General features: G+C 66.3%; 50 protein-coding genes (1 of these 50 only partly in view). 18 read left to right on the top strand and 32 right to left on the bottom strand.

What is annotated here, in order from left to right:
* Positions 1-206: 206 nt before the first annotated feature.
* The gene (locus ACAG24_RS25540) at positions 207-1,256 is read right to left on the bottom strand and encodes an NAD(P)H-dependent amine dehydrogenase family protein (protein ID WP_370475192.1); all 1,050 of its coding nucleotides are present in this window, start codon (positions 1,254-1,256) and stop codon (positions 207-209) included.
* Between the two features lie 166 nt (positions 1,257-1,422).
* Here ACAG24_RS25540 and ACAG24_RS25535 point away from each other — a divergent pair, with 166 nt between their 5' ends.
* From ACAG24_RS25535 to ACAG24_RS25525, 3 genes are all read left to right on the top strand, one after another.
* On the top strand, positions 1,423-3,120 hold the full coding sequence (locus tag ACAG24_RS25535; RefSeq protein ID WP_370475191.1) for a serine/threonine-protein kinase: 1,698 nt from the start codon (positions 1,423-1,425) through the stop codon (positions 3,118-3,120).
* 46 nt (positions 3,121-3,166) lie between these two features.
* A complete protein-coding gene (locus ACAG24_RS25530) occupies positions 3,167-4,354 on the top strand; it encodes a lipid-transfer protein (RefSeq protein ID WP_370475190.1) in 1,188 nt (395 codons plus the stop codon).
* A 90-nt stretch (positions 4,355-4,444) separates the two neighbouring features.
* The gene (locus ACAG24_RS25525; protein WP_370475189.1) at positions 4,445-4,753 is read left to right on the top strand and encodes a hypothetical protein; all 309 of its coding nucleotides are present in this window, start codon (positions 4,445-4,447) and stop codon (positions 4,751-4,753) included.
* A gap of 77 nt (positions 4,754-4,830) precedes the next feature.
* On the opposite strand, the gene ACAG24_RS25520 is transcribed toward ACAG24_RS25525, so the two are convergent.
* Entirely contained in the window at positions 4,831-6,228 is a 1,398-nt protein-coding gene (locus tag ACAG24_RS25520; RefSeq protein ID WP_370475188.1) for a cation:dicarboxylate symporter family transporter, read from the bottom strand.
* Between the two features lie 160 nt (positions 6,229-6,388).
* On the opposite strand from ACAG24_RS25520, the gene ACAG24_RS25515 reads away from it, so the two are divergent.
* Both ACAG24_RS25515 and ACAG24_RS25510 read left to right on the top strand, forming a co-directional pair.
* Positions 6,389-7,939 carry a sensor histidine kinase gene (locus ACAG24_RS25515; RefSeq protein WP_370475187.1) on the top strand — a complete coding sequence of 517 codons (1,551 nt, stop codon included), beginning with the start codon at positions 6,389-6,391 and terminating at the stop codon, positions 7,937-7,939.
* The gene (locus tag ACAG24_RS25510; protein ID WP_370475186.1) at positions 7,936-8,634 is read left to right on the top strand and encodes a response regulator; all 699 of its coding nucleotides are present in this window, start codon (positions 7,936-7,938) and stop codon (positions 8,632-8,634) included. The genes ACAG24_RS25515 and ACAG24_RS25510 overlap by 4 nt, the downstream gene beginning before the upstream one ends.
* 35 nt (positions 8,635-8,669) lie before the next feature.
* Here ACAG24_RS25510 and ACAG24_RS25505 read toward each other — a convergent pair whose 3' ends face one another.
* From ACAG24_RS25505 to ACAG24_RS25490, 4 genes are all read right to left on the bottom strand, one after another.
* Positions 8,670-9,752 (bottom strand): MmpL3/TtfA transport complex stabilizer, encoded by a 1,083-nt coding sequence (locus ACAG24_RS25505; protein WP_508506434.1) that lies wholly within the window; start codon positions 9,750-9,752, stop codon positions 8,670-8,672.
* A gap of 458 nt (positions 9,753-10,210) precedes the next feature.
* Positions 10,211-10,618, bottom strand: a complete 408-nt coding sequence (locus ACAG24_RS25500) for an STAS domain-containing protein (RefSeq protein WP_370475184.1) — start codon at positions 10,616-10,618, stop codon at positions 10,211-10,213.
* 30 nt (positions 10,619-10,648) lie between these two features.
* On the bottom strand, positions 10,649-10,885 hold the full coding sequence (gene mbp1 / locus ACAG24_RS25495) for a microaggregate-binding protein 1 (protein WP_370475183.1): 237 nt from the start codon (positions 10,883-10,885) through the stop codon (positions 10,649-10,651).
* Positions 10,886-10,980: 95 nt separating this feature from the next.
* Positions 10,981-11,322 (bottom strand): STAS domain-containing protein, encoded by a 342-nt coding sequence (locus ACAG24_RS25490; RefSeq protein WP_370475182.1) that lies wholly within the window; start codon positions 11,320-11,322, stop codon positions 10,981-10,983.
* A 312-nt stretch (positions 11,323-11,634) separates the two neighbouring features.
* Between ACAG24_RS25490 and ACAG24_RS25485 the strand changes: the two genes are divergently transcribed.
* The 4 genes from ACAG24_RS25485 (at position 11,635) to ACAG24_RS25470 (ending at position 14,222) form a co-directional block, all read left to right on the top strand.
* A complete protein-coding gene (locus ACAG24_RS25485; protein ID WP_370475181.1) occupies positions 11,635-11,985 on the top strand; it encodes a DUF732 domain-containing protein in 351 nt (116 codons plus the stop codon).
* 160 nt (positions 11,986-12,145) lie between these two features.
* Positions 12,146-12,442: a hypothetical protein gene (locus tag ACAG24_RS25480; RefSeq protein ID WP_370475180.1), complete on the top strand. Its 297-nt coding sequence runs from the start codon at positions 12,146-12,148 to the stop codon at positions 12,440-12,442.
* 103 nt (positions 12,443-12,545) lie between these two features.
* Entirely contained in the window at positions 12,546-13,877 is a 1,332-nt protein-coding gene (locus tag ACAG24_RS25475) for an MFS transporter (protein WP_370475195.1), read from the top strand.
* Between the two features lie 96 nt (positions 13,878-13,973).
* On the top strand, positions 13,974-14,222 hold the full coding sequence (locus ACAG24_RS25470; RefSeq protein ID WP_370475179.1) for a hypothetical protein: 249 nt from the start codon (positions 13,974-13,976) through the stop codon (positions 14,220-14,222).
* 14 nt (positions 14,223-14,236) lie between these two features.
* Here ACAG24_RS25470 and ACAG24_RS25465 read toward each other — a convergent pair whose 3' ends face one another.
* Positions 14,237-14,998, bottom strand: coding sequence for a TMEM165/GDT1 family protein (locus ACAG24_RS25465; protein ID WP_370475178.1), 762 nt, complete (start codon positions 14,996-14,998; stop codon positions 14,237-14,239).
* Positions 14,999-15,392: 394 nt separating this feature from the next.
* Here ACAG24_RS25465 and ACAG24_RS25460 point away from each other — a divergent pair, with 394 nt between their 5' ends.
* Positions 15,393-15,875: an SRPBCC family protein gene (locus ACAG24_RS25460; protein WP_370475177.1), complete on the top strand. Its 483-nt coding sequence runs from the start codon at positions 15,393-15,395 to the stop codon at positions 15,873-15,875.
* A 7-nt stretch (positions 15,876-15,882) separates the two neighbouring features.
* Here the strand turns inward: ACAG24_RS25460 and ACAG24_RS25455 are convergent, their stop codons facing one another.
* Positions 15,883-16,239 carry a DoxX family protein gene (locus tag ACAG24_RS25455; protein WP_370475194.1) on the bottom strand — a complete coding sequence of 119 codons (357 nt, stop codon included), beginning with the start codon at positions 16,237-16,239 and terminating at the stop codon, positions 15,883-15,885.
* 114 nt (positions 16,240-16,353) lie between these two features.
* On the opposite strand from ACAG24_RS25455, the gene ACAG24_RS25450 reads away from it, so the two are divergent.
* Positions 16,354-17,247, top strand: a complete 894-nt coding sequence (locus ACAG24_RS25450; RefSeq protein WP_370475176.1) for a sigma-70 family RNA polymerase sigma factor — start codon at positions 16,354-16,356, stop codon at positions 17,245-17,247.
* Here the strand turns inward: ACAG24_RS25450 and ACAG24_RS25445 are convergent.
* Positions 17,214-18,578: an acetamidase/formamidase family protein gene (locus tag ACAG24_RS25445; protein ID WP_370475175.1), complete on the bottom strand. Its 1,365-nt coding sequence runs from the start codon at positions 18,576-18,578 to the stop codon at positions 17,214-17,216. The genes ACAG24_RS25450 and ACAG24_RS25445 overlap by 34 nt on opposite strands.
* A gap of 280 nt (positions 18,579-18,858) precedes the next feature.
* Here ACAG24_RS25445 and ACAG24_RS25440 point away from each other — a divergent pair, with 280 nt between their 5' ends.
* Positions 18,859-19,275, top strand: a complete 417-nt coding sequence (locus ACAG24_RS25440) for a hypothetical protein (RefSeq protein WP_370475174.1) — start codon at positions 18,859-18,861, stop codon at positions 19,273-19,275.
* Here the strand turns inward: ACAG24_RS25440 and ACAG24_RS25435 are convergent.
* Positions 19,272-20,111 (bottom strand): GNAT family N-acetyltransferase, encoded by an 840-nt coding sequence (locus ACAG24_RS25435; protein WP_370475173.1) that lies wholly within the window; start codon positions 20,109-20,111, stop codon positions 19,272-19,274. The two genes, ACAG24_RS25440 and ACAG24_RS25435, sit on opposite strands and share 4 nt — an antisense overlap.
* Before the next feature lie 81 nt (positions 20,112-20,192).
* Between ACAG24_RS25435 and ACAG24_RS25430 the strand changes: the two genes are divergently transcribed.
* Positions 20,193-20,348: a hypothetical protein gene (locus tag ACAG24_RS25430; protein ID WP_370475171.1), complete on the top strand. Its 156-nt coding sequence runs from the start codon at positions 20,193-20,195 to the stop codon at positions 20,346-20,348.
* Between the two features lie 28 nt (positions 20,349-20,376).
* Here the strand turns inward: ACAG24_RS25430 and ACAG24_RS25425 are convergent, their stop codons facing one another.
* From ACAG24_RS25425 to ACAG24_RS25415, 3 genes are all read right to left on the bottom strand, one after another.
* Positions 20,377-20,799, bottom strand: a complete 423-nt coding sequence (locus ACAG24_RS25425; RefSeq protein WP_370475170.1) for a DUF2752 domain-containing protein — start codon at positions 20,797-20,799, stop codon at positions 20,377-20,379.
* 5 nt (positions 20,800-20,804) lie between these two features.
* Complete coding sequence (locus ACAG24_RS25420; RefSeq protein WP_370475169.1) at positions 20,805-21,149, bottom strand: CD225/dispanin family protein; 345 nt, start codon at positions 21,147-21,149, stop codon at positions 20,805-20,807.
* Between the two features lie 196 nt (positions 21,150-21,345).
* Entirely contained in the window at positions 21,346-22,695 is a 1,350-nt protein-coding gene (locus ACAG24_RS25415) for a H(+)/Cl(-) exchange transporter ClcA (protein WP_374150806.1), read from the bottom strand.
* A gap of 131 nt (positions 22,696-22,826) precedes the next feature.
* Between ACAG24_RS25415 and ACAG24_RS25410 the strand changes: the two genes are divergently transcribed.
* Positions 22,827-23,567, top strand: coding sequence for a DUF427 domain-containing protein (locus tag ACAG24_RS25410; RefSeq protein WP_370475167.1), 741 nt, complete (start codon positions 22,827-22,829; stop codon positions 23,565-23,567).
* On the opposite strand, the gene ACAG24_RS25405 is transcribed toward ACAG24_RS25410, so the two are convergent.
* The 4 genes from ACAG24_RS25405 to ACAG24_RS25390 all read right to left on the bottom strand — a co-directional run bounded on the left by ACAG24_RS25405 (position 23,564) and on the right by ACAG24_RS25390 (position 26,302).
* The gene (locus tag ACAG24_RS25405) at positions 23,564-23,887 is read right to left on the bottom strand and encodes a GNAT family N-acetyltransferase (protein WP_370475166.1); all 324 of its coding nucleotides are present in this window, start codon (positions 23,885-23,887) and stop codon (positions 23,564-23,566) included. The two genes, ACAG24_RS25410 and ACAG24_RS25405, sit on opposite strands and share 4 nt — an antisense overlap.
* Positions 23,888-23,976: 89 nt before the next feature.
* Complete coding sequence (locus ACAG24_RS25400) at positions 23,977-25,443, bottom strand: FAD-dependent oxidoreductase (RefSeq protein ID WP_370475165.1); 1,467 nt, start codon at positions 25,441-25,443, stop codon at positions 23,977-23,979.
* A 93-nt stretch (positions 25,444-25,536) separates the two neighbouring features.
* Positions 25,537-25,710, bottom strand: a complete 174-nt coding sequence (locus ACAG24_RS25395; protein WP_370475164.1) for a hypothetical protein — start codon at positions 25,708-25,710, stop codon at positions 25,537-25,539.
* Position 25,711: 1 nt separating this feature from the next.
* On the bottom strand, positions 25,712-26,302 hold the full coding sequence (locus ACAG24_RS25390) for a sigma-70 family RNA polymerase sigma factor (RefSeq protein ID WP_370475163.1): 591 nt from the start codon (positions 26,300-26,302) through the stop codon (positions 25,712-25,714).
* 245 nt (positions 26,303-26,547) lie between these two features.
* Here ACAG24_RS25390 and ACAG24_RS25385 point away from each other — a divergent pair, with 245 nt between their 5' ends.
* Complete coding sequence (locus ACAG24_RS25385; RefSeq protein ID WP_370475162.1) at positions 26,548-27,561, top strand: alpha/beta hydrolase; 1,014 nt, start codon at positions 26,548-26,550, stop codon at positions 27,559-27,561.
* Positions 27,551-28,204: a response regulator gene (locus ACAG24_RS25380; protein ID WP_370475161.1), complete on the top strand. Its 654-nt coding sequence runs from the start codon at positions 27,551-27,553 to the stop codon at positions 28,202-28,204. The genes ACAG24_RS25385 and ACAG24_RS25380 overlap by 11 nt, the downstream gene beginning before the upstream one ends.
* A gap of 13 nt (positions 28,205-28,217) precedes the next feature.
* Here the strand turns inward: ACAG24_RS25380 and ACAG24_RS25375 are convergent, their stop codons facing one another.
* The 7 genes from ACAG24_RS25375 to ACAG24_RS25345 all read right to left on the bottom strand — a co-directional run bounded on the left by ACAG24_RS25375 (position 28,218) and on the right by ACAG24_RS25345 (position 35,798).
* Positions 28,218-29,405 (bottom strand): GAF domain-containing sensor histidine kinase, encoded by a 1,188-nt coding sequence (locus ACAG24_RS25375; RefSeq protein ID WP_370475160.1) that lies wholly within the window; start codon positions 29,403-29,405, stop codon positions 28,218-28,220.
* A gap of 78 nt (positions 29,406-29,483) precedes the next feature.
* Positions 29,484-30,878, bottom strand: coding sequence for an FAD-binding protein (locus ACAG24_RS25370; RefSeq protein WP_370475159.1), 1,395 nt, complete (start codon positions 30,876-30,878; stop codon positions 29,484-29,486).
* 111 nt (positions 30,879-30,989) lie between these two features.
* Complete coding sequence (locus ACAG24_RS25365; protein ID WP_370475158.1) at positions 30,990-31,919, bottom strand: alpha/beta hydrolase fold domain-containing protein; 930 nt, start codon at positions 31,917-31,919, stop codon at positions 30,990-30,992.
* 31 nt (positions 31,920-31,950) lie between these two features.
* Positions 31,951-33,459: a GMC family oxidoreductase gene (locus ACAG24_RS25360; protein WP_370475157.1), complete on the bottom strand. Its 1,509-nt coding sequence runs from the start codon at positions 33,457-33,459 to the stop codon at positions 31,951-31,953.
* Positions 33,460-33,467: 8 nt separating this feature from the next.
* Positions 33,468-34,085 carry an isochorismatase family protein gene (locus ACAG24_RS25355; RefSeq protein WP_370475156.1) on the bottom strand — a complete coding sequence of 206 codons (618 nt, stop codon included), beginning with the start codon at positions 34,083-34,085 and terminating at the stop codon, positions 33,468-33,470.
* Positions 34,086-34,200: 115 nt separating this feature from the next.
* The gene (locus ACAG24_RS25350; protein WP_370475155.1) at positions 34,201-34,683 is read right to left on the bottom strand and encodes a MarR family winged helix-turn-helix transcriptional regulator; all 483 of its coding nucleotides are present in this window, start codon (positions 34,681-34,683) and stop codon (positions 34,201-34,203) included.
* Between the two features lie 266 nt (positions 34,684-34,949).
* Positions 34,950-35,798, bottom strand: coding sequence for a DUF4436 domain-containing protein (locus tag ACAG24_RS25345; protein WP_370475154.1), 849 nt, complete (start codon positions 35,796-35,798; stop codon positions 34,950-34,952).
* 229 nt (positions 35,799-36,027) lie between these two features.
* Here ACAG24_RS25345 and ACAG24_RS25340 point away from each other — a divergent pair, with 229 nt between their 5' ends.
* Positions 36,028-37,830: an Ig-like domain-containing protein gene (locus ACAG24_RS25340; protein ID WP_370475153.1), complete on the top strand. Its 1,803-nt coding sequence runs from the start codon at positions 36,028-36,030 to the stop codon at positions 37,828-37,830.
* 1 nt (position 37,831) lies between these two features.
* Here the strand turns inward: ACAG24_RS25340 and ACAG24_RS25335 are convergent, their stop codons facing one another.
* The 4 genes from ACAG24_RS25335 to ACAG24_RS25320 form a co-directional block, all read right to left on the bottom strand.
* Positions 37,832-38,212 (bottom strand): hypothetical protein, encoded by a 381-nt coding sequence (locus tag ACAG24_RS25335; protein ID WP_370475151.1) that lies wholly within the window; start codon positions 38,210-38,212, stop codon positions 37,832-37,834.
* Positions 38,209-38,949, bottom strand: coding sequence for a hypothetical protein (locus ACAG24_RS25330; protein WP_370475150.1), 741 nt, complete (start codon positions 38,947-38,949; stop codon positions 38,209-38,211). Before ACAG24_RS25330 ends, ACAG24_RS25335 begins: the two co-directional genes overlap by 4 nt.
* Positions 38,950-39,094: 145 nt before the next feature.
* Positions 39,095-40,021, bottom strand: a complete 927-nt coding sequence (locus tag ACAG24_RS25325; RefSeq protein ID WP_374150805.1) for an HTTM domain-containing protein — start codon at positions 40,019-40,021, stop codon at positions 39,095-39,097.
* Between the two features lie 10 nt (positions 40,022-40,031).
* Positions 40,032-40,592, bottom strand: a complete 561-nt coding sequence (locus ACAG24_RS25320) for a hypothetical protein (RefSeq protein WP_370475148.1) — start codon at positions 40,590-40,592, stop codon at positions 40,032-40,034.
* Between the two features lie 48 nt (positions 40,593-40,640).
* Here ACAG24_RS25320 and ACAG24_RS25315 point away from each other — a divergent pair, with 48 nt between their 5' ends.
* Positions 40,641-41,396: a hypothetical protein gene (locus ACAG24_RS25315; protein WP_370475147.1), complete on the top strand. Its 756-nt coding sequence runs from the start codon at positions 40,641-40,643 to the stop codon at positions 41,394-41,396.
* Positions 41,397-41,769: 373 nt separating this feature from the next.
* Here ACAG24_RS25315 and ACAG24_RS25310 read toward each other — a convergent pair whose 3' ends face one another.
* The 4 genes from ACAG24_RS25310 to ACAG24_RS25295 form a co-directional block, all read right to left on the bottom strand.
* Positions 41,770-43,461 carry a hypothetical protein gene (locus ACAG24_RS25310; RefSeq protein WP_370475146.1) on the bottom strand — a complete coding sequence of 564 codons (1,692 nt, stop codon included), beginning with the start codon at positions 43,459-43,461 and terminating at the stop codon, positions 41,770-41,772.
* 126 nt (positions 43,462-43,587) lie between these two features.
* The gene (gene cynS, locus ACAG24_RS25305; protein ID WP_370475145.1) at positions 43,588-44,037 is read right to left on the bottom strand and encodes a cyanase; all 450 of its coding nucleotides are present in this window, start codon (positions 44,035-44,037) and stop codon (positions 43,588-43,590) included.
* Complete coding sequence (locus ACAG24_RS25300; RefSeq protein ID WP_370475144.1) at positions 44,034-44,906, bottom strand: formate/nitrite transporter family protein; 873 nt, start codon at positions 44,904-44,906, stop codon at positions 44,034-44,036. Before ACAG24_RS25300 ends, cynS begins: the two co-directional genes overlap by 4 nt.
* Before the next feature lie 107 nt (positions 44,907-45,013).
* Positions 45,014-46,418, bottom strand: the 3' portion of a protein-coding gene (locus tag ACAG24_RS25295) for an acyl-CoA synthetase (protein WP_370475143.1). It continues 248 nt past the right edge of the window; 1,405 of the gene's 1,653 nt are visible here — the last part of the coding sequence; its start codon lies off the right edge, out of view — the gene reads right to left on this strand; the stop codon is at positions 45,014-45,016.

Raw genomic sequence — 46,418 nt, 5'->3', positions numbered from 1 at the left:
GAAAGCGGCCGATCCCCGCCACCATCTGCCTGGCGCGACGGCGCACCAACGTTCTCTACGCCCTCATCCGTGACAACCGAACCTGGCAACCTGATTCACCCCCGGTCACCGCCGCGGCTTGACTTCTTCATTGAGAGTCCTTTCGTCTACCGGACACTCTGACCCGCGGCTACGCAGAGCTCAAATCGGCGAGCGTGGGCGGTTCTTCAGCGCAGGCCGGGTGCCGCTTTCGCACTGATGAACGGCAGGTCGAGATAGGTGCTGATTCCCGGAGGCGCCGCGCACACGGCGGGCACCGAGTTCACGCAGTGCGCCGCGGTGGCGACGACGCCGTACTCCGGTCCCTGCCCGCCGATTTCGGACTGGAAGCCCTTCACGGTGACGGTGAAGTCCGGGTTGCCCTTGATCTCCATCTCGTAGCGCTGCCCGGCCGGGCCGAAATCCCAAGCGGGGTCCAGGTTTTCCTCGCCCATCAGCCAGTTGACCGTCACCTCCACGACGACGTCGTCGCCGACGAGGGCCTCCCAGTGGAACTTCCGGGCGGCGACCTGACCGGGTTCGATCGTCCCGATCGGCGAATCGATGGGCGCGGTGGCGACCGCGATCTCCTGGGTCGAGCGCACCCGCGGTTCGGCGGCGAAGCCCATCGCATCAACGATCATCTTCACCGACTGGATGAAGCCACCGTCGAGAAGTTTCTGCATCGGCCCGGACAGCGCCTTGTCGGGCGTGTCACCGAAACCCATCACGTAGCGCACGACGTCGGGGGCCTCGTAGCTGCGCAGGTCGGAGAACTCCTCGGCGCGCACGAACGTCACCCCGGTCGACATCGTCGACATCAGCAGCGGGAACTTCTCGCTGATGCCGCCCGGCGCGATCCCGGTGCCGTGCAGGGTGACACCGCCCTCCTCGGCGGCCGCCCTCAACGGCGCGGCCTCCTTCTCGGACGGGTAGAACCAGCCCACGGGGCTGACGACATTCTTCCCCGAGCGCAGCAACGAAGTGACCTCGTCGGGATTCGGCAGCAGCGGGGTGTAGACGACCGCGTCGGCATCGAGGGCCAGGATCTCGTCGGCGCTGTTGGTCGCGGTGATCCCGAGGGGCTCCATGCCGATGATCTCGCCGACGTCGCGGCCGTTCTTGGCTTCGGAATGCACCCAGCAGCCGACCAGTTCGAGATCCGGATGTTCGAGGACGCCCTTGATCGCGGCGACGCCGACTCCGCCGGTTGCCCACTGCACGACGCGCAGCGCCATTTCGTCTCCTTCCAGGAGCCCCCGAAACTAGAACACGTTCTATTTAGGTCTACACCAGATGTCGTCGCGGAGGGATCGAATCCTTCGAACCCGCCGGTTGAGGCTGTCCGGGCACAGATGCCGCATTAGGGTGTGTTCGCCGGACGAACGAACCCGAGGAGCCTTGATGACCGATCCGCAGCAAGGTTCCCGAGTCGGCTCCCAGATCGGCCCGTACCGACTGCAACGCCTGCTCGGCAAGGGCGGCATGGGTGAGGTGTACGAGGCCCACGACACGGTGAAAGACCGGGTGGTGGCCCTGAAGCTGTTGCCGGAGGGGGCTTCCCACGATCCGGTGTTCCGCAAGCGACTGCAGCGGGAAGCCCATGCCGCGGGACGGTTGCAGGAACCGCATGTGGTCCCGATCCACGACTACGGCGAGGTCGACGGGCTGCTGTTCGTGGACATGCGCCTGATCGACGGCACCGATCTGCGCAGGGTGCTCAAGGAGCAGGGCGCGATGACGCCCGCGCGGGCGACGGCCATCGTCAAACAGATCGCCTCGGCGCTGGACGCCGCGCATCAGGCGGGCATCATGCACCGCGACGTGAAACCCGAGAACATCCTCATCAACCGCGAGGACTTCGCCTACCTGGTGGACTTCGGCATCGCCAATGCCGCCACCGACGAGACGCTCACCGAACTCGGCACCGCGGTGGGCACGTACGCCTACATGGCTCCCGAGCGTTTCACCGCGGGCGAGGTCACCCACCGTGCCGATGTGTACGCGCTGACCTGCGTGCTCCACGAGTGTCTGACCGGGGCGCAGCCATTCCAGGGCGACAGCGTCAGCGTCGTCATCACCGCGCACCTCAACCAGCCCGCGCCGCGTCCCAGCCAACTGCGCCAAGGCATTCCGCCTGCGCTCGACGAGGTCGTGGCCCGCGGAATGGCCAAAGAACCCGCCCATCGCTACGCCTCGGCGGGCGAGATGGCCAAGGCCGCCACCGACGCGCTGACCCATGCCGAGCAGGACCAGGCCGCGGCGATCCTGCAACGCAGTCAGGCCGCGACGATGATGGCCCCGCTGCCTCCCCCGCCCCCGCCGGGTGGGATACCGAACTACGGCGGGGCCACCCCGCCACCACCACCGCCGCCCGCCGCCCCGTCCTACGCCGGGGGCTATCAGGGACCGCCTCCTCCGCCCGGGCCGCCCCCCGGCTGGACGTCCCCGCCGCCGTCGGGCGGTGGCCCCGGCGGTTCCAGAGGCCCCATGATCGCGCTGCTCGCGGGTGGGGCGGTCATCGTCCTCGTCCTCGCCGCGCTCGGCATCTGGCTGATCGTCCGCGGTGACGACTCGTCGTCGGTGGCGTCCTCGACCAGTTCCTCGGAAGCGCCGACCACGCCGTCGCGGGAGCCCACTCGTCGTACACGCACGTCGACGACGACCCCACCCCCGACGGAGTCCTACGACCAGCAACTGATGGCTCTGCTCGCCCCCGGCCACGACGATTCGAACTGCCAGCCGGTCAGCCCGCCCGCCGCGTCCGCGGTGGCCACGGTCGACTGCGAACAGAACAGCAATCCCACCGGACCTGCCTTCACCAGGTACTCGCTGTTCACGGACAAGCCTGCACTCGATGCCGCGTTCCAGGAGGCGATCGGGGTGAACTCCGAACTGCTGCAGTGCCCGGGCAGCGGCATCGAATCGCCGACCACATGGCATTACACCGAGACGCCCGACCAGGTCGCGGGCCAGATCGCATGCGGCACATACAACGACAACCCCGACGTGGTGTGGACCAAGGACGAGAGCTTGCTGCTGGCCGACGCCCAGGGACCCAGCCTCGAGGATCTGCACAACTGGTGGTTGGAGTTCGGATAGCCCGCGCTACCGTCTGCAGGACCGCAACGTAGCGAAGGGATCCAGCATGAAGCGCGTGTTTGTCATCGGCGTGGGTATGACCAAGTTCGAGAAGCCGGGCCGCCGGGAGGGCTGGGACTACCCGGACATGGCGCGGGAATCGGGCACCAACGCGCTCGCCGATGCCGGCATCGAGTACTCCGAGATCCAGCAGGGGTATGTCGGCTACTGCTCAGGCGACTCGACGTCGGGCCAGCGGGCGCTCTACGAGCTCGGCATGACGGGCATCCCGGTGGTCAACGTGAACAACAACTGTTCCACCGGTTCGACGGCGCTGTACCTCGGCGCGCAAGCGATCCGCGGCGGCCTGGCCGACTGCGTCCTCGCGCTGGGATTCGAGAAGATGCAGCCGGGTTCACTCGGCGGCGGCGCGGACGACCGCGAGTCCCCGATGAAGCGACACATCTTGGCGCTCAACGACATCGACCAGATGCAGTTCCCGGTGGCGCCGTGGATGTTCGGCGCCGCGGGCCGTGAACACATGAAGAAGTACGGCACCACCGCCGAGCACTTCGCGAAGATCGGCTACAAGAACCACAAGCATTCGGTCAACAACCCGTTCGCGCAGTTCCAGGACGAGTACACCCTCGACGACATCCTGGCCGCGAAGATGATCTCCGATCCGCTGACCAAACTGCAGTGCTCGCCGACCTCGGACGGGTCTGCGGCGGTGGTCCTCGCCAGCGAGGACTACGTGGCCAAGCGGGGTCTCGCAGAGCAGGCGGTCGAGATCGTCGGCCAGTCGATGACCACCGACTTCGCGTCCACGTTCGACGGCAGCGCCGCCAACATCATCGGTTACGACATGAATGTCAAAGCCGCACAACAGGTGTACGACCAGTCGGGGCTGGGCCCGCAGGACTTCCAGGTGATCGAATTGCACGACTGCTTCTCGGCCAACGAATTGCTGCTGTATGAAGCCCTCGGGCTGTGCGGCGAGGGTGAGGCGCCGTCGTTGATCGACGCGGGCGACACCACCTACGGCGGTCGGTGGGTCGTGAACCCGTCGGGCGGGCTGATCTCGAAGGGTCACCCGCTGGGCGCGACGGGCCTCGCGCAGTGCAGCGAGCTGACATGGCAGCTGCGGGGCACCGCAGACAAGCGGCAGGTGGACGGCGTCACCGCGGCGCTGCAGCACAACATCGGGCTGGGCGGGGCAGCGGTGGTGACCGCCTATCAGCGTGCGGATCGCTAGCGCCTCGGGGTGAACCGATCCCGTCGCCGAAACGTGTGACCTGGTGCGGGCGATGTAACCAGGGGTCGGGCATCACCAGGAGGTGCGGCCATGCGTGGGGCGTGGACAGTGGGGATCGTGGCGCTCGGTGCGGCGCTGGGCCCGGCGGGCCAGGCGGCCGCCGAGGACCAGAACCCGTGGGCGGTCATCGAACAGCTGGAGCTGGCGGGCTACACCGTGAACGTCGACCGGATCGGCAACGCACCGATCGAGCAGTGTGTCGTCACCGAGGTGCGCAACCCGCAACAGGTGACGCAGCCGGTGACCGTCGTCGACAGGAACAAGCACGGCATCGATGTGGACACCGTCGATGTGGTCGTCCGCCAGTCGATTTCGGTGACGCTGGACTGCACGGGCTGAGTTCGCCCGCCGAGCGGTCGGAACGCACGAAAAGGCCCGGTCGGCGCAGGGCCGACCGGGCCTTTCCTACTCGTGCCCTACACCGCCGCAGGGGTCCTCGCCTGCGCCGGCTCTTCGGCACGTGAGCCATGATCCGAGTCGAGCATCGTCAGCTCGTCGAAGGGATCTTTACCAGCCAGAACGGTGTTCACCTTCTCCTTGTCGATCGTGTGCGTCCACGATCCGACCAGCAGGGTCGCCACCGCGTTACCCGAGAAGTTGGTCAGCGCCCGCGCCTCGGACATGAACCGGTCGATGCCGACGATGAGGCCGACGCCGTCGAGCAAGTCGGGACGGTGGGCCTGCAGGCCGCCGGCAAGCGTGGCCAGTCCGGCACCGGTGACGCCGGCGGCGCCCTTGGAGGCGACGATCATGAAGACCAGCAGTCCGATCTGCTCGGCCACCGACAGCGGGTCCCCCAGTGCACTGGCGATGAACAGCGAAGCCATCGTCAGGTAGATCGCGGTGCCGTCCAGGTTGAACGAATAGCCGGTCGGGACGACCACGCCGACGGTCGAACGGTCGACGCCGAGGTGCTCCATCTTGGCGATCAGGCGCGGCAGTGCGGATTCCGAGGACGAGGTCGACACGATCAGCAGGTACTCCCGCGCCAGGTAGCGCACCAGCTTGAAGATGGACACGCCCGCGACCATCCGCAGCAGCGAGCCGAGGATGCCGAACACGAAGATCACGCAGGTGAGGTAGAAGCCGAGCATCAGTGCGGCGAGCTGCCCGACCGCGGCCCAGCCCGTCTGGCCGACCACGTTGGCGATGGCGCCGAACGCGCCGATCGGCGCCAGCCACAGAATCATGACGAGGACCTTGAACACGAGCTTCTGCAGGTGCTCGATACCCCGCAGGATCGGCTCACCGGCCGAACCGAGGCTCTGCAGCGCAAACCCGACGAGCAGGGCGACGAACAGCGCCTGCAGCACACTGCCCTCGGTGAGCGAGGACAACAGCGAGGTCGGGATGATGCCCTGCACGAAATCCAACAAGCCGCCGGATTCGTGGGCCTTCTCGGCCAGCTCGGCACCCTTGCCGGCGGCGCTGTCGGTCAGGCGGAGGCCACTGCCCGGGTGCAGAAGGTTGCCGACCACCAGGCCGATGCCGAGGGCGAATGTCGACATCGCCAAGAAGTAGACGAACGCCAGGCCGCCCACCTTGCCGATCGTGGCGGCCTTGCGAACCGATCCGATGCCGAGCACGATCGTGCAGAAGATCACGGGCGCGATCATCATCTTGATCAGCGCGACGAACATCGTTCCGAGGACGCCGACGGACTTGCCGACCTCGGGGGCGAAGATTCCGACGCCGATGCCTGCGATCACCGAGACGATGACGGCGATGAACAACCAGTGGGTGCGGTCGTGCTTTTTCTTCTTGGGCTCTTCGGGCGCCGGCTCGGATGCCGGTCGATCCATCGTGGTCGTCATCGCAGTTCTCCTTTGGACACAGCTCAGATTTCGGGTCTGAAAGGATGCTCGGCGAGGACGTGAGCCACGTCACGCTTTAGTTCATTTAGTTCGGTATGTTCACGAACATGTCCCTGGTCGCGGTTGTTCACGTCGAGGCCGTTGAGGATCCGCCCGTCTGATGCGCCGGCCCTATTCCCTGGCCACTCAGGCGATCGCGCTGCAGATCCTCGTCATCGCCCTGATCGTGCTGGGCGGAAGCGCGCTGGCGCTGCTCGACGCCCGCCAGGATGCCGACGCGGCAGCCGAGGAGCAGGTGCTGGGCATCGCCACGTCGCTGGCCGATTCGCCGTCCACCGCAGAGGCGATCGAGGAGGGCCGGGCCACCGAGATCCTGCAGCCCGTCACCGAACTCGTGCGCCGCAACACCGACATCGCCTTCATCACGATCATGGCGCCCGACCGCACCCGCTTCACCCACACCGACCCCACCCAGATCGGTGGCGATTACCTTGGCACCATCGAACCCGCGCTGCGGGGGGAGTCGTTCACCGAGGTCTACACGGGAACACTCGGCCCGTCGATCCGCGCGGTTGCGCCGGTGCTCGACGCGGACGGACGCGTGGTCGGGTTGGTCGCGGCCGGGATCCTTCAAGAGAGCCTCGCCGATCGGTGGCGCGCGCAATGGCCGGTCATCGCCGCCGTCGGCCTTGGCGCGCTTGCGGTTTCGCTGATCGGCGTGTGGGGCATTCGGCGCCGGCTGCTACGGCAGACGCGCGGCCTGCGCCCTGAAGAGCTGCGGGTGATGTACGACCACCACGACGCGATCCTGCATTCGGTGTCGGAAGGCTTGATCGTGCTGACCAAAGACGGCGTCGCACTCGTCAACGACGAGGCCCGCCGCCTGCTGTCGTTGCCGTCGGGCAGCGTGGACCTGTCCGAACTGCCGGAATTTCTGCGTACATTCAATCCCGGTGCGCGTGATGAGATCCACGTGACCGAAGACCGCGTCCTCGTCGTCAACAGATCGCGGGTGGAGAACGGCACCGCCGGCTCCGAGGTGGTGACCATCCGCGACCGCACCGAATTGCAGGGCGCACTGGGAGAACTCAATTCCTTGAAGGTGCTGACGGATTCGCTGCGCGCACAGGCCCATGAAGCGGCCAACAAGCTGCACACCATCGTGACGATGGTCGAAATGGGCCGCGCAACCGAGGCTGTCGCGTTCGCCACCGCGGAACTCGAACTCTCACAGCACCTTGTGGACCGGCTGTCGGCTGCGGTGCGAGAGCCTGCTCTCGTGGCGTTGCTGCTGGGCAAGACGGCGCAGGCCGACGAGCGCGGCATCGAACTGACGGTCACAGAGGAGACCGAATTGCCCGCCGACTCCGACGAAGTGTTGTTGTCCGGGCAGGAACTCGTCACTGTCGTGGGCAATCTCATCGACAATGCCATGGATGCGTGCGACCTCGACGATCCATGGGTGGAGGTGACGATCGACCAGCACGACGGGCAGCTCACCATCCGTGTGGCGGACAGCGGAGAAGGCATGGACGCCACCACTTTCGAGAAGGCGATGCAACGGGGATATTCCACGAAGTCCGGTACCGAGGCGGGGGAACACGGGCTGGGCCTGGCGCTCGTGGCGCAGGTCGTCAAACGCCACAACGGCGAGCTCACCGCGGATGTCACCTACGGTTCGATCGTGACCGTCACGGTGGCCAAGCCGTGATCACGGTGCTGATCGTCGAGGACGAGCCGTTGATCGCCGAGGCGCACGAGGCGTACCTGCGGCGCTTGCAAGGCTTTTCGGTGGCGGGTGTCGTGCATACCGCACGTGATGCGATGCGAGTGGTGTCCGAGTCCTCAGCCGGCGACGACCCCGTGGACCTCGTACTGCTCGACATCGGATTGCCGGACGCGAGCGGCATCGCACTCGCGTCGGCGCTGTCGGGGTTGCGTCCCGCGCCGGACATCATCGCGATCACCTCGGAGCGGGATCTGGAGATGGTGCGTGCCGCCGTCAGCCACGGGGCGCTGGCCTACCTGTTGAAGCCGTTCACATTCGCCGCCTTCCGGGAACGGCTGGAGCGCTATCAACGCTACCGCCAGGCGTTGCCTGCCGGCATCGACGCTGCCAGCCAGGCCGAGGTCGACCGGGCACTCGCCGAGCTCCGCATCGGGTCCGACCGCTCCGCGGCTCCGAAGGGAGCGGCTCCCGCGACGAACAACGAGATCGCCCGCGCCGTACGCGATTTCACGGACAACCCGGACGGAATCACCGCAGACGAAGTCGCCAAGCAGGTCGGAGTGTCACGTGTGACGGCGTGGCGCTACCTGGAGCGGCTCGCCGACGAAGGCACCGTGCGCCGTCATACCGACTACGGTAAAGCCGGGCGGCCGAAGACCCGCTATCAGTGGCGCTGACGCACGCAGGGCCGTCGACCGAAGTCTGACCGAGATCAGACGGTGACGGGCTGGCGCTGAATCCGCGGCGGCGTCAGTGCGATCGGATTGGTCGCGAGGAACTGCGAGTAGAGCATCGCGATCGACGACTCGACCGAGAACACGCTGAGACCACCGGCGTAGTCGGCGATGTAGAGCCGCGAACCATCGCCACCCTGGGTCACGCACGAAGGACGCGCGTCGACCTTCAGAGAATCGACGATGTCGAGGCTGAGGGTGCACAGCACTGCGACGCGGTCGTAGTCGACGATGTAGGCGCGCGACTGGTCGGCGCTCATCACCATCTGGGTCGGTGCTCCACCGAGATCCGCCGTGTCGGTCACCCGCATGGTGGCGAGGTCGACGACGTGAACGGCCCCGCCGACGGCCCGATCGGAGGTCAGCACGTAGATCGCGTCCCCGGCGTACGCGATGTCGCGGATCGGCGAGCCGACCGGCAGGACGCGGCCCACGAGCGACGTCTCGGCATCCACGACGATCAACCGGCTGCCGCTCAGATCGGTGACCGCCAGGTAGAGCCGCTTGCCATTGGGGTCGACCCGCAGTGCATCGATGTTGGCGGTAGGCGCGCGGCCCACCTCGATGGTGCCCACCCGCTCGGCGGTGACGTCGATGACCGCGATGTCGACCCGGTCCTGCGCGGAACGGCCGACATAGACGCGCTTGCCGTCGGGGCCGGCGGCAAGCGTGGTCACGCCGGATGCCACGGGGTAGGTCTTGATGACGGTGTTGGTGTCAAGGTCGATCGCGGCCACCGCGTCGTAGCTGTGAGCCGCGACGGCCACGTAGGCGCGGTCGTCGGCAACAGCGATGGCGAGGGGCTCGCCCTCGAGGCCGATCGTGGCCCTGACAGACAGCGTCACCGGGTCGAGTACCGAGACGCTGTCGTCACCGGAGTTGGCCATCACGACGGCGCTCCCGCCAGTCGCCAGGTCGCCGATCGGCCCGCGTGACACGGTGATATGGCGCTCAAGCACGACATCGCCGTGCGCACTGTTCACCAGCGGCGCATCGGACACGCCAGCATCACCTGTTGGGTTGTGCATCACATGCCCCTTGGGCATCAAAAAGTTTGCCATTTGCCTGGTACCTCCGCCGGTATGACTTCTACCCGGCCCTAGATTCCGTGTATGGCGCCCGGTGGGGCGCGATCTGAATCGAGTGTAGCGACGAGAAATCAAGGTCAGAGCCGCCGGAAAGTCATGACGGCGAATAACCACCCAAGGCTCTCAGAACTTACTTAGACAATTCCTAGTTATAAATTCGTGACCTTGGTTCGGCAATCTGCAAACAGGCCTTGAACAGGGGTTAGCGGCGATATGGCGAGCGGCCTACGACTATGTGACAAACACCGCTCCACGCAAAATTCTTAGCCTTTGCGATCAGACTGAGGTGCAGATCACAAACCGACATGGCAGCAAACATGTGAAACGGGCTCCCTTCTGGTTCGCCATCCGTGCCGCCCACTCGCGGACTGCGGCTTCACCGGGCTCCGCAGTTCGCTGGGACGCGGGAGAGGTCAAAGATCAGCGCCGCGTCAGGCCGGCTTGGAACCGCGAACGCTCGCGATCTCTTCCAAAGGAATCAGACCCTCAGGGTCGCAGAGCTTCACCACGCGCGACACCGACGGACTCGGCACGACACACCACGTCACGTCCTCGCGGGCCAGATGCGCACTGATCGCGTACAGCGCCGAAGCGCCGTCGAAAGCCATGAAATGGACTTCGGTGAGATCGAGGACCAACGCCCCCGCCCCGCCTGCGGCCTCGCGGACGGTATGGGCGAAATGCTTGGCGTTGGCGGCGTCCACCTCGCCACACACCGAGACCGTGGCTCGCTTGTTCGAGCCACGGCCTTCGGTGCGGCACGCAACCTCCAGCGACGTCGACGCTATCGAGAAGTGCCGACTGTCAGCTGACCTGCTGCGGATGGACGTAAGAGCCATTGCAGGAGAACTTACCCTGCCAAACGGGTTTTACTGCTCGGCTTTTTGACGCTCTTCGTTGGCCTTGGCCGCAGCGCGCGCGGATTCCGCCTCAGCTTCCTTCTTCGCGGCTTCGCGCTGGGCATCGGCCTTGTCCTGCTGGGCCTCGCCTTCGCGCTGGAGGTCATCGCGGCCGGTGACCACGCCGATCACCTCTTTGGCTTTGCCCTTGACGCCTTCGACGGTGCCTTTGACGGCTTCTTCGGGACCTGAGTTGTTGTCGCTCACCAGACGCTCCTTCTTCGCGGGTGACAGCTTTGGCGAAGCGTCTGTTCCCCGGGCACAAATTTGCCAAACCTGCGGGTCACAGGATCAGGAGATGGTCAGTCGTCTCGCAAGTCGGCCACAGCGGCGTCGAGCGTCGAGAAGAGATCCACGTAGTCGGTCAGTCCCGTGACCTTGAGTGGCCGGCTGGTGGCCGGACCGTCGGCGACAACGGCGAACCTGGATTGCCCGTCGACCCGCTTCTGCGTCAGGACGAGGACCTGCATGCCGGCCGAACCGAGAAAATCGACATCAGTGAGATCGACGATGAGGCCGGCGGGCTTGCGCTCCACCACCGCGTCGATGGCCTCCTGCAGCTTCGGCGCAGTCAACATGTCGACTGCCCCGACCGCTGACACGATCACGACACCATCAAGCTGGTGTTCGGTGAATTGCTGCACGTGGCCGGCCTCGTCTCTCTAGGCGCGTCCGGGTACTCCCGGTCGCGGCTGATCGCTGAGGCTGCAGTCTGAACCCGGTGTCTGATGCGTGACAACCGGATACAGGCTATCGAAGCCTCCGGCCGGGCGATCACATCGCCCCGTTCGACCGGGCTGGGTGCGCAGCATTCGGCGAATTCGCTTTGCAGCCGGACGGACCGCCCATATGCACTTCACGGGGTGTCCAGCGTCCCCGGCGCACCCACGGCGCAAATCCCGGGATGTGCGCTCCACCACCGCTACCATCCGCACAGACATCCGACAGGAGGCTCCATGCGCGCCCACATCGCCCGTCCGACGATTCTCGCGGTCGGCGCCGCAGCGGTCGCGGTCCTCGCCACAGCACCCCTTGCGCAGGGCACGGACGCCGACGCCCAGTTTCTCGCGGTGGTGAGCGAGTTGGGGCTGGAGTTCGGATCCCCGGACGAGGCGACCGAAGCCGGCAACAACGTGTGCGACGTGGTGGCCGAGGGGACCGCCAACAATGTCGAGCCGGCGCGGATCCGCGCCGACATCATCAACTCGCTGCTCGGCGAGGGCGTCGATCACGAGCAGGCGACCCGGCTGATGGTGGCCGCGGTAGGCGCTTACTGTCCCGTGTACAACGGCGTCCTCACGGGCTGACCCCGCCAGGGCGGGTCCCCCTGACCCGGCCTCATTTCTCCCGACTTCTCCCGGAAATCTCCACACAAGCTCCAAGCGCGGCCATTCCCTGCTCGCGACGATGGTGTCACTCATACAGTTGCGATCACGCAGGTGACGCACCAGACCTAGGAGTCACACCATGAAGCAGTTCATCGCAGCCGGCGTTCCGCTCGCTGCTCTCGGTGCCGTGCTCGCCTTCGCCGCGCCCGCGCACGCAGACACCGCGTCGTCGACCATCAACTCACTCCGCGCGCAGGGGTACGACGTGAAGATCAGCCGCGTCGGGAACGCCCCGCTGGAGGAATGCACCGTGATCGGGGTGCGTAACCTCCCGGGTGCGCCACTGCCCTTCAACCTCAATGACGACGACGACTTCAATGTCTTCACCGTCGTGCCCAAGCAGAAGGTGGCCGTCTCGCTGAATTGCTCGAACTGACGGACCTGTTCGAACCCAGCTGAACCGGACGGCCGCCGGGCTCTGCGGCCGTCTAGGTTTGGATCCCGTGTCGACGCCGCCTCAGTCCTCCTTCCCGCGGGGGATGGCGCTGCTGGTGGCGGGGGCGCTGTTCATGGAGATCCTCGACGCCACGATCATCGCCCCGGCGATCCCCGCGATCGCGCAGGACTTGGGAGTCGCGGCCGTCGACGTCAACGTCGCCATCTCCGCCTACCTGCTCACCGTCGCGGTGCTCATCCCGGCGAGCGGATGGATCGCCGACAGATTCGGGATCCGGCCGGTGTTTCTCGCGGCGATCGCGGTCTTCACGGTGGCGTCGGTGGGATGCGCACTGAGCGGATCACTGTCGATGCTCGTGTCCATGCGCGTGCTGCAGGGTGTCGGTGGCGCGATGATGGTCCCGGTCGGTCGATTGGCGGTGCTGCGATACAGCGCGAAAACCGACCTGGTGCGGGCCATCGCGCTGCTCACCTGGCCGGCCCTCACCGCACCGGTCGTCGCCCCGGTCCTGGGCGGGGCGATCGCCACATACGGATCGTGGCGGTGGATCTTCTTTGTCAACATCCCGGTCGGCATCCTCGGATTGCTGTTCGCTCACAAGCTGATTCGCGGAGGCCCCGCCGCGCAGGTCAAGCCATTCGACTGGCGCGGGCTGCTGCTGCTGGGCACCGGTATCGTCACCGCACTGATCGCGCTCGAGCACATCCGGGTCAGCGGCACCGACTGGATGCTCGTCGGGATCGGCGGCTGCGCCGCACTCGGCCTGCTGATCGGCGCACTACTGCATCTGCGGCGCACCCCCTCACCTCTGGTGCGCCTGTCGGTACTGCGGGTGCGCACGTTGCGGATCACGGTGTCGGGCGGCTCCCTCTACCGTCTGGTGATCACGGCGGTGCCGTTCCTGCTGCCGTTGCTGTTCCAGCTCGAATTCGGATGGTCGGCCTTCGCCGCCGGGCTGATGGTGGCAGCCCTGTTCATCGGCAACCTGACGATCAAACCGATCACGACCCCGTTGATGCGACGCTTCGGCATCAAACGGGTGCTGCTGGTCAACGCGATCGTGTCGGTGGGATGGTTCGGAGTTCTGGCCGCCCTGCAGCCCGGCACCCCTGTCGCGGTGATCGCGGCGGTGCTGTACGTCAGCGGTGCACTGCGGTCGATCGGATTCACGGCCTACAACAGTCTCGCCTTCGCCGACGTCGACGGCGACGAGCTGACCCACGCCAACACCTTGAATGCGACGGTGCAGGAGCTGGCGTCCGGGATCGGCATCGCCGTCGCCGCACTGCTTCTCACGGTGCTGACGTCGTACGCGTGGACGTTCTCGGCGCTCGGCGCGCTGCTCGCGCTGACGCTCATCGAGACGCTGCGGCTGCCCGGCGATGCGGGCGCGCACGTCAGCGGGAAACGCTGACGCGGGGCATTCGATCGAGGCTGCGAGGCAACAGGTTCTGCGTGTCCGCGCGCGCCTACCGCGAAAGTCTCGACTTCGACTTTAGCCTTGGGGGCCGTGACCACCTTGTACGAGCCGTCGCTGGCGGAGCTGGACTTCGAGCCCGAAATCCAGTGCACCTGCCGCAAGTTCTGCGGCCCGCTGGCCCATCCGGCGCAATGGTGGGTCACGTTGTCGTGCGGGTGCCCGTACCCGATGTGCCAGCGCGCGTTGCGAATCGCCAATCTGCGGCTCAAAGTCCGCCCGCTGACCTGTCGACACTGCGAGACCGAACAGATCGCCATTCGCTCCGTCGTGGCGATCTGACGGAGACGTCGTCCCTATCCAGAGGGACGCCGAGATGCGCCGATCTCCGCGCCGGGCTCCTCGGCATCCACGTCGGCGGTGACCGGAGGCGACGGCTCGGACCGCAGGACCGCTGGGCGCAGCCGGTCGGGCAGTGTTCGCACGATCGCCCCGAACGCCAGCACGATGGCCAGCGAGATGGCGCCGAGGAGGGCGAACGGCAGGTTCGGAATGAGGTTCTCCAGCAGCATGTAGGCGCCGAAGAGCAGGAACAGTGCTGCCGCGCCGATCTGGATGATCCGCTCGGGCAGACGCTTGCCGAGCACTGCGCCGACGACGATGGCCAGCGCGTCGGCGGCCACCATGCCGAGCGTCGAGCCGACCCACACACCCAGCCAGTTGTTGTCAGAGGCCAGGGTGACCGTCGCGAGCATGGTCTTGTCGCCGAGTTCGGCGAGGACGAAGGCTGATGTCACGACGAAGAACGCGGGAGCGGTCGCCTTTTGGGCGCGCGAGGCCTCCTCGTCGGACAGGCTGTCGCCCCGCAGCGTCCACAGGCCGAAGAAGATGAACATCGCCCCTGCGATGATGCCGAGCAGATGTGTCGGCAGTGCTGCACCGAGGTAGTGGCCGATGGCGACCGACAACACGTGCACGGCGGTGGTGGCGACGGTGATCGCCGACAGCACCACCCACCAGCGGTACCTCAATGCGAACATCATCGCGACGAGCTGGGTCTTGTCCCCCAGTTCCGCCACGAATATGACGGCAAAGCTCAACAGCAACGCGGCGAGCACCAGAACTCCTCGGTCTCGGTGACTGCCGTTCGGAGAATGTGGACACGCCTCCGGCCGGCAGCCCAAATGGTCTGTGCGGCCGAAGGTCTCGCCCACCGCCCGATGGCCGGTTCGGACAACCGGGTTCCAACGGAACCAGTATGTCGATTGCCGATTGGGGGCTACTCCCCTTCGATGCCGCCAGCTTACACACGGCGGCGCGCGACTGGCAACTCGCCCACGTCCAAACATGGTCTCGCGCAATAATTTTGGGAACTCAACCAGGAAAGTTCGGCTATCCCAAACTCTGCCGTCGTGGCTCCTGACATGCTTGACGAGTCCCAGGCGGCCAACCAATGATCCCCGTCGGACAGACTGGGCGTGCAACGTTGCGCGATGAGCAGAGGAGACCCTCATGACCGCCGAAGAACGCTACGTCGCCACCCGCACGGTGGCCGCCCCTGCAGCAGACATCTTCGCCGTGTTGGCCGACCCTTCGCGGCATCAGGACACCGAGCCGACGGACTGGGTGCGGGATGCAGTGACGACCGATCCGCTCACCGAGGCCGGCCAGGTCTTCGTCGTGAACATGTTCCTGGAACACCTCGGCGGCGAATACGTCATGCACAACCTGGTCACCGTGTTCGAACAGGACCGCAGCATCGGGTGGCTTCCGGGCAACGTCGATGCCGGCGGCCGTCACAGCGCGCCTGGGTGGTGGTGGCGTTACGACCTCGCTCCCACCGCGGCCGGCACCGATGTGACGCTCACCTACGACTGGAGCGCCACCCTCCAGGCCGTCCGCGACCAGCTCGGCGGGCTGCCACCGTTCGGTCGGGAGTTCCTCGACGAGTCCCTGGCGAGTCTGGCTCGCACCGTCGAGAACGGGACACCCTGACGTCGAGTCAGTTCACGGCGCTCGCGAAGTACGTGAGTGCCCCTACCGCGAGCAGCAGGAACATCGCGGGGAACGCGATGTTGTGCAGGACTCTCGTCCGGATGTGCACGATCACGGCGCCGATGAAGAACATGGTCAGACCTCCCGCGGCCGCCAGACCCAACCACGGCGCGGCGGCCAGCCCGACGAGGAGCCCGACCGCTCCGGCCATCTTCAACGAAGCCAGGTACGGAATCCACCGCGGTGCGACCCCGACCTCTGCGGAATTCGTCAGCACGAACGGTGCCCGGGCCAGATCTGCGACGGCGATCGCGGCGTTGGCGACAGCGCACGCGGCGGTCACAGCTGCCAGCGCCGTTGTCACGGGGCCGCTCACAGCCCCCGTCCCATCGGTATGCTCGTCACGTCGCCTCCTGTGTCAGCGGTTCTCAGTTCCCTCACCCCTCTGACGTCCCGCAGACCGGAAAGGTGACCGCTGGTGGCCCAGATCTCCGTGAGTGACGGCTTTCTTGCCGACCGTCCCAGGCTGATGTCCATCGCGCACCGGATCCTGGGTTCGGTTGCCGACGCCGAGGACGCGGTGCAGACGGTGTGGCTGCGGATGCAGGCCTCCCCCGATGTTCCGGTCGAGAATGTGCCCGCTTGGTTGACGACCGTGGTGACGAGGGTGTGTATCGACCAGCTACGGGAGCGCAGCAGGCGCGAGGCGCTCATCGAGGGACCGGCGCCGTATCGCGACCAGGACCTCGCCACCGATGAGGCATTTCTTCGGCGCGAAGACGTGTCCCGCGCCCTGATGGTGCTGCTGTCGTCGCTGACGCCTCACCAACGCGTGGCCTACGTACTCCACGACCTCTTCGCGGTGCCTTTCGGCCGCATCGCCGAGATCCTCGACACCACACCGTCCAGCGCGAAAAAGCATGCGAGCAGGGCACGCTCGCGGGTCTCACCGCCGGCGGCGCAGTCGGCAGGGGCGGCGGCGGACACCGGCCACGACGAGATCGTCGCTGCGTTCCTCGAAGCGGCGGCCGGTGGCGACATGGCCCGCATGCTCACGCTGATGGCACCTGGATGCGTGCGGACAGTGGATGCCTCGCTGGTTCCGGCGGGGACGGCGCTCACCGTGTCTGGGGCCGCGGACGTCGCCGACGAGACACAGCGCTTCGCCACCCGGATCCGCGCGCGCACCCCGATGCGCGTCAACGGGCGTGCGGTGTACGTGATCGCGCCAGGCGGGCACCCGATCGGCATCGTCGACGTCGCCACCGATGGTGCCGTCGTCACACGCGTCGCCATCGCGCCGGTCTCGGACCTCGACGTCATCGAAGCCCTTCCCGGTCAGGTCTGCGGAAAGTGCGATTTGTACACCTGACCGTGAACCCCGACCGTGCGGTCGACGACTTGTGACACCGAAAAGTCCGCTGCAGCAGACAAATACGCGTAAGCGGTCGCCCTGTCCATGCCACGATCGGTTTCGAGGAAGTCGAGGGCGTTGACGACCGCACGGCGCATCGCGATGTCCAAGTCGCTGCCCTGACCGCCGACGGAGCCGTCCGGGTCGGACAGACCGATGGGCACCCAGGCGTCGGCGGTTTCGGCGAACGGATAGCGGTAGGCCACCGAGGGTGCATCCCCGGAGCCGGGTTTGCACACCGAAAGCCGGTAGGAGCCACGGAGGGATCCCTCCATGGCGGTCAGCGCGACCTCACCGTCGCCCATGGCCATGTGCGGATCGCCCACGTAGAACAGCGCCCCCTCGGCGAACACCGGCAGATAGAAGGTGGCCCCCTCCCCCAACAACCGGATGTCGATGTTCCCCCCACCGACCGTCGGAGGGATGGAGTTGGCGGTGGCCGCCGTCGGATCGGTGTCCTGGGAATACGCCACTCCCATCATGCCCATGAAGGGCCGCAGCGGAAATCGCACCGCGGCGGCGCCATAGGTCATCACACCGTGGCCGTCTTCGACGGCGGTGAACGTCGAGACATTGCCGTATCGCGCCGGGTCGGGATCGGGGCGCCGGTCGGTGCCGACGGGCGGCATCACCTCGGCGAGGCTGATGCCGGCGGGGGAGCCGCCGTCCGGCGTGCGGGCCAGCGCCCCCTTGCCGTGCCTACTGGAGACCACGCCATAGGGCACCCGCGGAATCGCTTGCAATATTTCGATTTTCAGCACGTCGCCGGGCTGAGCGCCCTCGACGAACACCGGTCCGGTGACGACGTGGGGGCCATCCTTGTCGAAGTTCCTCGGCGTCCGCCGGTAACCGGCCGCGATGTCGATCGCGTCCTGGAGCACCTCGTTCTCGGCCACACCGTGCGAACCGAAGTACTCGACCGGATTGCGCCCCTGGTCCTCCAGAATGCCTTCGTGGCTGACGGCATCGATGGTCACCGTCTGTCCGGAACCGATCTGCAGGGCCGGCGCCGCGTGGACGGTCGGCACGTAACCCCACAGCACGGCGTCAGGCGTGGACTGCAGGTAGTGGTCGCCGACCGGATCGCCCTGACCAGGTTGCAGGATGGTGAAGCTGGAGGAGGCCGACGACGGCGCCTCCGACGGCGGACCGGTCGTTCCGGACTGGCAGGCGGACACGGTGCCCACGACGCCTGCGCCTGCGCCCATTGCGGCGACCGCCCGGATGAAGTCTCTTCTGCCGAGACCCGTCCAGAGGGTTTCCGCTGCGAGCCGGGCGGGGTCTGTCATGGCAACACCTTTCGACGGGAGACGACTACCGCAGTGAATTCCCCCTCGGCATTTCCGACCCGCAACGTTCGTGCTACGTCCTCGTTGCCGGATTTCTCGCCACCGGACGCGGGGATCGATGCCACCGGTGGCCGCGTTCACTCAGATCGGCCCTGCATCAACGGTTTTGGCCGATCTCAGTCCGCAGACCGTGGGTACTGTCATAGTCGAGCCTGCGACGTCGTCTCGATTCAGACCCGAGGTGTTCGGCGATCGCGACGCGAACCGAGAGAGGACCGATATGCCGTCGGGAGACCAGCAGAGGTCGTCACGCCCGTTCTTGCTCACAGCCCGCTTCTTCGCGCTCGCCACGATCGCCGTCATCGTGGCGCTCTTCGGCACGGCCGGTGCGCTCGTCCAGGCCGGCGAGCTCAAGGACGTCCACGGGACCGCGGCGATCGTGCTGCACGTCGTCACCGGCGGGCTCACGGTCGCACTGGCAGGACTTGCCTACGGTCGCAGGCGCGGCTGGTGGAGCGCGGTCGTTGCCTTCGTGATCCTCGCGTTCTCGTTCGTCCAGGCGAGTCTCGGGGAGGGGCCCACACTGGGGATCCACGTGCCTGGTTCGCTGGTGATCGTGATCGGGAGCGTCTGGCTGACGGTGTGGCTGTTCTCCGCATCCGCGGCTCGGGACCTCGAAGCGCCCACGCGAGACTAAACGGGTTCCTTGACCAGAACCGCGCGGGTGTAGAGCAGCTGAAAGCCTCGGCGCTGGACGTTCTTCTGCGATGTCGAGCCCGGCGCAGTGGTGACGACGGCGAGGTCGCAGCCGGCTGACACCGCGTCGCCGAGGCGCGTCGCCAGGAGCGCGGACTGCACGCCTCGCCGCCGGGCCTTTGGCACCGTCGCCGCGCCGGTGAGTTGAGCGACTCCGTCGGTGATCCTCATGCCGGCGCCGCCCGCAACGGCGCCGTCACAGTAAGCGAGGTACGCGACGGCGCCGGCCTTCTCGAAGTCGCGCTCCGCCTTGGCGATGACCTCTCGCGGGAACTCCTCGTGACTGACCACACCGACCTCGTCGGGATGAGTGAAACCTTCGACGACGGCGTCGATCCACGTGTCGATGTCCGCCGGGCCTGCTCGCCGGATCTCGACCCCGGGGCCCGTCGCTGAGGCGGCCGCGGAAGGCAACGCCTGCCCGAGGACGTTCTCGAATCCGACCAGTCGATAGCCGCGCCGGGTCAAAAGCTCCGCGACTGCCGGGTCGGCCAGGTTCGAGAGCTCCACCTGCACGGGGACGCCCAGTTCCGCGAGGGTCCGCTCCACGGTGTCCAGAACCGCGGGGTCGATGTCACCCCCGAACCCGAGGCCGACGACTTTGTTCATCGGGGAGCCTGCTTCTGCGGCGCAGGCGAAGCCGCCGGCGATCGGCAGCGCGGTGCCCCAGGCTCCGCGCGTCAGCGCCGCCTCGGTCGCGGCGACGATCAGTGCGGCTTCGGCGGCCTCGATGCGGCCCGCCAGGTCGGTGCCGCAGAACAACGGTGATCCGGTCACGCGGGTAATTGTGTTTCACGAAGCCCCGATCGGAGAACTCAATTCACGTCCAACCACCGATGACGCTTGGAGGCTTTCGCCGTGGAGCAGAACGATCACCCACCCGCCAACCCGAAAGACGCCACCGAGGCGACCGAAGAGCAGCGAGACCTCCAGGAGAAGCTCGATCACCAGGACGATGACCCCGACGCACCTGCGCGCACCCAGACCCACCGCCAGATCCCAGACGAAAGCTGATGCACCTGGCGCTCGCACAGGATTACGGTCACACCCGCAGTGCGACAAACGGCTCGAAGGGCACGATTCGCAACACGAACCACACCACGACGGCGCCGAGAGTCACCGCGGCGGCCCACCGGTGGTGTTGCCAGGAGACGATTCTGCGGTTCACGATGCGACCGTAGGTCCACGTGGCGTACGCCACGAGGAGGAAACCGAGGGCCACCACGGCGAGGGCATTGAAGCGCAGTGCGGACATGACGTCGCCACCGAGCAGCGAGTAGATGGTGCGCAGCGTCCCGCATCCCGGACAGTCAATGCCGAGAAGGGATTTCGTCGGACACGTGGGCAGGAGTCCGCCCGGGGTCGTGGGATCTGCGACCCACACGATGGCACACGCGCCTGCCGCCGCGGCGCCCACGAGCAGTGGGCCGCCGAGGCGGGCAGGAGCGGATCGCCCGGCCGGCAAGGAGATCAGTACGACGTCGAGGTATCGAAGTCCATGCTGAGAGCGCCGACGGCGATGAGGATGCCGTAGATGATCACGAAGATCACCCAGGCGACGACGCTCCAGATCGCCCACTTCTTCGCGGCCGCCGCGGATGCCTGCGCCTCCGCATAGCGCCCTTGCGCCCAGAGACCATTGACCTGAGCGGCTTTGACGATCGACACGACACCGAACGGCAGACAGCAGAAGATCGTCGTCAGGATGCCGAGCACCAGGTTGTTGCTCGGCTGCGGGCCCATCGGCTGCTGCGGAGGCAGGCCGCCGCCGCCTGCGGGGGGCGGAGGCGGGTAATTCCCGGGCGGTTGTGTCATGTCGACTCCCTCAAAGGCCGAGTAGTAGCTCAGAAAAGCGAGCTAAGGGTACCCGACAAGATCAACGCGAAAGTGGCAAATTCGCCCCGTTCGGAGAATTTTCCCGCGCGTTCAACCCCGGGTGGTCCTCACCTGGGTGATCCGTATCGATCCACCGACCCCGGCGCCACCCCGGACGCCCCAATCAGCAACGCAGTCAAGGCTCCTCGCGGCGGCCGCCGCCCGCCTCCTCGGGGTTCACGTCCGGTTCCCGCGGCATTCGTTCACGGAGGCTGTCGTAGATCGGCACCGACCCCACGGCCCGAGCGGTCAGTATAGCCGAGATCATGGCCGCCACCGCAGGTATGGCCACCGAGACCGTCGCCGTCATCTCGATCACGATGGCGATCCCGGTCAGTGGGGCTCGCACTGTCGCCCCGAAAAACGCTGTCATCCCTACGATCGCCATCGGAATCACCAGGAATGAGGTGTCCTCGGGCCACACGGCGTCGAAGCATCCTGTGAAGACGAAACCCCAGAGCGCACCGACGGCCAGCAGCGGCGCGAACAGTCCGCCCGGAACTGCCGCCGAATAGCTCAGTGGCCCGCTGATGAACCGCGCCGCAAGCAATCCCACCGCCACCCACAACACGAACTCATGCCCGTCGAGAATCATCTGCGTCAGGGAGTCTCCGTCGCCCACCGTCAGCGGTGCCACACAGAGCGCCGCGCCGACCACCGCCCCGATTGCCGTCGCCTTCAGCGCGGTGGGGATCTTCGGCAATGCAGCGACGTGATCTCCCAGCCACGGCACCACGACGTTGTAGCCGGCGCCGAGGACGCCGGTGAGCACACCGAACACCACAAAGAGCGGCAGCCACGTGAGATCGGGTGCCGCGACACGGTTCACGTCGAAGTCGGGGTCGTTGCCGAGCAGAAGGCGCGACGAGACGATCGCCGCCGCGGCGGCAAGTACCGTGGCCAGCACGATCCGCGGCCGCAACGACTTGGTCACCTCTTCGAGGGTGAACAGCACCCCGGCGATCGGAGCGTTGAACGCGACGGCCAGACCCGCGCCGGCAAGGGCCACCTCGACTGTCCGCGCATCGCGGTCGCGCAGTCGCGTGCGCCGCGCAGTCTCGGCGCCGACCGCCGCGCCCATGTGGACTGTCGGCCCTTCGCGTCCGAGAACCAGGCCCCCGCCGATCGCCAGCACCCCACCGACGAAGCGCGCCGGAAGCACGCTCGGCCGCGGCGGGCGCGCGCTGCCGAGGAAGACGGCTTCCACGTGCGGGATGCCGCTGCCCACCGCCTGGGGTTCCCACCGCACCAGCAGCGCCGCGATCGTCGCGCAGACGGCTGCGGCGGCGATCGGGATCAGCCAGCCCGGCCCCGGCAATCGCAGAGCCCACTCGACTAGGTCGGCCCGCACGCCCTCGGCCGCCTGCAGGCACCAGCGGAACGCGGCGCCGATGACACCGAGAACTACCCCCGCGATGGTCGCCGCGACACAGACGAGCACCGTGGCGCGCACCGGACCTCTCTCGCTACCGTGGCGAACAGGCACGAGTCGTCGTTCTCCTTCACCACTGGACGGCCGGGCCTACAGTCTCGCGCATCATTGGACCGACGTGTCCGGACATCGGAGGCCCCGCGGTGAACAGCGCTCAGCACGGCCCGGAACCGGACTATCCGCAGATGGCGGCAACACGGGGTCGCATCGAGCCGGCCCCGCGCCGGGTGCGGGGCTTCCTGGGCCGGGACCTGGTCTTCGACACCACGTCGGCGCGTTACGTCTGGGAGGTGCCCTACTACCCGCAGTACTACATCCCGCTGGCCGACGTCGTGCCCGGCGTGCTGCGCGACGACGGCCATCAGCAGCGAGTGCAGTTCGGCCCGTCACACACGTTCTCGATCGTCGGTGACAGCGGCACTGCGACGTCGGCGGCGCGGGTGTTCGACGCGGGAGACGGTCCGGTGGCGGGCCTGGTGAAGTTCGAGTGGAATGCGCTCACCTGGTTCGAGGAGGACGAGCCGATCTACGGCCATCCACGCAATCCCTACGCCCGGGTGGATGCGCTGCGCTCACACCGACACGTCACCGTCATGCTCGACGGAGTAACTCTCGCCGACACCCGAAGCCCGGTGTTGCTCTTCGAAACCGGTTTGCCGACAAGGTATTACATCGACCGCACCGACGTCGCGTTCGAACACCTGCAGCCGACCGATACGCAGACCCTCTGTCCGTACAAGGGCAGGACGTCACGCTACTGGTCGATACGAGTGGGCGACGCGGTGCACCCGGATTTGGCGTGGACCTACGAGACGCCGCTGCCCGCGGTCGCTCCGATCGCGAACCTGGTCGCGTTCTACAACGAAAAGGTCGACATCACCGTCGACGGCGTCGATCCGGGCCGGCCGAAGACCCATTTCGGTTAGCGCCGGTCGGTGATGTCGGCATACTCAGGGTGTTTGTCGATGTATTCGGCGACCATCCAGCAGGTCGGAACGATGCGCAGCCCCTCCGCGCGCGTGACGCGCAACGCCTCGGCGACGAGAATGGTCGCCAGCCCACGGCCCTGGAACTCGCGGTCCACCTCGGTGTGCGGGAAGATGCGTTTGCCCGCCTCTTCACGGAGGTCGTCGTGGAAATCGGCGAGTCCCACGGTGCGGCCCTCGACTGCGATGAGGAACCGGCCGGGTTCTCGCGTCACGGTCGTCGCGGCACCGGTGCGATCGGGAGGCGTCTCAGAGCTCATCACCCCACGATAGAGGTGTCCGGAGCCTGGCGTGAAAGACGTTCCAGGACAGTCGTTTCATCACGGCATGCCCGGCTACGCCCGGGAATCTACTCTCCTGAGGGCAGCGGTCCGCAGCGCAGGCTGAAGCGCTCACGCAAGGTGTCCAGGCATCGGCGCGCCCGTTGCCGTTCCTTGCGGTGGGTCGCCAGGAACTTCAGTGCGCCCGTCAACTGCCGGGCCCGGGGGTACCACCGGTCGACACTGAGGCCGCAGTCCAGGAAGACCCGGTTGGGCAGATTGTCGTACATCACGCTGAGGTTGTGCTGGGAGAGGCACAGCAGCCCGAACGGCAGGGCGACCTTCGACTTCCGCCGCAGATCGACCGCGTCGAGTTCGTAGAGCTGTTCGACCTCGACGCTGTCCCGGAAGAACATGTGGGTCATGAAGTAGGCCATGAACGACGTGAGATGCAATGTCGCCGAACGCGGTTGGATCGACAGCACAGCGCCGCCGCGGGAGAGGTAGGGCTCATACGGCTCTGCGTCGCGCAGGACGTAGCCGGTGCAGTTGACGATCCAGCTGCCGGGTGTGAGCGGGACCGTCGCACCGCTTCCCAGTTGCATCTGCGGACCGTCCGGCTCGTCGGTGACATCGACGAACCGGTCCATCACGACATTGGTGAGACCAGTGGCGATGACGCGGTTTTCGGCTTCGGACATGATGCCGAGGACGTAGGTGTCCGCGTCGTCGGTCGGCCAGAGACCGTAAGTGTCGCGAAACCAGCGCGCCGCCCTGTCTTCGTTCGTCCCGTCGAACCGGCTCAGCATCTGCGCGCCGGACGCACTGACCAGTGTGCCCGACCACCACCGGCGATGCCCCGCCGGGAAGCTCTGGTCGCGGTTGAGGAAAAAGGTCCCCGAGCCGGCCACCAGGTTCACCTCGCGACCCCGGTCCGCCGCGATGAGGGCGTGCGCGGTGTCCATCCCCGTCTTGCCTCCGCCGATCACCCACACCGGAGTGCCGCTGTCGCCGATGTCGCCCGAGCGGACGTCACAGAAGTCCGGCGAGACCGAGGCGACGTCGCAGGACTGGACGCGCAGCGGTGGGTTGGGGGTGACCGCGAACCCGGCGGCCTTGATCAGTCGGCGAGCGTGAATTTCGCGGCGTCTCCCGTCGACGGCTTCGCAGACGATCCGAACGCCGCCCTCGCCCTCGTCGTGGGACACGAGTTCCCAGCCGAGCATCTCCTTCACGACCACCCGTTTCCGGATGACGTCGAGGCAGTGCTCGAAATGGTCGAGCACCTCGGGCTTGGTCGCCAGGTGGCCGGGTTCCCTGTCCCATCGCCACGGAATGTCACCAGCGGTGAACATCGGATGCGGTTGATGCAGGCGCACATACGGATAGGTGTCGACCCACATGCCTCCGACGCGTTCGCGTCGGTCCACGAGGATGACCCGACGCCTTGGGCCGAGGTAGCTCGCGGCGACGTACAGTGCGTTCATGCCGGCCAGCCCGGCGCCGACGACGCACAGATCGCATTCCTCGACGACGCGGTCGTCCTGCTCGGCCACTCGGCCCCCCACTGTGATCGGCGTCACTCCCCTCTGGGATGCCCAGTTCGCCCCGGTGGAAACCCCGCCCTGCCACAGCTCGTCGCCGCGGCATCACGGCCTGCCCGGCTCCTCATCCACCTGGCGGCGCGAAACACAGTCACGGTCAACGTATTTACGAAACTCGTGGTGGCTCGTGGGCTGGAGAAACCGCCGAAAGAACTGCTTGAGCGCCGTCACCGACACCGCGCACACGACCAGGACGTCAACAGCTACCAGGTCGGCCACCTCAGGCGACCTCCGGCCGGCAGGTGGAGTTCGTCAGGTGGTCGCGCAGCCGGTGACGAGCACGGTGCAGCCGCGACATCACCGTGCCGTACGGGATGTCGAGGAAATCGGCGATCTCCCGGTAGGAGTAACCCTCCACGTGTGCGTAATACAGGACGATGCGCAGACCGTTCGGCATGCTCGCCAGTGCATCGCTGACCTTCCCGTCGGGGATCTGGTCGAGCACGCGATCCTCGGCAGACCGTTGTGCACCGGTCCGCACGGATTCTTTGTCGGCCGAGTTGTCGTCGTCGAACGAATCCTCCAGCATCTCAGCCGGGCGCCGTTGCGATCGACGGTAGGAATTGATCCACTGATTACGCATGATTCGCGTCAACCAGGCCTTCATGTTCGACCCCGGCCGAAAAGACGCGTATCCGGAATAGGCTCGCAGCAAGGTCTCCTGAACGAGATCCTCGGCGTCAGGGTGGCTTCGGGTCAATCGCCACGCAGTCCAGTACAGCGAATTCAGCAGGGGCATGACGTCGTTCTCGAATTGCAGTGCCGCACGGTCGTCGCCGTCGCCGTCGATCAATGGGGAAGGGGTCGTCATAGACAACACACTCCCTGACCAGGGTTGTGTTGTCGGCGACGCTAGCCCCCAATCTCGATATGCGGACAACCGCATCGAAACACTACCGGTTATCCGCACGGAGCGTTCGCTATCGTGCGCTCGTTGACGGTGAACGCACAGGGAAATTGCCGCCATCTGCAAGGATTTCAGGCAGCTCGCAGCGAACCGCTTCAACAGTCAAATAGGAACGGACTATTTACGTTTCACGCGGTGTTCAACTGAGCATGACCAAATCCAATTCATTAGGCCAGCGGCTCGACGTCGATCCGATGGTGAAAGGACTGGCGGATATCCTCGCCGAGCAGTTCACGCTGGCGAAGGGTGTCGAGGAGGCTCGCAGACAGTTGCGTGCGCTCGTGCTTCCGACACCGGATGATCTGGCGGAGTTGCGCATCGAAAACCACCTCGTGGGGGTCGAGGACCTGGTCGACGTCCCGGTCCGCATCTACTGGCCGCCGGCTGGGCAGCGCACGGGCTCACCGATCGTTGTCTTCTATCACGGCGGCGGCTTCGCGACCGGGGATCTGGAGACCTACGACACGCTCGCACGGATGCAGGCCGTTCACGCGGAAGCCATTGTCGTTTCGGTGGATTACCGCCTCGCACCGGAACATCCGTACCCCGCCGCCATCGACGACGCGTGGTCGGCGCTGCGCTGGGTGGGCAAGCACGCGGCGAACCTCGGCGGAGACCCCCGTCGGATCGCCGTCGCCGGCGACTCGGCGGGAGGCAACATATCGGCGGTCATGACGCACCTCGCGCGTGACAACGGAGGGCCACAACTGGCGTTCCAGTTGCTGTGGTACCCGGCGACCACCATCGATTTCACGCTGCCTGCGGTGCGGGAGAACGCAGACGCACCGATCTTGACCGCCGACATGATGACGACATTCATGCGCTGGTATCACCCGGCTTGTGTCGACGAGGTCGACCCGTCGGCCCTACCGGTCACCGTGGCTCCGGCCAATGCCGTGGATCTGTCGGGTCTGCTACCAGCATACATCGCCATCGCCGACCACGATCCGCTGCGTGACGACGGATCTCACTACGCCGAGTTGCTACGCGCTGCAGGCGTTCCGACGCAATTGGACCATTCGCCGACGCTGGTTCACGGCTATCTCAACTTCGTATCCGCGGTGCCTGCGGCCGCCGAGGCGTTCGACCGCGGAATGGCGGCGCTCCGAGCAGGCCTGCGCGGCGGCCGACACCATTGTCTCGAGGATCACGATGGCCGGTAACCGGGTGGTTGTCGCAGACGACGATGTTCTGCTTCGCGAGGGCATTTCGAGCCTGTTGATGAGTGACGGGTACGACGTCGTCGCCCAAGCGGGTAGTGCCGACGAGGTGCTTGCCGCCATCCGGACCGAGAAGCCCGATCTCGCGGTCCTCGACATCAGGATGCCACCCCACCACCGCACCGAGGGGCTCGACGTCGCCACGCTGGTGCAGGAGGAGCTGCCGCAGACATCTGTCGTCCTGCTGTCGGCTCATGTCGATGTTCATCACGCCAAAACGCTTCTGCGCGAGAATCGTCCGGTGGGCTATCTGTTGAAGAGTCGGATTGCCAGCATCAAAGATTTTCTCGATTCGGTTCGAAGGGTCGCGCACGGGAAAACCGTCCTGGACCCGGTGTTCGTTCAGCGCCTGATCAGTGCGCCGCGTCTGGACGATCCGCTTGAGTCGTTGAGCTCGCGCGAACGTGAAGTACTGATGCTGATGGCCGAGGGGCTGTCCAACACAGGCATCGGAAAGCGGATGGTGCTCACCCAGAGCACTGTCGAAAAGCATGTCCGCAATGTCATGACGAAACTGCAGCTCGCAGACACCGGCGATGATCACCGTCGCGTGCAGGCAGTCGTGATCTACCTCGAGTCACGCTGAGAGGTAGGTACGTTCACGCGGGTTTGCGTTGCACACCAGGGTTTTGCGCCAGGAGCACCATGTCACCGCCCTCAGGGATTTCGCAGCGGATGCGTGTCCCGCCACCCGCGGGGCTGTCGACAGTCAACTCGCCACCCAGCGCTTCGACCCGATCGCGCAGACCGATCAGCCCGGTGCCGTTCGCGAGTTCCGCGCCGCCGACGCCGTCGTCGGCGACGGTGACGATGAGCAGACCGTCAGCGGTGGCAGCCGAGATGTCGGCGTGTGTGGCCCGGGAATGTTTGAGCACGTTGGCCAATGCTTCCGAGACGACGTAATAGGCACCGACTTCGAGGGCCTGGGGCAGGCGGCTCGGCACGTCCACGCCGACCGTCACCGGTAGTGATGCCCGTAGCGCCAGGGCCCGCAACGCTGGCCCGAGCCCCGCCTCTGACAGAATCGCCGGGTGTAGGCCCTGAGCGATCTCGCGGAGGTTGTCGACCACATCGAGAAGATCGCGGGCCGTGCGCTCCAACTTGTCGCGCACCGGGGGCAGCACGGATTCGTGTCCTGACAACGTCGCCAGCCGCAGCGCGAGTGCGACCAGGCGCTGCTGCGCCCCGTCGTGCAGATCCCTTTCGATGCGCCGACGGGACTCGTCTGAGGCCATCACGATCCTGGCGCGCGATGTCTCGATCTCCGCGCGTCCTTGGGCCGTGGCGATGGCGGTGGCAGTGAGATTGGTGAATTCCGCCAGCTGCACTTCGGTGTCCGCGGGCAAGGGGCCGGCGCAGGAACCGATCGCAATCAGACCCCACAGTGCTCCGTGGACGAAGATCGGCACCCCGACGGCGCCGATCAGTCCCTCGGACACGTAAAGACCCCCGCCGGGGAGGTCGCGGTAGTCGTCGATGCGGACGGCCCTGCCCGTGCGCCACACCAAGCTGGTGATCCCTGCCTCGGGAAATCCGCTCCATTCGTGACCGACCCGCACATGCGGACCCCCGGTGCCCTCATTCGCCACAACCGTTGCAGTTCCGTCGGATTCGAAACGGATCATCCGGGCGGTCGCCGCCTGGGCACGGCATCGCACTTCTCTGGTCACCGCCGCGAAGATCGCCGCCGGTCGAGCTCGGCGGCTGATGAGTGCGGCAAGGCGCCTCAATGCGTCATGTGCTCCGTAGATGTCGTCCAAGCCGCCGTCGCATTCACCACGTGTCACGTGGACACCACCCTGCAGAGAGAACGTCGTTGCGCACCGGACGGCGCCGTCGCCGTCGCGATGCGGTCTCCATGATCGCTAAGCAACAGCCGGCGGAACATTGTGATTCACTCGGAATATGTTGTGAGGGTCGTATTTCGCCTTGACTTCTCGCAGATGCGCGTAGACCCCGGCGTCGTATGCGCGCCGGGTACCCCGCTCGGTGGCATCCGCGGGACCCAGAAAGCTCGGGTGCGCCTGCGGATGAAGCCAGGGTGCGAGCGCGGCGACGAGTTCGCTGCCGCAGCTCTGGTAGTCGCGGACATCGGCGTCGGGCGGCACGACCGTGAGACCGAAGAACGCGAATGCCGCGTCACGGCCACCGACCGCGTTGGTCACCGGCGACGGTCGGCTGAACGCGCCTTGGAGGTGCCGGAAGTCGATGATGTTCATCTGGCTGCCCGCCTCGGATTCCACCAGGCCGGCGATCGCCTCCACCGTGCCATCGGTCAACTCACGCAGAAGGCCGAAGTGTTCGACAGCCGCGGCGGGTTCCGTCGGATCCTGTGTGATGGTCGCGAATGCCGAGTAGGGGATTTCGGCAACGGTATCGAGGAGGCGGGGCGCGGCCCGGCGCAACGGATCGATCAGCCGACGCCCGGTGCGCGGATCTCCACTGAACGAGATACGCAGCGCGACAACCTTTTTACCCTGCATGAAGGGTGGGAGATCGGGCAGGGGCGGGAAGTTCAGTATCGTCGCGGCGGTGCTGATGTCGTCGGGGGCCGACACCGTGAACTGCCGGTAAGCCTCGAGCACACTACGCGTGTGCTCGCCCGCGTAGAAAAGGGAACCCGCGTAGATCTGCTCGACAGGAAACAGTGCGAACTCCATCGCGGTGACGACACCGAAATTGCTCTTGCCGCCGAGCAGGGCGCCGAACAGATCGGCATCCGCACGGGCAGTGGCGCGGCGCAACCGCCCGTCAGACGTCACGACGTCGATGGCGCTGACATGGTCACTGGCCCAACCGAACTTGCGACCGAGGGTAGGGCTGGCGCCTCCGGCGAGTGTGTACCCGACGACTCCCACGCTGGGCGCAGAACCGGCGAGTGGGGCAAGACCGAACGCGGCAGCCACGTCGACGAGCTGCCCGAATCGCAACCCCGCCTGAACCCGGGCGACTCTGCGCATGGCATCGATCTCCACACCGACCATGTTGCGCGTCGAGATCATCAGTGTGTCGTCCCCAGCTGCCACCGTCGGTCCGTGGCCGGTGTGCAGCACGGCGACGCGAAGCCCGTGCCGCGATGCGAACGTGACGGCTTCGCGGACGTCGTCGGGACCCGCGGCTGTAACCACCACAGCGGGCCGATGCCGTACGCATGTGTTGAACACGGCGAGCGCGTCGTCGTATCCGGGCGTCTCCGCGCTGAAGGTCCGCCCACTTGTATTGGCCTGCAGTGTCGGCAGAGAGTCGCGCCAGCTTTTCATCAAATGGTCCTTTTCCGTGAAGGCTTCGCCGGCGAACCGGGATGACGGGGTGTCATCCGGTACGAACGTCCGCCGTGCAGCTCAAGACCGCGAACCGGAACATGATTGCCGTCACATCTCGCCCAATATTTCTGCGCGAGAACCACTTTCGGATCCATTCGATCCGGCGATGAACGCCGCGGCTCTGTCCAGTGCCCGGCGTGCGCTTTTCAGTTGCGCGACGTTGAGCTGGAAGACGTGGTGCATGCCCTGCCACACTTCCAGTGTCACCTGCCCGCCGGCACCGGCGACGGCTTCGGCGAAGCGGCGCGAATCATCGAGCAGGATCTCATCGGAACCCACCTGCAGCAGCATCGGCGGGAGCCCGTTCATGTCGGCGAACAACGGCGAGGCTCGTGGATCACGCACATCGCACGCACCGGCGTAGGCGGCCGCCGATGCCCTCAGATACGCCGGGTCGAGCAGTGGGTCGCCGACCGCGTTCTCGGTGACGCTGGGACTGCTCAACGACAGATCGGTCCACGGCGAGAAGACCACGCACGCCGCCACCGGTACACGATCCGTGCGCGCCTGCATGACGGTGGCGAGCGAAAGCCCCCCACCGGCCGAGTCGCCGGCGACCACCACTGCCCCGTATCGCGCGCCGACGTGGGCCAGCGCCCGACCGGCCATATGCAGTGCGTCGGGCAACGTCGCCTCGGGCGCCAGCGGATAGTCGAGAACGAACGCCGAAATGCGGGCGCGGGAAGCCAATTGACTGACCAGACCGACATAGGCCGACGCGCTACCCAGCCCGTATCCGCCGCCGTGCAGGAACAGCATCGCCGTGCTCGTGCGGGCGTCGGCAGGATGCACCCACACACCGGGGCAGGCGCCGCCGGCCGTCTCGACGGTCGCGTCGGCGGTCACCGGCGTCGCCGCGATGAAGCGGTCGTAGACCTCACGCGGCTCCCCCGCCTCGCCGGACCAGAACTTGGCGAACTCGACTCTCAGTGCGCGGGCGGCGGGAATGTCCTCTTCGTCGATCGCGATGACGGGCATGCGGTGGTCTCCTGTCCTCAGGTCGTACCGATCAACGGCCTAGCAGCGAGCGGCTGATGGCTTCGGCAATCATGATGGTGGTGACATTGGTTGCCGCCGAGGGGATGTCGGGCATGACAGAGGCGTCTGCGACGTAGAGCCTGTCGGCGCCCCTGACGCTGCAGGCACCGTCGAGCACCGCGGCCGCGTCGTCCGGACCGCCCATCGGCACCGTCGAGGTCGGGTGCGCATAACCGTCCACCGACGCGACAACGGCCCGCTCGAGGGCAGCTGCGTCCTCGACCTCGGGGCCGGGTGCCAGTTCTCGGTCGACGACGTCACAGAAGGGGCGCATGCGGCCGATCTGTCGCGAGATCTGCACCGCTTCCAGCATCCTGCGCAGATCGCTCGGATCCTCGAAGAAGTTGTAGCGGATCACCGGCGCAACGCGCGGATCCCGGCTCGCCAGACGGACGGACCCCGTCGATGTGGGCAGGGTCACCGCCGATGCGAGGACGATGGCGGCTCCGGTCGGACTCTCGGCCGGGTCGATGATGTGCGTCGCCGAGATCTGAAGATCGAGTTCGTCGCACCCCGCTTCACTCGACGCCGTCCAGATGATGGCACCGGCAACGGGTTCCATGCACGATGCGGCTGCGGTGAGCGAATAGACGTTGTAGTAGAACGGGTGCTCCTTGAGCTGGGCACCCACAGGCGCGTCGACGAGCACAGGTATGCCCAGATCCTCCAGGTGCCGCGCCGGGCCGATGCCCGATCGCATCAGGATGGCGGGGCTGCCGAACGCGCCTGCGGACAGGACGACCGTGTGCCCTCTGACCGTCTCGCCCGTGACGAGGCGCAACCCCGTCGCGGTAAGCCCGTCGAACTCGACGCGGTCTACCTCGGCGCCGCCGACGATTGTCAGGTTGGGTCTGCGCCGCACGCCGTCTGGAAGATAGGCCATCCCGGTGTTGATTCGCCTGCCGTCGACCACGTTCAGCGGGTAGGGCGACACGCCGTGCTGGTGAGCTCCGTTGAAGTCGTCCACACGCGCCAGACCGATTGCTTCCGCGGCGTCGACGAATGCCCGCATGGAGGGTGTGTTGTCCCCCATCGTGGTCTGCCGGATCGGAAAGGGACCGCGACGTCCGTGCCATTCGTCCTCGCCGGTCGGCGTGTTCTCGAGCGCCTTGAACAGCGGAAGCACATCGTCGAACGTCCAGCCTTTGATCCCGTGGGCGCTCCAGCGCCTGAAATCAGAAGGGCGCGAACGCATGGCGACGGCGGCGTTCACCGCAGAACTGCCGCCGAGAACCTTTCCGCGCGGCGCGTCGATGTCGTGGCCGACGCGCTCGTGGGTGCGATAGCCCCAGTCATGCTCGGCATCGCCCCTGACCCTGTTCGCGTCGGCGAGCACGTCGGGGTACTGCGACGCCGGATAGGCGGGACCCGCCTCGACGAGAAGCACGTGCACGCTCGGGTCCTCGCTGAGCCGGCTGGCCAGGACACAGCCGGCCGACCCTCCGCCGGCGACGACGAAGTCGTAGGTGCGGCCGGACATGTGGGGGTTCACCGCGCCAATGCCCTGGCGACCTGGCCCATGAGCGTCGCAAACGGCATGTCGATCGCGGCATAGAGATCGTCGGCCGAAGGATCTCCATTGTCGGCCATAAGTTCGACCATCATCGTGGCGTAGTCGGAGACTTCGATGCCCAGCGTCGCCAACCGGGCAAGGCCCGCTTCGCGCTTGTGACGCGAGAACGTGCCACAGGCATCCACGGCGACCACCGGTTGAAAGCCGTTGTCACGAGCCGATATCGCCGGCAGTGACGCGCAGACCTCGAAGGACAGACCCGCAATGATCAGGTGGTCCCTGCCCGTCGCGGTGACCTGGGCGACGAAGCGGTCGTCGTCCCAGGCGTTGACCGTCGACCTGTCGAGAATCTCGGTGTCGCCGAGCACGCTCGTGAGCTCAGGAATGGTGGGGCCCCACATGCTGTCCCGTGCGGTGGTGACCGCCACGATGGGAAGGCCGAGCACGTGCGCTCCGCGAGCAAGCCCCACCACATTGTGTTTGAGTTCGTCGACCGACATGTCGCGCACCCCGGTGAACAGGCCGACCTGGTGGTCGATCAGCAGCACTGCGGTGTTGTGGCGGGTGAATCTCGTTCGGCTGGTATCGCTCATGTTTCCTCCGTGGCTACAGGTCCTTCCTACACCATAATAGTAATGAACATTTACTATCAATATCTATTACTATTTTGTGAGCCGGTGCCGTTCCACCGCCGCACGACCGCAGGTATTACTGCGCGCCGGCCCGCGTCTCAGCGCGCTGGTGATCGATGATGGCCCGGAAGTCGCTGAGGAACTGGTCGAATTTGGCCGCACCCAGTTTGCTGGCATGGCGGGCCATCACGTCGGCCATGATCGCATCGGCTGCTGCCATCTGCGCGAGCCCTCGATCCGTCGGCACGACGAGCTTCGCGCGCCGATCGGCGGGGTCGGGCCTGCGCTGCACATAACCCAGCTTCTCGAGATCGTCGACGATCAATCCCACGGCTTGCTTTGCCTGTCCCGAGAGCTTCGCCAGTGCGGTCGCGCGAATACCGTCGGCGCGCAGGTAGGCAAGCACGACGCCGTGCCGGGGCACGATGTCGTCGAAGCCTTCGTCGTGCAGGCGCTCGAACAGTTCCCCCTGGACGGCGAACAACAACTTCCCGGCGAGCACGCCCAAGTCGTCGCCCCGTCCGCCGTTTCGGTACATCCGCCGCGCCTCCAGTGCCACATCGTGTGAAGAGCACCCTAAGCCCTCGGCGGAGACGCGCAGCGCATCCGAGACGTGGCGGATGCGCCCGAGTCAGCGTCGGCGCCGATCACCCGACCTTCACCGGCAGCGACGCCACACCGTGCACCAACTCACCGCTTCTGTCGTGAATCGCGTGCATCTGGGCGGGGAGAACATCTTCGGGTAAACCGCTGTCGCGCGGTTGATCCCGCGTCATCGAGCAGCGCGACGCACGCAGCCCTCGTCACGACGCATCGACGCCGCGACTACTGCTTGAAGTACTTGTACCAGGCGGTGATGTAGATACCCATGGCCGATACGAGGGCGATGAGAACCCAGAGCACCACCGCCTGATCTATCCACGCTCCTGGAGGCGGCGCGCCGGGCAGGATGTTGCGCAACGGCACGACGGCGAACAGCATCGCGGCGAACCACGTACACAGTGGAGGAAGGAATTGCCGCTTGCCGCGGATGGTTTCGATGGCCACGACGAGAGCCATCGCGGGCAGCGCGATGAGCACCAGGCAGATACCCAGATCGAACGCCAGGGTGCCGCGGTGGCGGCTCAGCGTGATGACGGATGCCGACGCGTCGGTCTGATGCACCTCGACATTCCATCCTTCGATCTGTCCGCTGATCCGGACCTCGGCGGGCAGGACCCTTCGGTCGTCACCTGACCCGACGAGAACGTCGGCGGTGATCGGTTTGGTCGTATAGGTGTCGAAGGGCCAGCGATCGGCGTCGCCGTGTGCCTCGATCGTGGCGGTGATGCTGGCGGGTGTCTGGCCCTTCGGGAACTTCAGTTCACCGAGATCGACCCAGGGGTACAACCGGACGGCGACATCGGTGTTCAACACTCCCAGCTCTCGGTCGACGAACTGCTCGGGCGCTATCAGCAACACTCCGATCTCGAGTTCGTTGTTCGCGGTGTGAAGCGTGTCGAGGTCGACGGAGACGACGGGCTGCGCCGCCGGGGTCGGATCGAACGGGGGTTGGCCCGGATACGAACTGCTGACCCACCAGTACCCGACGAGAGACGCGACATAGATCAGCCCGACGATCGCGAGACTCGATGTCAGACGGAGACGGGAACGGAGGCGGCGGTCATCCTGCACTGTCAGGATGCTAGCGCCCCACCGGGCCTTTCAGGCGTTAAGCGCGCAGCGGCGCCGCCGAGTAGCTGACGAGTACTGCGAGACACGATGCCGGTGGCTGTCCGATATGCGAAAAAGGCCACGTCGGACGTTCCCGCGAACCCCAAATTATCGCGCCCGTCGCAAATTTGCTCCCGGGCCCGCAGACCATGCTTTACGGTCTCCTCCAGATGGATTCAGGGGGGTACCGATGTCACACGCGAACATGAGGTCTCGCAGCGGCAAGCATGCGGCACGCCGGGCAGAGGGTTTCGCGGTCCGGCGTTGGCTGGCCGCCGGCGCAGCATCGATCGGCGTGGGCGCCGCGTTGCTGGGGCTCTCGCTGACCGACGCGCAGGCCGGCGTCGCTTCAGCGGAGACGACCGACCGATCGTCAGTGCCCTCGTCGTCGGAGGCTTCCGACGACTCTGCGTCGACGACCCAGGTGGATCGATCACATAGGCGGACCTCGAAAGCCGACAGCGAAAGGGCCGACAACAACTCCGACGACGAAACCGACGATACGTCGCAGACGGAGGATGCGTCCGCGGCCGAAGATGAGGACGAAGCGACCGAAGAGGCCGACGAGCAGAGCGTCGACTCGCCGGCGGATTCCCCTGTCCGCGCCGACTCCGGGCGCGCCGGCGATGAGGAGTCGCCGAGTCGACGCTCGGATGTCGACGAGGACGCGGCAGAGCAACAAATCTCCTCGCCGGCAGACGGTTCCGAGGAGTCCGTCGTCCTGTCAGCGCCCGCGGAAACCTCGACACCGCTGGAAAAGCTCGCCGAACGCAAGCGCGAAGATGTCGCGGAGGCGATCGCCGCGCTGATGGCCGCGGCCCAGTCCTGGATTGCGGCGCTGCCGGTCGAGGCCCGCGTGAAGGACGACCTCACGGCCGGATTGTTCTTCGTGCGGAACACGTTCTTCAACCAGGATCCCGAGATCGACGCCGTTCAGTTGTCCGGACAGGCCGGCGGTCCGATCACCGGCAGGATAGACGTGTTCGATCCGGAGGGCGACGAGGTGAAGCTGCGCCTGCTCAGGCGACCCTCGAATGGCACCGTCCAATTGAATCCCGATGGCACGTACGTCTATACGCCGTCTGAAGGCTTCGACGGCGTGGACAGCTTCGCCGTCGCGGCCATGGACACCGGTCCGCGTATCAACGTCTTCGACATGTTCGGGTTGCCCGGTTCCCATACCGGCGTCCTCGTCAATCAGGGCGCGATCACATTTGCCTTCACTTACGTCGGCACCGAAACATGGTCCGACGCGGCAAAGGCCGCACTGCAGACGGGCGCGGACCGTTTGGCGGCGTACTTCATGGTCGCCAAACCCGTGACCCTGACCTACAAGATGACGGGCGCGAAGACGGGCTTCGCGTCGGCCACCAGCCCGACTGTGAGCGACGTGCCCGGGTTCTCCCGCACTGTCGTCCAGAACAAGCTGATCACCGGAATCGACAGCAACGGAACGGAATTCGACGGTGAAATCGACTTCAACCTGACCTCCAACTGGTCCTACGACTGGGTGGTTCCGTCCACGAAGAGCGACTTCATCGGAACCGTGATGCACGAGATGCTGCACACGCTGGGATTCGACGCGACGATCGGCGCCGCCGGCAAGAACACGGGCAGGTACTGGACCGTCTTCGACAGCTTCGTCGTCAACAGGGACGGTGCCAAGGCCATCAACCGGCGGTTCGTGTTCGATACAGCCTTCAACCCCAACCTCACGGGCGGCAACGGCGGCTTGTACTTCGGAGGGGCCAACGCGGTGAAAGCCAATGGCGGCGAGCCGGTTCCGCTCTACACCCCGTCGCCGTGGGAAGGCGGAAGCTCGGTGACGCATCTGGATGACGACACCTACACCGGCGCGAACATGAAGATGATGAACGCCTACCTCAACGGCTCCGTCATCCGGACCCTGAGCCCGATCGAGCTGGGCATCCTGCAGGATCTCGGTTTCCGCGTCATGGTGATGGCGCAGGCACCGGCGACCACAGCGGCCTGAATCAGCCGGTATGCCCGGGCCGCTGGACGCGTCCCTCCGCACCGACGAGGTCGACGGCATCTCCGACATCCACGGTGACGATGTCCTCGCGCGGCGGCGCGGTGAACGGAAGCCGGAGTAGACCGTAGAAGTCACCTGTGTCGACAAAGGTGTGCGCCCGCGCAAACAACGGCTGTACGTCGAAAATCCGCACCCGCAGTTTCTCGCGGGCGAGTCTGCCCAGTTCCCTTCCTGATTCGGGATCGGTGATCACGGGACCGGTGTCAGAGTAGACGGCGAACACCATCCCCGGCGTGACTCCTGATTCGGCGCCGCGATTGATGACGAGTGTGTAGTCGTCTTCGATCAGCGCGACCTGTCCGGAGATCGTGCCCGCACTCACGAAGCCGCCAGCGACGTGTCCTCGGGTGGCGCCGATGTCGAGCTCTGTCCTGCTCGGATGCGGGGCCGCAGACCGTAGTCGTCGACAGAGACCGGTTCGTCGATGTGGGTGGCGGTGTCCTGCTCGGTGCCCAGCGCGAGCTCGACGGCTGTCTTCGCCTGGAAGAGCGCGATGACGGCCTGCTGGTGGCGCTCGGATCCGAACGAGTTCAGCGCCAGGGTCAGTTTGCGGTCGACGTACACGATCGACCGAGCGAGCTCGGACGGCTGGGCCGATCGCGCCTGCGCGGCGGGATGTTGGGTGCCGTTCCTGGCGACCCAGCGGTGGCCCAGCGCGCCGACGGCCACCGACGACACCGGAACAGCCACGATCGCGCAGAGCAGGCCGGCGGTTCCCGGCAGCGCGATGGAGCCGGCGATACCCAGCAGCATGACAACAGCGAGGACGAACAGAACCCGCAGGGCGACCGGCACCTCGTCGATCGCGCGCCACATCGCGGTGACGACGCGTGCACCGTATCGCGCCAATTCCGCGAGTGCCCGGGCGAGGCTGCCGACCACCTTGGTCGCAGCCCGCCCGAATTCGTCGACCTGCTTTCGGCTGACCGGCGCCTTCGGCATCGACCACGACCGCGTCTGCGTCGCGGTGGATGTGGCCTGCGAACCGGGAGCCGCCGGTGCATCGCCCGCCGAGGCCGAGCCGGTGTTCTCATCGATCCCATTGGCATCAGAAACCACATGCGTATCATTCCTGAAAACTTCGCGATCGGACTCCTGGCGCGCCGCGGGGCCGGCTCACAACCCGCGGATATCGCGGGCCGCCGGCGTGCTCGAAGGCCCGGCCGACGAGGACGGTATCCCCCGGTACGCCCGAATGTCCTGTTCAGCCCGAGTCGGTGTCACCACTGTCCGGCGCCGACGCAGCCGAACCAGCTCCCCGGCTTACCCAACGTCCCGCCACATCCGGAGGGAGGAAAGCGAGATAGAGCAGCATCATCGCGGGTGAGAAGAAGCCGACCGCGATGGTCACCATGATGGCGAGGTGAAGGACCGCCCCGATCACCATCACGGCCAGCCGAACGCGCCGTCGCCAGACGAGAATCCCGAGCAACAACTCACCCGCCAGCACCGCCCACGTGGCGATGTTGATCACCGCAGCACTGTCCAGAACCACCTGCGGCACGCGCAGGATCAGCATGTCATCGAGGCGCAGCGCGTAGGACACCGCGGTGCCGCCCGGCCACTTCTCCCCCGTCATGCGGGTGGCGAAGGTTGCCACGTAGACCACCGTGAGCTGAATCTGCGAGAGGCGCAACGCCCATGGAGCACGGCACTGCGCCGACCAGAATGAGCCGGTTCGGCGTCGCTCGTCGAGTGAGAGGGCGGCACCGGACGGTGCGAGTGCGATGACGAACGCCTCCACCCGAAGGAGAACGTCTCCGGCGTTGAACACCAACGGGTTTCGGTACTGGAATGACAGGACCAGGACGAACACGAGCAGCGACGCAATCCTGCTGTGCCAGCCGACCGTCAGGGCGACCGCTGCCAGGATCAGCACGATCCACGCGATGAAGACGGCCCGATCGCCGACACCGGGAGGCAGCACTCCCCACTCGAACGGACCGGCTCTCGCGCGGATCAGCACCCCATCGGAGGTGAAGAAGTCGTCGAGATCAGGAAACAGTGACAGCCCCCAGGCCACCGCGATGAGGCCGAACGCAATGCGGACCACACCGAGAACGATCATAGGCTCCGGTCGAAACCAGAAGGCACGCCACGAATCTCTGGCCACGGCGCCGACGGGTGTCATCGCAGCCTGCTCAGGGAGTACGCACATCGCTGCGGTAGAGCGTGCGGACCGCGACGCCCGTGGGGCGGCCATCACCGGGTCCGCGCAGAGGTTGCCTGCGCACCAGAACCGCGACGTGCACCGGACGCTCCTCGGGTGCCGTCAGTTCGCGAACCGCCCACCGCGCGAATGCCGGCACCGCGTCTTCGTCGCGGATGACCTGTTCCTTGAACTTCTGCCAGCGATACCAGGTCACCGAGGTGATCGCCGGATCATCGCGGCGCAACGTCCATGTCCGGTCACTCCCGTCATCCATGGTGACCCGGACCTCGAGCGTCTCCAGCGCGGCGATCGGGTCGGGGCCGTATATGCTCCATTTCTGTTGCAGGCCAGTAGATTCCGCGACCGGAAGCAGGGCCTCCACCAGACCGCGCCTGAGATGGGAATCCGGCAGATTCCAGGCCACCGCAACGAGAACAACCACACAGACCACGACGCTGATCAGCCATTCGCCGAGTGCGGAGCGTTCGAAACGCGCACCGAGCGTCGCCGACGCGGGCCTCAACCCCATCCGAACCGGCTGTGTCGCCATCCGAGGAAGGCTATGAATCCCAGGAGCAGCGCGCCGAGGAACGCGGCGGTGAGCATCAGCTGGCCGCTGCGGCCGGCGGCGTTCGGGGACGCGTCCGTTCGTATCTCCGGCGCGATGAACGGTTTCACCGCCGGAGCGGTGAAGCCGGCTACGGCGTCACCCGGCACTCGCGCGACCGGAACGCCGCCGGTCAAGGTCTCCAATGCTGTCGGCGGCACCAGCCGCGGGACGGGAGGCGGGGCTGTCCACGGCCCCGCCGACGGCATCAGGGCGGCCCAGACGGACGTCGGCGCGGCGCCCGCAGGAGCGGGGAGCAATACAGGTGTCGGGGGCACCATGACCTCAGGCGGTGCCGTAACCGGCACCGTCACAACCGGATCCACTGCAGTTGTCACCGATCGGCCCCCGTCGGACGAACCGGCCGATCCTGCAGGGGCGGGGCCAACGCCGCCGGTGGTGCTGGTGTCACCTGTCGTGCTGGTGTCGCCGGTCGAGCTGGTGTCACCGGTGGTGCTGGCGTCGCCGGTCGAGCTGGTGCCACCGGTCGAGCTCGTATCACCCGTCGTGCTCGCGTCACCGCTGGTGTCACCGGTCGTGTCGCCCGTCGTGCTTGCGTCGCCGGTCGTGCCGGTGTCACCGGTCGTGCCGGTGTCGCCGGTCGAACTCGCATCACCTGTCGTGCTCGCGTCACCCGACGTGCTCGCGTCACCAGACGATGTCGAGTCTCCTGACGAACTCGAATCACCAGACGATGTCGAGTCCCCCGACGAACTCGAATCACCGGACCCGCCGTCACCCGGCTGATTCGTCAACACCATCCTCGGCGGAGCGTCTTGCGCCCCATCCAGCAGACCGACACAGAACACGAGTCCAGCCACCATCAGAACCGCGCTGAACACGCGGCCCGTCATCTCCCAATTCCGACGCATCGCTCCGCCCCCGACCTGCTCCGCGACTCCCCCGCGGCGAACGAATCCGAGCAACCGTTACCAGGGTTGCGGAATTCGCTTGTTGCTGCGTGGAAGCGTACTGCTTCAGCCGCGTCAACGGCACCCTCGGGTGCGCATGGCCGGGCGCCGGGAAGGTGGTCCGCGCTTGCTGCGCGAACTTCGGCGATGGGGCGGGGTGGCCCGTGGGCCCGCCCGGCATCGTCGTCGAGAACCGGACGGACCCAGACCTACCCCGTGATCGTCAGGCGCAGGGCTGAGGACCGCGTCGAGATCAGTGCGCTGACCGACAGCGGGTGGAACTCCGTCCTGGCAGGCGCGGCAGGCGTACCGATGACCACGCCGGTGGCAGGCCCCTTCGGGGTCCCGACAGACACGGCCTGGCCCGGGTCGCCGTAGATGCCGGTACAGCCGTCGCCTTCGCACGCTCCCGTCGACGAATCGACCCGGCCGGCGAAGATGTCATCGATCCATCCGGCGATGAGGGTCTGCGCGGCCGACTTGTTCTGCTCGGTCGGAAACCCCTGGTACAGGTAGGAAACGAACTGGATGAGCCGGCTTCCACCCTGCATGGCGTCCAGGTGCTCGCCCCCGTCGAGCACCACGCCGTTGAAGTGCCCCGGCCGGTGCCCGTTGAGTGCCTCGTCCACTCGCCGGGTCTCGCCGTCCCTCGGCGCACCCAGCTCGAGCACCGGGATGTAGTCGCCCAGCCCGTCGAGCTTGTCGAGCGCCTCGGCGAGCACCGCCCCGGGCGGGGCGCCGTCGAGTGTGATGATGCCGGCGAGGTGATTGGTGGCGCCGGCGGCGATCACAGCCTCGGCGTAGTAGCCGGCCGCGCCCGCGGCGACACCGGCACCGAGTGAATGGCCGACCAGGGTGAACCGGTCCGGCAGGGCAGCGTCGGCGCCGTACCTCTTCGCGAGGCCGGCGGCCACCGCACTGGCGGTCAGAGCGTCGCGATCACCGAGGAGGAGTGCCGCCGTGGCGCGGTACACCTGGTCGTCGCCAAGCCAGAAGCCATCTCTCACATAACGATTCGACGACAGCGTAGGTGCAACGACGATGCTGTTGGTGCGTTCGGCCAGCCAGGCGGCTGTGTAGCTGTACATCGGGCCGATGCCGAGGTAACCGTGCTGCAGATAGATAAGGCGCTCGGGCGTTTCGGTGCCTTTCGGGTAGTACCAGTCCGCGCGGACGTAGCGCCCATCCTCGATCTCCAGCCTGGAGGTGCGCACCGTGACCTTGCTTCCCGGTGGCACGACCGGCGGCCCGGAGACGAATCGGACCGCCGCCCCGATGATCTCCATCATCAGCGACTGGAACACGTCCTGAAGCGTCCGGGTCGGCGGCGCGGCGAGGGCGGCGGGCGCGTCGAGCGTCCGCGAGACACGTTGCGATGCAGGGGAATCGACGACCGTCAGGGGTTGCGCCGCAGTGTCGGCCACGGGACTCTGCTCGTCGACGGAACCCTCGGTCGGGCCGGCCTCCGGCACCACAGCCGGGGCCTCGTCGACGATGACAGGCTCGCTGACTTCGTCATCGACGGGCGCGGCTTCATCCGAAGGCGAGTCGGTCGCGGCATCGCCGCCGTCGAGCGAGGACGCGCCGTCGTCATCGTCCGCGTCCGACAGTTCGGGGGCCTCGTCCTGCTCCTCCGGCTCCGCCGGGCCCTCGGCCTCGACCTCATCATCGGAATCGGCGGCGTCCTCGGCGTCGGCGCCATCGGCCACGTCCTGGGGCGACGAATCCGTGCCGTCGGTTTCGCCCGGGGTATCGTCTCCGCGCTCCGCCGAGGCACTGGCGCTCGCACCCGACGCGTCAGACCCGGTCTCCGCGCTCGCAGTGTCGGCCCCGGCGATCAGTGCGGCGGACATCCCTGCAGCCACCACACCTGCACCCATCCACGCTGACAGTTGCGCCATTCGTCTCCCAACCTCGATATTGACGGCTGCGTAGCACAGCCGCGCTCACCGTAGAACACGTCCGAGGCGGGGTAGACACTTATTCAGATCTGGTCATTTTTTCGAGCGCGGTGTCAGAGCAGCGCATCACCACCGGTAGTCCAGGAACTTCCCGTCGAACGTCACGACCACGCGATCGCCGTCCGGATGCTCGCGGCGCTTGATGTCGACCTTGAAGTTGATGGCGCTCATGATGCCGTCCCCGAACTCCTCGTGAATGAGCTCCTTGAGTGCGGGCCCGTAGACAGCCAGCGCCTCGTGGAACCGGTAGATGGTGGGGTCGGAGAGCAAGGCCGGCTCGATGCTGCGACTCGGTTGCAGTTGCAGGCTTTCGGCGACTGTGGCATCGAGATCGAGCAGCTCGCAGACCACCTCAGCCTGGGCCCGGGTCATCGGATGCTGACCCAACAGCGCCGCCACACACCACACCAGTGGCGCGTCGAGCTTCTCGGCGATGTCGGTCCAGCTGAGCTTCTTCCGGATACGGGCCGCCGTGATCAGCTCCGCAGCTTGGCTTTTCGCCATGATCGGCGTCATCGAAGGCTCCCATTCCCCGCGGTGAGCAGCGAGCGTTCGTCCGAGTCTTTCGACGGCACCTCGACCAGCCGCTTCTGTCCGGTGCGGGCGTGCGTGGCGAACAACGTGAGCCCGACGAAAGTCAGTCCTCCGACCAGATTTCCGATCACCGTCGGGATCTCGTTCCAGACAAGGTAGTCCGCGATCGAGAAATCACCACCGAGCATCAGGCCGGACGGAAACAGGAACATATTCACGATGGAGTGCTCGAAACCCATGTAGAAGAACAGCATGATGGGCATCCACATCGCGATGACCTTGCCCGAGACGCTGGTCGACATCATCGCCGCGACCACGCCCGTCGACACCATCCAATTGCACAGCACCCCACGGATGAACAGGGTCAGCATGCCGGCGGCGCCGTGTTCGGCGTACCCGACCGTTCGGCTGTGGCCTATCTCTCCGAGCCGCTGGCCGACCTCGTTGGGGTCGACGCTGAACCCGAAGGTGAACACGACAGCCATCATCAGGGCGACCAGGATCGCGCCCGCGAAGTTGCCGACGAACACCAAGCCCCAGTTCCGCATCATCGAGCGGAACGTGACGCCGCGCCGCTTGTCCAGCATGGCCAGCGGCACCAATGTGAAAACACCTGTCAGGAGGTCGAATCCGAGCAGGTACAACAGGCAGAACCCGACTGGGAACAGGACGGCGCCGAGCAGTGCATTGCCGGTCTGCACGGTGATGGTGACCGCGAAGGCTGCGGCCAGAGCGAGGATGGCGCCCGCCATGAAGGCGCGGATCAGAGTGTCTCGGGTCGACATGAGCGCTTTGGACTCACCGGCGTCGATCATCTTGCCGACGAATTCGCTCGGGTTCACATAGGACATGTCCGAAGAGTTCCCCGACCGTATTGCCGATTCGAAACACAACGTGGACAGTCGTGTTGCCACCCCCTCACAGCCGATCGCAAGGTCTGTGAGGGGCCCGAGTCACCTCAGCTGTCGACGTCCATCTCGACCAGTACCCGGCGAAGCAGCTTCCCAGTCGCATTGCGGGGCAGCTCGTCGACGAACACCACGTCGCGAGGAACCTTGTGGCGCGCCAGGTTGTCCTTGACGTGCTGCTTGATCTCGGCTGCGTCCCTCGCGGCGCCCGGTTCGGAAACGATGAAGGCGCGCAACCGTTTTCCGAACTCCACGTCGTCCACGCCGACCACCGCGACCTCGGCGACGTCGGGCCTGGCCTCCAGCAGATACTCGACTTCCTGGGGGAAGACGTTCTCTCCTCCGGAGACGATCATGTCGTCGTCGCGGCCGTCGACGAACAGCAGTCCGTCATCGGTGAAGTGACCCATGTCACCGCTGGACATGTAGCCGTCGATGATCTGCTTGTGGCGGCCGTCGGTGTAACCGGAGAACGGCGCGCCGTTTCGGACGAAGATCCGTCCCCGCCGGTTGTTTCCCACGATGCGCTGATCGTTCTCGTCGTAGAGCACCACCTCGCAGGTGACGGGCGAACGGCCCGCGGTTCCGGGCGCCGCCCGCAGCTCGGCGGGGGTGGCGACGCTTGCGATGGCGCATTCGGTGGAGCCGTACATGTTGTAGAGGACATCGCCGAACGTGTCCTGGACCCGGTTGGACAGCTCGGGACTCAAGGCCGATCCGGCGATCAGAATCACCTTCAGCGACGACGTGTCGTATTTGGCGATGATCTCCGGGCCCAGTTCGACCATTCTGTGCAACATCGTCGGAACGGCCACCAGCATGTCGGCCTTGTGGGTGGCAATGAGGTCCAACGTCGCCTCGGCTTTGAAGCGCCGCGCGGTCACCACTTTGTTGCCGAACGCGGCGCCGACGGTGTACGTCGCCCATCCGGTGCTGTGAAAGATCGGCGACACGATGACCATTGTTCCCTGATGCGGGAACGGAATTCGATCGATGATCTGGGCGGTGGCGAGCGGTGACACGCTGTCGCGGGGTGCCCCCTTGGGCAGACCCGTCGTTCCGCTGGTCAGGATCACCGAGCCGCCGGGCTTGTCCGGTGGCGGCAGCGGCTCCGAGGAGTTCGTGGCGATGATGTCATCGAGCGTCGGCAGGCCTGCCGGCACCTCAGTGCCGTCGTCGACCCACGTCAGCACTCGTGGCATGTCGGCGGGCAGCGCGTCGAGGAGCCCGAGGAACTCGCTGTCGTGGAGGACGACGGCGACGTTCTCGCGCCGGCACACCTCGGCGAACTGCGGCTTGGCGAAGCCGGTGTTCATCAGCACCATCCGGGCGCCGAGCTTGCCGCAGGCGGCCATCGTGATCACCAGTCCCCGGTGATCACGGCACAGCACGCCGACGACAGAACCTGCCGAGACACCCAGCCCGCGCAGGCCGTGGGCCAGCGCCCAGGACTGG

This window comes from Mycobacterium bulgaricum, from assembly GCF_041287165.2.
In the GTDB taxonomy this organism is placed as follows: Bacteria; Actinomycetota; Actinomycetes; order Mycobacteriales; family Mycobacteriaceae; genus Mycobacterium; species Mycobacterium bulgaricum.
The sequence above is the reverse complement of the archived record's forward strand: the minus strand, read 5'-3'. Positions and strand labels throughout refer to the sequence as shown.

What these genes read in the sequence shown, in the direction of transcription:
- ACAG24_RS25405 (WP_370475166.1), bottom strand. Translation starts at nt 23,887, where the DNA reads ATGAGCTCTGAGACGCCTCCCGATCGCACCGGTGCCGCGACGACCGTG.
- ACAG24_RS25300 (WP_370475144.1), bottom strand. Translation starts at nt 44,906, where the DNA reads ATGTCCTATGTGAACCCGAGCGAATTCGTCGGCAAGATGATCGACGCC.
- ACAG24_RS25420 (WP_370475169.1), bottom strand. Translation starts at nt 21,149, where the DNA reads ATGACACAACCGCCCGGGAATTACCCGCCTCCGCCCCCCGCAGGCGGC.
- ACAG24_RS25525 (WP_370475189.1), top strand. Translation starts at nt 4,445, where the DNA reads ATGCGTGGGGCGTGGACAGTGGGGATCGTGGCGCTCGGTGCGGCGCTG.
- ACAG24_RS25360 (WP_370475157.1), bottom strand. Translation starts at nt 33,459, where the DNA reads ATGTCCGGCCGCACCTACGACTTCGTCGTCGCCGGCGGAGGGTCGGCC.
- ACAG24_RS25440 (WP_370475174.1), top strand. Translation starts at nt 18,859, where the DNA reads ATGCCGTCGGGAGACCAGCAGAGGTCGTCACGCCCGTTCTTGCTCACA.
- ACAG24_RS25530 (WP_370475190.1), top strand. Translation starts at nt 3,167, where the DNA reads ATGAAGCGCGTGTTTGTCATCGGCGTGGGTATGACCAAGTTCGAGAAG.
- cynS (WP_370475145.1), bottom strand. Translation starts at nt 44,037, where the DNA reads ATGACGCCGATCATGGCGAAAAGCCAAGCTGCGGAGCTGATCACGGCG.
- ACAG24_RS25460 (WP_370475177.1), top strand. Translation starts at nt 15,393, where the DNA reads ATGACCGCCGAAGAACGCTACGTCGCCACCCGCACGGTGGCCGCCCCT.
- ACAG24_RS25310 (WP_370475146.1), bottom strand. Translation starts at nt 43,461, where the DNA reads ATGGCGCAACTGTCAGCGTGGATGGGTGCAGGTGTGGTGGCTGCAGGG.
- ACAG24_RS25475 (WP_370475195.1), top strand. Translation starts at nt 12,546, where the DNA reads ATGGCGCTGCTGGTGGCGGGGGCGCTGTTCATGGAGATCCTCGACGCC.
- ACAG24_RS25370 (WP_370475159.1), bottom strand. Translation starts at nt 30,878, where the DNA reads ATGAAAAGCTGGCGCGACTCTCTGCCGACACTGCAGGCCAATACAAGT.
- ACAG24_RS25410 (WP_370475167.1), top strand. Translation starts at nt 22,827, where the DNA reads ATGGCGGCAACACGGGGTCGCATCGAGCCGGCCCCGCGCCGGGTGCGG.
- ACAG24_RS25385 (WP_370475162.1), top strand. Translation starts at nt 26,548, where the DNA reads ATGACCAAATCCAATTCATTAGGCCAGCGGCTCGACGTCGATCCGATG.
- ACAG24_RS25485 (WP_370475181.1), top strand. Translation starts at nt 11,635, where the DNA reads ATGCGCGCCCACATCGCCCGTCCGACGATTCTCGCGGTCGGCGCCGCA.
- ACAG24_RS25505 (WP_508506434.1), bottom strand. Translation starts at nt 9,752, where the DNA reads ATGGCAAACTTTTTGATGCCCAAGGGGCATGTGATGCACAACCCAACA.
- ACAG24_RS25535 (WP_370475191.1), top strand. Translation starts at nt 1,423, where the DNA reads ATGACCGATCCGCAGCAAGGTTCCCGAGTCGGCTCCCAGATCGGCCCG.
- ACAG24_RS25445 (WP_370475175.1), bottom strand. Translation starts at nt 18,578, where the DNA reads ATGACAGACCCCGCCCGGCTCGCAGCGGAAACCCTCTGGACGGGTCTC.
- ACAG24_RS25320 (WP_370475148.1), bottom strand. Translation starts at nt 40,592, where the DNA reads ATGGCGACACAGCCGGTTCGGATGGGGTTGAGGCCCGCGTCGGCGACG.
- ACAG24_RS25520 (WP_370475188.1), bottom strand. Translation starts at nt 6,228, where the DNA reads ATGACGACCACGATGGATCGACCGGCATCCGAGCCGGCGCCCGAAGAG.
- ACAG24_RS25325 (WP_374150805.1), bottom strand. Translation starts at nt 40,021, where the DNA reads ATGACACCCGTCGGCGCCGTGGCCAGAGATTCGTGGCGTGCCTTCTGG.
- ACAG24_RS25390 (WP_370475163.1), bottom strand. Translation starts at nt 26,302, where the DNA reads ATGACGACCCCTTCCCCATTGATCGACGGCGACGGCGACGACCGTGCG.
- ACAG24_RS25355 (WP_370475156.1), bottom strand. Translation starts at nt 34,085, where the DNA reads ATGAGCGATACCAGCCGAACGAGATTCACCCGCCACAACACCGCAGTG.
- ACAG24_RS25340 (WP_370475153.1), top strand. Translation starts at nt 36,028, where the DNA reads ATGTCACACGCGAACATGAGGTCTCGCAGCGGCAAGCATGCGGCACGC.
- ACAG24_RS25480 (WP_370475180.1), top strand. Translation starts at nt 12,146, where the DNA reads ATGAAGCAGTTCATCGCAGCCGGCGTTCCGCTCGCTGCTCTCGGTGCC.
- ACAG24_RS25380 (WP_370475161.1), top strand. Translation starts at nt 27,551, where the DNA reads ATGGCCGGTAACCGGGTGGTTGTCGCAGACGACGATGTTCTGCTTCGC.
- ACAG24_RS25500 (WP_370475184.1), bottom strand. Translation starts at nt 10,618, where the DNA reads ATGGCTCTTACGTCCATCCGCAGCAGGTCAGCTGACAGTCGGCACTTC.
- ACAG24_RS25365 (WP_370475158.1), bottom strand. Translation starts at nt 31,919, where the DNA reads ATGCCCGTCATCGCGATCGACGAAGAGGACATTCCCGCCGCCCGCGCA.
- ACAG24_RS25515 (WP_370475187.1), top strand. Translation starts at nt 6,389, where the DNA reads ATGCGCCGGCCCTATTCCCTGGCCACTCAGGCGATCGCGCTGCAGATC.
- ACAG24_RS25540 (WP_370475192.1), bottom strand. Translation starts at nt 1,256, where the DNA reads ATGGCGCTGCGCGTCGTGCAGTGGGCAACCGGCGGAGTCGGCGTCGCC.